We start from the raw sequence: 57,671 nt of genomic DNA on the forward strand, positions 1-57,671 counted from the left end.
TGGTCGGGGTGAGAGGATTTGAACCTCCGACCCCCTGCTCCCAAAGCAGGTGCGCTAAACCAAGCTGCGCTACACCCCGAAAAAACAAATAAGATGTAATATATCATATATTCTGAATATTTCAATCAGAACAAGTGCGGCATTTTATTGCCGCCAATAAGAAAATCATGGAGATTTGCCAAAGCTTTCCCCCTGTGGCTTATGCTGTTTTTTTCATCATCAGTCAGCTGAGCCATTGTTTTTTCAAATCCTTCAGGAATAAAAATACTGTCATATCCGAATCCGCCTTCTCCCTTTTCCTCAAACCCGATAGTGCCTTCACATATTCCACTGGTTTTAAAAATCAGTCCTTTTCTGCTGTCCCATAAAACCAGGCTGCAAACAAATCTTGCAGATCTGTTGTCGGAAGTTTTTGCATTTTCAAGCTCTTTTAATAATTTTAATCTGTTCGATCTGTCAGTAGCATTAACACCGCTGTATCTTGCTGAATAAACTCCGGGGTTGCCATTGAGAAAATCCACCTGAAGGCCTGAATCATCTGCAATTACGGACTTATTTAAAATTTCGGCAATTGTCTCTGCCTTGATAACCGCATTTTCTTCAAAAGTACTGCCATTTTCCATTATTTCAGGAATATCAGAAAAATCGTTCAGAGATTTAAAATAAATATCAGCATTCCTAAAAAAATGAATGATTTCTTTTACTTTGCCTTTATTTTTCGTGGCAATCACTATTTCCATTTTGATTCTCCAAAAAAATATTTATCAAAATCTGCAGTACCTGGAAGACGACTTTTATATATTTATTTTTTAAGAATAGCGTTTTTCTGTATCAGAAATAATTCTTCAATAGAGGATTCCGATAATTCCAGCATTTTCAAAAACTCTTCTTTTGAAAATGTATTGCATTCCGCTGTTGACTGTACTTCTATCAGCTGTCCTTTTGAATTCATGACTACATTCATATCGACATCTGCACTGCTGTCTTCAGAAAAACAGAGGTCCGTCATTATCTCTCCGTTTATTATTCCCACACTTATTGCCGCAACAAAATTCTCTACAGGCATTTCCTTTATTATGTTTTCGTTGACAAGATATCTGCAGCAGTCAAACAAAGCTACAAAACCTCCTGTTATGGAAGCACATCTGGTACCTCCGTCTGCTTCTATCACATCACAGTCCACCCATATTGTCCGTTCTCCAAGTTTGCCAAAATCAACAGCAGCCCTGAGAGACCTTCCGATCAGGCGCTGTATTTCATGGGTTCTTCCATTTATTCTTCCTGAAGTCTGCGGCCTTATTATCCTGACCTGCGTAGATCTCGGAATCATGTCATATTCAGCGGTTACCCAGCCAAGTCCTTTGTTTTTTTGAAAAGGCGGCACTTTTTCTTCTACCGTTGCTGTACATATTACTCTGGTTTTTCCAAACTCTATAAGAACAGAACCTTCTGCATAAGATATGTAATTTCTTGTTATTTTAATCTGCCTTATCTCATCATTTGCTCTTCCGTCAGCCCTTTTACCCATTTAAAATCCTTCCTGATGCTAATGACAATAATTATTTTTGCTTATACCGCATGATAAGTTTTAGCATACGGCCTTTCAGTCATATATCTATATCTGCATGAAAAACATCTCTGATTTTTTCGCCTAAAAAAATTTTTCCTGATTTGTAAAATGTATCTTTATCTGCAGTAGCATAAAATTTTCTCTCAGGCTCATTGTCCTGATTGTTTAAAATATTATTTTTCCTAAGAGTTTTTTCAACATCCTTGGCTGTTTCAACTGCGGAACTGATTACTTTTATTTCACTGCTGCAGCAATCTTTTATATTGTTTTCTATAAGCGGAAAATGGGTGCATCCGAGAAGAAGCACGTCAACAGACTCAATGAAAAGAGGGTCAAGGTATTCACAGATTGTTTTTTCAAGGCTGTTGCCTGCAAGTATCCCTTTTTCCACATAATCCACCAGGAGAGGCGCAGGATTTGAAAATACTTTTATTTCTTTATCGATTTTTTTTATGGCTTTATCATAAGCCATGCTTTCGACAGTTCCCTTTGTCGCAATCACTCCGACTCTTTTTGATTCTGTAGCGCTGACTGCGGCCCTTGCCCCCGGTTCAATAACACCGATTACAGGAACGCAGGTTTCTTTCTGAATATCACTTAATGCAGCGGCTGTGGAAGTATTGCAGGCAATCACTATCATCTTTACATTTTCCGAAAGCAGAAACTTTGCTATCTTCAAGGCAAAATATTTTACCTGATTTAATTCTCTTGGCCCGTATGGAAATCTGGCTGTATCTCCGAAATAAATGGTATTTTCATTTGGAACAAGCCTTATTATTTCTTTCAGGACGGTTATTCCTCCAAGCCCTGAATCAAAAATACCTATCGGTCTTAAATCCACAGATCGCTCACATTCAGTTATATGATTTTTATTATGTATTAAGAATTAAATCTTATTATGTATTAAAATCAAAGACAACTTTATTTTTTCAACCGGCATAGATAATGTATCCATCCGCCCTTATTCAGCTCTGCATCCTCATCAGTTTTTATACCGTTTACGGAATATGTCTTTATATCCTCAAATCCGGCCTCTGTCAGCTGTTTCAGCTGATATGCATAGGAAGAATAATAAATTTTTACTCTGCCGTTTAATGAGTTATCGGCCAGGATTCCATGGCCTTCTTTCCGGAGACTTCTTATCAGAGCAGTTATGTTTAACCTTTTATTCAATATGCGAAGCCTGAAAAAAAAATAAAAAGATTTGAAAAATAAAAATATATTCCTAAAAAAGCTGCCTTCATTTTTTTTAACAAGTTTTCTAAAGATATATGCAAATTTGAAAATATCATAAATGCCTTCCCAGTTAATATTGTGCGATGAAAAAGCAAAAAACCCATTATTTCGCAAGACTCTTTTTATTTCCTTTAAGGCAACCAGCCTTGATTGTTCATCGAAGCTGTCAATTCCGTTGTAACTGAAAAACACAAAGTCAAACATATCACCGGCAAATTTTTTCATATTCCTTACATCAACAACTTCAAAAATATTTCTTTTGCTGAACTTCCTGCGGCATTCTTCTATCATGTTCGGAGCATAGTCGGCACCGATATAACAGTTTACAAGCGGAAGAAAATATTTTGTGGTTCTGCCGGCACCTACTCCCATATCAAGCATGCTCATATCTTTAAGATAGAGTTTAAGGTCCTCAATAATGCTTTTCTCAGCTTTATCAAGATAATCTCTTGCAGCATAATCTGAGGTAATTTTTTTATGATTATATATTTTTTTATGTTCCATAAATTACAATATTAAAATCTTTTTATGCTTCTGCAATAGCAAGTTCAATAAGCTTGCCGATATCATTTTTTATATAGGAAGGACAGTTCATGTCTTTAACCCATAATGACAGCTCTTCAACAAATGGATTTATTTCTGAAAATGAAACAGCTCCTCTTGATGCTGCATCTATCATGGCTACCCTGCCCCTTATTGTGTTGTGTTCAAAGGGTTCTTTTAAATATGCAGGACTGTCATTCTTGCATAAATGGCATTTGACGCATAGAGATGAAAGTTTACTGATTTCAGAATACTTTTTCAATGCAGGGGAAATATCCATCGAGCCTTCCCTTATATCTATCACTTTCCCCGGGTTCAAAATATTGTCCGGGTCAAATGCCTCTTTTATTTTTCTCAGGTAATCTGCGGTTTGGGGTCTTATCTTGTCCTGGCTCCTTCCAAGAAAAAATCCTACGGCATGTTCCCCGCTGTAACATCCGCCTTCTTTCTCAACCCAGTCGTCAAATTCCCTTATAGCTTTTCTGGCTTTTATCTTTTCCTCTATATTATCCGGGACAATAAAACTTGGATGAAGATTGCCGTCTCCTGCATGTCCGTAAATTATAAGGTCAAGATTTTCTCTTTCCGCTATCTCTCTCATTTTTCTTATGCCTAGCGTAAGTTTGTCAAGAGGCAGAACGGGATCAAATTGAATTATTACAGGCTTGTTTTTATCAGCTTTTGCAAGAGCTCCCAGGGCGCTTCTTCTTTCAGTATAGAGCTCATCTGCCTTTACCGGATCATTGGTATAGACAAGTTCCAGAGGTTTTAATTTTTTCAACACTTCAACAAGCTTGTCTGCCTGCGCTTTTGACTCATTTTTTGAACCTGTAGTTTGAAAAAGAAGCAGCATATTTGAAGCTCCTTCATGAATACAGCTTAGAAGCCTTGAATCCATATATTCAAACGAATAAAGCTCGATGTGGTTTATGGCAATTTCTTCATGAATTTTCTGCAGGACTTCTTCATCAGGAAAACTGCATCTTATTGTCCATGTATCTTCAGCAAGATATTCGCATCTCAAAGTTATCTCCGTTATTACACCCATGGTTCCCTCGGAACCCAAAAACAATGATGTGATATCCGGTCCCGTACTCTGTTTTGTAAGAGGCGCCCCGGTGCAGAAAATATTACCTCTGCCATCTACAACTCTGAGAGAAAGAAGATAATTCTTAAAAGTCCCTTTTGACATTCCCCAGGTTCCTCCTGCCGCTTCAGCAATATTTGCCCCAAGAGTAGAAATTAAATGAGAGGCCGGGGCTACAGGAACTATCAGGCCATATTCTTTTAAATATTTATTAAGATCTGCACAGGTTATTCCCGGAGAAGCAACAACAGTTTTGCTTATTGTATCCACAGATTTAACGGAATTCATCCTCAGCAGATTCAGAAGAATACCTTTATGGGTTATGGCGCCTCCGGACAGTCCCGTTAGTCCGCCTGATGCAGTAACCGGGATTTTGTATTTACCTGCTATTTTAATGATACCGCTTACTTCCGATTCACTAAAAGGATATACGATTATGTCCGGTTTTGAACGATAAAGAGTAGCATCACCGAAAGTATATGCATGATACTGTGCCATATCAGGTGTAATTATGTATTCTTTACCGATTAATTCAGTCAGTTCTTTAATTAGTTTATTCAAAACTATCCCTTTCTGGAAATTTTTTAAGCTATTATATTAGCTATTCCCAAATAAGTTAAGAAGAGAAAAAAGAATTTAACATTTTGAGACAATAAAGGTTCGCGATTTTATCATGATGCCGGAACCGGAGATGTAAGTAGCCGTTGTAACCATTATTTCCCTGCAGAGAAAGACAATTAATGAACCGGCTTTCAGTCCTTTTAACAAGTTTGGCATTGGCGAAAAATATGAAAACAAGGACATGCTTCTGCTTATTTCAAAAGATGAGGGTTGGTGCAGACTGAAAATCGGGCCCGGGCTTAAAAAAAGAGAATACTCAGACTTTATTTTGCCAGCTTGCAATCAATCAACCAGCCTCCATGCCGATGAAATTCCCGGCTGACTGTTCTGATTATAGTATTTGGCAACATATTCCCTGCCTTCATATATAACTATATCGTTCTTATTATAAACATTAAAAGATCTCCACTCGTCTGTTATTTCCTGCCAGGGGCTGGTTATTAATCCCGGTTCGGCATTTGATGTCCAGCTTCTTGCAATAAAAGTACTCTCACCGAAAATTACCTCATCACCGGCATTATAAACATTAAAAGATCTCCACTCGTCTGTTATTTCCTGCCAGGGGCTGGTTATTAATCCCGGTTCGGCATTTAATGTCCAGTGCCTCGCGACATATACCTTTCCGTCATATATAACATAAGTGCCTTGGGTGTAACTTGTTGATGCATCCCATAAAGGATAATCAGGTAAAGTAGTCGTGGTTTCATCTGCAGTAGTTGTTGTAGTTGTTTCAGCAGTAGTTGTAGAAGTGTTTTCCGTGGTTGTAGTTGTTTCCATAGTTGAAGTAGTGGTTGTATTCCCTTGATTATTATGGCCCGGTTCATGATAAGTTCCTTCGGCTATCATCATCCCGTTTGAAAAAATTATGTCGTCTGCTGTATCGTAAGTTTTGTCTATCCCTCCGCTCACAAGGTTATATCTGCCATCAGAAAAACTATATCTGTAGTTTACTCCCCAGGCATCGTATGTCTTCATACCATAAATATATCCGTCTAATTCATCTGCAAGATTTTCAATATCAGAAACTGCAGGATAGGTAAGATTATCGCTTCCATATAATTCCAGGGCAATTGCAATACTGCTCATTTCAGCTTTGGTAGCAGATTCTTTTGCTCTGTTCTGAATGCGAAAATAGATCGGGACGGAAATTGAAGCAAGTATTGATAGTATTATAATAACTATTAAGAGTTCAACAAGTGTAAAACCATTTCTTTTAGAAATAATGTTTTTTGCCCTATTCATAATCTTTCACATATTTGAATGACATTATGAGATAAACTTTATACTCCTCACATTTTATAAAAAATATTAGCAAAATCAAATACCTGATTAATTATCACATGCTCTGCATCTTTTAACACATGTATTTCAGAATATGGAAAATCCCCTTTCTCAACTTGTTGTTTTGCGTCAAACATAACCCTTGGCAATTTCTTAAATGGAGGGGACAAATGTTTCTGCCCTATACCACTACGGACACCCCCCTCGTTTCGGTTTCCATAAACCGCAAGGCTTTGACTCCGGACGCCCGGCTACACCATTATGGAAGGGAGTGTCCTCAAATCTCCTGAAATAAACAAATAATCCGAGCCCATCTCCAATAGTTAAAATTTGGTTCGGATTATACTGGTTTGGTGCAAGTAAAGCATAATATATCATAAATCATGTTTTATTGATTATCTTATACTTGAAATGTTGACGACTTCTTTCATAACTTGGATGAATGCCTTTGCAGCACCGGTAAGCGGCCTGTCTTTTGAATATGCAATGATAACCCTGCGTGTATCAGCTTGATTGTTTAAAGAAAAGTATCGTGGCATTTCCAGAAATTTATTATACTTCGCAAGAACATCCGGTATGATGGTTACTCCTACTCCCGCGGCTGCTAATGCCTGCGCTGTCGCCATGCTGTCAGTTTGCAGAATTATTTTAGGTCTAAATCCGGCATGGTGACACAGATCAAAAAATGAAATCCTCAGCTTTTGTCCTTTTTTCATCACGATAAAGGATTCATCTTTTAAAAGTGAAAAATCAATAGATGGATATGGCGGAACCTGCTGACCGCTGATGTTCTGGCACAGAGCATGCTCCTGTGGCAAAACCAATAATATTTCTTCATCAAAAAGTTCTTCATAAATCAGATTGGGATATGTCAGAGGCAGTAAAACGATAGAGAAATCCGTAATACCGTTTACCGCACGTTCTTCAAGCTCTTCGGTTATTCCTTCTTCCAGACTAATGCTGATTCCGGGATAACGCTGTTTAAAGACGGGGAGTACATGGGTCAGCAGATACATGCTTCGGTAATTCGAACTGCCAATTGTGACATGTCCGCTCTTTAAATTAAAAAGATCATCTATGTGGTTTTTTCTTTGTTGACGGAGTCGGTGAATTTTTTGTTCCGTCTGCAAGTAGATTTCTCCCGCATCCGTAAGTCTTGCAGGCTTTGTATTACGTTCAAATATTTCAGTGCCCAAATCATTTTCTATCCGTTTTATGTATTGGCTTAATGATGGCTGCGCGATAAAGAGCCTCTTCGCTGCCTGAGAGATGCTTCCCTCCTCTAAAATTCTCTGTATATAATGTAAGGCGCGGTTTTCCATTTTCTTTATCCCTTCATCAATAACATAGGTATTGTACTATAAAAATTATAGTTATTAAAGTATTTGATCTATATTTAGGATCGATATACAATTATTATCAGGAAAAATGGAAAGTAATAGTAGAGGAGAATAAAATATTATGAGCTCAACTATGCAATGTGATAAATTCATTGATATTATGGCGAAATTTACAGCCTATGCGGGAAAACGCCTTCCCGATGACGTCATTGCAAAACTGAAAGAACTCAGGGCAAAAGAAGATACGCCTATGGCAAAAATCTTCTATGACGCAATGTTTGATGACTTGAAAATGGCGGATGAATTGGACAGACCGTGTTGTCAGGACACAGGCGTGATTCAATATTTTGTTCAGGCAGGTTCCCGCTTCCCACTGATTGATAAGATTGAAGATTGTCTGCGGGAAGCCGTAAAAAAGGCAACAATAGATGCCCCGCTGCGCCACAATGTCGTCGAAGTGTTTGATGAGAAGAATACCGGAAATAATGTGGGGACAAGGATTCCGTGGATTGACTGGGAAGTGGTTCCACACAGCGACGAGGTGAAAATTTATATGTATATGGCGGGGGGCGGATGTAGTCTCCCGGGAACAGCGAAGGTTTTAATGCCGCTGGAAGGATATGAGGGCATAGTCAAATTTGTGTTTGACCAAATCACGTCCTATGGAATCAATGCATGTCCTCCGCTTTTGGTCGGCATCGGCATTGCCGGATCTGTGGAAGTTGCAGCAAAGCTTTCAAAAAAAGCCTTGCTGCGTCCAATCGGAACTCATAACAGCAACCCGCGTGGTGCGGAATTGGAGACCATGATGGAGAAAGGGCTTAACGACATTGAAATTGGCCCGGGCGGCATAACGGGGAAGAATTCCGTTATGGGCGTGCATATTGAACAAGCCGGGCGTCACCCGGCGACAATAGCTGTCGGTTTGTCAACGGGATGTTGGGCACACAGAAGGGCGCTCATTAAAATAGATTCGGAACTCAATTATGAAATACTGTCACATAAAGGAGCGATATTATGAGTAAAAAAATATTGACTACTCCGATAAAAAATGACGACATCGAATCCATTGCAATCGGAGATATAATTTATTTAAACGGATGTTTAATTACAAGCCGGGACGATGTTCATCAGCGCCTGATTAAGCAAGGTAAATCGCTGCCCATTGATCTTTCCGGAAAAGCAATTTTTCATGCCGGCCCCATTATGAAGGAGAGACAAGGTGAGCCGGGTAAATACGACGTTATTTCCATCGGGCCAACGACCAGCATGCGGATGGAAAAGTATGAAAAGGAATTCATCGCGGAAACAGGCGTTAAACTGATTATCGGAAAAGGCGGAATGGGTGAAAAAACTGCCGAAGGCTGTAAAACCTATAAAGCGATTCATGCAGTATTTCCCGGCGGATGCGCTGTTCTTGCTGCAAGTCAGGTAGAAGAAGTGGAATCCGTTGAATGGTTGGATTTGGGTATGCCGGAGGCAATGTGGGTGATGCGTGTCAAAAACTTCGGCCCGTTGCTTGTTTCAATCGATACAAAAGGAAATAACCTTTTTGAAAACAATAAGAAACAGTTTAACGAAAAGAAAGCCCGGATCCTGCCTGAAATTTATAAACACGTTGATTATCTCGAATGATGATGTATTGAAGACTGTTGTTTCCCTTGCAACCCATGAAGATCAAATGGCAGAAAGAAAAAGTAAACAATTGTTGTTTTGTTTTGAAATTTAAGCGTTGTTGCCCTAAGTAAATCAAACCTGGAATTTGCTGTTCTGGCAAACCTGGATTTGTTTATTTCTGATATTTCTTTATTTCCGATATTTCTTTATTTTATCGGTATGAATTGTCAAAAGCTCTTTTTGAATATGTTTTTTCTTGTGCTGAATCTCTGACTTCATTCCAAAGAATGGATGCTGCTTTCAATTTATTGGAATAGCCTAAGCTACTTCATCACAAAATTTGTAGCCATCTAATAGCAGCTATGACTCGTTCTCTTCATTGAGTTCAGACTTCAAGACTGCCCTCGTTTAATAGAAAATCAAAGATGCTCATTACTAATACACCTTCTTCATTATACAAAGGAGCCAGTGCGTCTTTTGTAATGATAATCTTTTTAAAAGCATCCTGAACCATAAGCAGTGAACGCTGCTCCTGTTCTTTTTTTGCTTCGTTAGATAAGCGCAGCGCGGATTGAATATAATATCTTTTGCTTCCCAGGTTTGCCACAAAGTCTATTTCCAGGCTTACCCGCTCCGATTTCCCTGACGGAGTTCTCCTTCTCTGCTCCACTACGCCCACATCAACGGAATATCCTCTGCTTCTAAGTTCGTTATAAATAATGTTCTCCATAAGATGAGTTTCTTCAACTTGTCTGAAACCCAGTTTTGCATTTCTAAGCCCCACATCTTCAAAGTAATATTTGAGAGGTGTACCTATATATTTTCTTCCTTTTACATTATAACGCTGTGCTGCGCTTATTATAAAAGCATCTTCAAGATACCCTATGTACTGTCTGATCGTGTTTGCGCTGAACGAAGAATGTGATACGGACTTAAATGTTGCTTCTATCCTGGCCGGATTTGTATATGAGCCGATTGCGGAAGCAAGTATATTTAACAAATCGTCCAGTTCCTGCGTTTTTTCTATTCGGTTTCGCTCTATGATATCTTTTAAATATGTCTCCGCAAACAGATTCGTCAGGTATTGCATTTTCTGCGCTTCGGTTTTCATGGTTGAAACAAGCGGCAAACCGCCATATGTTGCATAATCTGTCCAACCATGATAAATATCACCCTTGTAGTTTTGCATAAATTCTTGGAAAGATAATGGAAAAATGTGAATCTCATCCCCCCTGCCACGAAATTCGGTAATAATGTCCTTTGAAAGAAAACGAGAATTGCTTCCGGTTACATAGATATCTGCATTCGGAATGTGCATGAGCGAATTCAGCACCTCTTCAAAGTCAATAAGCAGCTGAATTTCATCCAAAAAAATGTAATAGTTTTTCCTGTCTGCAATCAGCAAATCTATATATTTGAGGATTTCGTCCGGATTGCGATATCTTTTATTCCTTCTGTCATCTAAAGCAAGAGTTATTATGTGTGAATCGTCTATTCCGCTATCCAGTAAATATTGCTTGAAAATCTTAAAAATCAAAAAAGACTTGCCGCTTCTTCTGATTCCCGTAACAACTTTTACAAGCCCGTTATGCATACGGTTAATCAATGCGCTAAGATACCGTTCTCTCTGAATAATCACAGCTTGCCCTTTTTACTTTTTCCGGTACATGTACCGATTTTATTAAAAATAACTATAGCTGAATATAAAAAAAATACAAGTATGACTTTGCGTTTTTTCGGTACATTAACCACTTATAATAAAATCTTCTAAACTTATACCTGCTGGTCTCCTGTTGCAAATTTTTGTAAGATTCCGCACTTTCTTTCACTAATATAATTCATGATTTGATTTTTTACTCTAAAACAGGACAAAGTAAACGAATACCCGTAAAGCAAACCTTTACTCAAAAATCAAACAATTACCCCGCAAAGCAAGCCTTTGCTTTTAAGGCAGTCCGCCACAACACCCAAATAAGAAAACCCGCCCTGAAAAACAATTCCAAGCCGGATTGCTTTATGAGGCGTAAGACTTAAAATACCTTGAAATCAAGGAATTTTAGATAAAAAAAGCAGATTTTTCTATCAGAATCTGCTGTCTTGTCTGGTGGAGGCGGCGGGAATTGAACCCGCGTCCAAAGATATCGCCACTTAAACATCTACAAGCTTATTTCATATCTAAGTTTCGCTCCGGCAAATCATATGAACAATATCTGCCTTTGCTAGACTGCATTTATTTCCCTTTCCGGAAAAGCAGTCTTCTCCCGAAAAAGTATCCTGTTAATTGCGCCCTTTTAAAATCACAGGCATATCTTAAAGGACGTTAGCCGCTCTTATTAGGCAGCTAAAGCTAGTTCGCTATTATCTGCGTTTATTTTTATGTCCAGCTTTTTACGAGTCTCTGGAACTCGGCTTGCAATTTAAGCTCAATCTATCCCTGTCGAATCCAATACGCCCCCTTAAGGCAGTAGAAGATTATTCAAGTCAGATAAAGCACTGCATTGATATTATAGCATATGGGTACAAATGCTATTTAGCGATTAAAATTCTTCAGAGTCCGCTGTACTTCCCTTTCCTGAGCTTTTTTCTCAAGATCTTTGCGCTTGTCATATTTTAATTTTGCCTTTACCAGCGCAAGCTCTACTTTTGCCAGATGGCTGGCAAAATAAACGTTCAGGGGTACAAGAGTTGTGCTTTTATCATTAAGCTTACCGGAAAGCTTGCGTATCTGATTTTTATGCATCAGCAGTTTTCTTGTCCTGTAAGGTTGTGTCTCCTCTATTCTTGATTTGCTGTAGGGTGAAATATGCATATTATACAGGAGCAGTTCATCATTTTTTATTCTTGCATAACTATCCTTAAGATTAACTTTGTGCTCCCTCAGGGATTTTACTTCATTTCCTTTAAGGACAATTCCTGCCTCATATTTTTCTATAATAAAAAAATCATGAAAAGCTTTTTTGTTCTGTGCAACTATTTTTTTACTTTCTTCTTTTCTGTCTTTGCTCATTTTAATAATTTTTTCATTTCCTCGACAGCTTTGTCTTTCTGGGTATCTGTCTTTAAACCGGGATCCGGCAAAACTTTTATATCCGGTTCAATACCGGTTCCATCAATAGACTCACCAAGCGGGAGATAATACTTTGCTGTAGTAAACTTGATTCCGGATCCGTCAGAAAGCACATGAAGAGTCTGAACCGTTCCTTTGCCGAAACTTTTCATTCCCACAAGAACAGCCCGGTCGTGATCCTGAAGTGTCCCTGCGGTTAGTTCCGAAGCGCTTGCAGAATATTCATTTATAAGAACCACGAGAGGAATATCAGGATATTTTCCTTCCGTAGCATTATAGTCCCGACTTACCTCTTTTCCATCAACTCTTCCTGTGACCCTTACAATAAGCCTGTCTTTTTCAAGAAACAAATCGCAAAGCTTTACTGCATCATCAAGAACACCGCCAAGATTATTTCTGAAATCAAGAATGATTCCTTCAGCTCCATTGTTAATCATGCTATCTATTTCTTTTTCTACCTGTTCCGCCCCGCCCTCCTGGAAATCATAATACTGTATATAGGCAATATTTCCGTCAATCATTTCTGAAACAAAATTCGGAATCGTAAATGTGCCTCTTGTTATTGTGATTTCAAAGGTTTTTAATTCTGAAGGTCTGTAAAAAGTTATTCTGACATCTGTTCCCACAGGACCGGTTATTTTTGAAACCACTTCTTCAAGTGCAATTCTTTCCGCTTCTTCTCCGTTTACTTTCTTAATAAGATCTCCCTGTTTTATATCCAGGGAAGAAGACGGGCTATCGGGAATTACCTTTACTATTTCCACCTGTTCCCTATCATTAACAGTGACTATAACCCCGATTCCTCCGCTCATCACTCCCTTATACGATTCCATTATTTTTGCATACTGCTCTTTTGAAAAATACTCGGCGTGATTATCTTCAAGCTTTAACAGAATTCCCTGTATGGCTGCGGCTATAAGTTCATTTTTTGTTTTCGGATTAATGGCTTCTTTTAAAATCAGCTCTATTGCCTGTTCTATTGATTTGATACTTGCAGCAGTCTCCTGCTGTTCTCCTTTATCGCCGGTTATGTTGCTGCCTGTAATAATTTTTGCTGGAATTATTTCGCTTATCCTGGGAATTCTTATATTAAATTTGTAAGTAAAATCCAGCCCCAGTAAAAACCCTGTACCAAAAATAATTAGTGCCAGGATAAAGGATAATATAATTTTTAAAGCTTTAAATTTTTTCATCCCAAACTTTCTGCAAATTTTTATAGAGTTTCATGCTAACGCTTATCTTAAATTAAATTTTAGAAAACTTGAATTAACTTTTAAATAATTTTTTAAAGAATTGATTCAGATATCAGAGTATTATTTGAAGAGGAAGCACTATAAGGGTATTTTTTTAACCACCACCGGATAAAAAAGCTGAAAGATCCGGATCTGAAATACTGACTGATTTATCTTCTATAAATAACCCATGGGGTTCTGTGCGGCACCATTTATTCTTACTTCAAAATGAAGATGAGGACCGGTTGTCCAGCCTGTAGTTCCCACATATCCGATAACCTGGCCTCTTTTAACCATTTGTCCCTGCCCGACTGCAAAACTTGACATATGCGCATAGAAAGTTGCAAAACCGCCGCCATGATAAATAAGTATGGAGTAGCCATATCCACCGGAATAAGATGCCTGCAGCACTTCTCCTCCGTCAGCAGCAATTATAGGCGTTCCGCTTGGAGCTGCAAGATCTACGCCTGAATGAAATCTTGTTCCTCCAAATATCGGGTGTCTTCTGTTTCCAAAACCGGAAATAAGCTTTCCTGCCGTAGGCCATTGAAGTCTCCCGTTTGGAGCGCTTCCATATCTTAAAGATTCAAGTATTCTCTGGATCTCGGTTTCTTTTGCAGTAAGCTGGGCTTCCATTGCAATCAGGGCATTCTTGTCAGCTTTTGCGCTTGAAAGAAGACTTTTCTTTTCGTCCAGAATCCCGGATATTTCCGTTTTTTTCTGTTCGGCCTGTGTGACCAGTTTTTCAAGATTGGATTTTTGTTCATTCTGCTTTTTCTGAAGCTCCATTATGCTTTGCTGGACGCTTAAAGTTGCATTCTTCTTGTCTTTTATTTCTTCAATGATTACTGCATCCTGGTCAGCAAGAAGATTCATCAGTTTTAACTTGGATAAAAGCTCAGTAAAGCTCTGAGCCTTAAAAATAACATCAAGTATGTTTGTATTGCCATTTTTGTATATTGAAGCAACTCTGTTATTGAGTATAGTTGATTTTGCGTCAAGCTCCTTATTTATTTCAAGCAGTTCGCTTTCCTTGATTGCAAGATCTATGGTGGTTTTATCTATATTGCTTTTAACATCAGCAAGATTGGTGTTCAGATCATTTAACTGATCAAGACTTGAAAGCAGCTGGTCTTCAACTTTATTGACCTGACCAAGATATTCCTGCTCCTTTTTTTTTGCATCCTCTATTTTCTTCTTGGTTTCTTCTTTTTCCTTTTTTATCTGTTCAAGCTGATCTTCAAGAGAACCGCCGGACAAAGGAGCTACAGGAATTATCGTGAAGATAATAAGAACACATATAAAAATTGAAATTGCTACGATTAAATTGCTTCTTTTTTTCATAATCATAAATTATATTATACCCTCAAATATCTTCTTAATGCAAACCCGCTGCTGAGAAGGCCTATAAGAATTCCGACAACCATAATTGCAAGGTATATAAATATAATTACATTATTTGATCCGAGCAGTGCGAGATTCTTTATTCTCATCGTTTCAACAAGAGCAGTTTCACCCTTTATCAGAAGAAATCTGTTCAGGAAGTAAAGAAGCAGGACAGCAATTCCCCCGCCTACAAAACCTTCAAAAGATCCTTCAAAAAGGAAAGGAGCCCTTATATACCAGTTTGTTGCTCCAACAAGCTTCATTACCTCTATTTCTTTTCTTCTTGCATGTATGGAAAGTCTGATTGTGTTAAAAATAAGAACTATTGTAGCCAGAACCAGAATAATTATTATAAGCAAAGCAATGGTACCGGTGACTGCAGTTATTGAAAATAGTTTCCTGACATAATTCCTGCCATAGATGACTTCGTCGACCCCTTCAATATTTCCGCCATCCTTATCAACGAATCTTAAGGCAACCTGTTCTATTTTTTGCGGATCTTTCAGCCTTATTTCAAATGATGCCGGCAGCGGATTCCCCTGTATTTCTTTCAATATATCACTGCCTTCATATTGTGTTTTAAAGCGTTCAAGAGCCTGATCTTTTGAAATAAAGACCACTTCTTCGATTTCAGGCCATTCTTTGATTTCTTCCTCAATATAGGCTTTTAAATCATCTGATATATTGTCTTTAAGATAAACAGCAACCTCAACCTGATTTTCAATTGAATTCAAAACACTTTGTATGTCAAAAACAATTATGGAAAAAACCCCGACTATGAACAAAGTTATTGCAACGGTGGTAATGGCAGTGAATCCCATCAGAAAATTTCTTCTGAGACTTAAAAAAGTCTCACCGAAAATATGTTTTGGTCGAAATACCAGGCTCAAGATCCGTATACTCCTCTTCTCTGATCTCTTATAATTATTCCATCTTCAAGTTCAACTACTCTTCTTCTCATTGAATTTACTATCGATTTCTCATGTGTCGCCATAACTACAGTTGTGCCTATAAGATTAATTCTTGAAAGCAGCTTCATTATTCCTTCGGAGGTTGCAGGATCAAGGTTTCCTGTCGGCTCGTCGGCAAGAAGTATCGGTGGCCTGTTTACAAAAGCCCTTGCAATACAGACTCTCTGCTGTTCGCCACCGGAAAGCTGATGTGGAAGTGAATCCATTTTGTTATATAATCCCACAAGTTTTAATACCTGGGGCACCTGAGCTCTGATTATATAATTCGGTTTTCCGATTACTTCAAGCGCAAATGCAATATTGTCAAATACTGTTCTGTCAGAAAGAAGCTTGTAGTCCTGAAAAATACATCCGATATTTCTTCTGAGCTGGGGGATTCTGTTGTTTTTCAGATTACATATGTTTCTTCCGGCAATAAATATTGTTCCGCTTGTGACAGAGATCTCTTTTGTAAGAACTTTTATAAATGTTGATTTCCCTGAACCGCTTGGCCCTACCATAAAAACGAATTCGCCTTTTTTGATAACAAGATTTATATCTCTGAGTGCAGCAGAATTATTTTCATATATTTTGTTTACGTTTCTAAATTCAATCATATTCATAGTCAAAAACCCTGCTGGATATAGCTGAAAAAATTGTCCAAAAATTCTAAAAAGGATATTAACATAATGAAATTATATAGTCCATAAAATTAGTTTTGTTTTATATTTTTTTCAAGATAAGATTTTATAAACACATCAATATCTCCATCAAGAACTGAATTTACATCACCGATCTCTGTATTGGTTCTGTGATCTTTGATCATCTGATACGGCTGAAGGACATAGCTCCTGATCTGGCTTCCCCATCCTATGTCTTTCTTTTCCCCTCTTATTCCTTCTATTTCATCCATCTTCTTTTTCATCTCAGTCTCATACAGTTTTGATCGGAGTATTTTCATTGCGGTTTCCCTGTTCATCAGCTGAGATCTTTCATTCTGACAGGAAACAATCACTCCTGAAGGGATATGAGTTATCCTTACTGCCGAGTCTGTGACATTTACATGCTGACCTCCTGCACCGGTAGAGCGATAGGTATCTATTTTTAAATCGTCTTTGTTTATCTCAAGTTCAATGCTATCTTCAATAAGCGGTATTACATCAACTGCGGCAAAAGAAGTGTGTCTCCTTTTTGAAGAATCAAAGGGACTTATCCTTACAAGCCTGTGAACGCCTTTTTCTGACTTCAAAAGACCATAGGCATTGCTCCCGGAAACGGTAAAAGTGACATTCTTGATTCCGGCTTCTTCACCGGGCAGATAATCTGTTATTTTATAGCTGAGCTTCTTTTTTTCAATCCACTTTGTATACATCCTTAGAAGCATTTCCACCCAGTCATGCGATTCCGTCCCCCCGGCACCGGGATGAATATTGACTATTGCAGGATTATTATCATAAGGCTCGCTTAAAAGTAATTTTTCCTCAGTCAGACTTATGAGGTTGTTTAGCTCAGCGATATTTGCATAAAGCTCATTTTTAATTGCGCTGTCATCTTCAACATTCAGTATACTTGCAGCAACTGCTGCTTCCTCAAGCTTGTCATGCATCTTATTATAAAGTTCAACATCATCCTTAAGACTGTTAATCTTCTGCATTAGATCCTGGGCTTTTTCATAATCATCCCAGAAGCCATCTTTTGCAGCAATCTGATTAAGGTCGTTTATCCTGGTTTTCTTATCTTCTATTTCAAAGACAGCCTTTCAGATATTCAACTTTTTCTTCAAGCTCTTTTATTAATTCCTCGTGCCGGGCTTCTTCATTTTTTAATTCATTCATTTACTGACCTTTTAATTTTTTTAAAGATTTGCACCGCAACATTTTTTGTATTTTTTCCCGCTTCCGCAGGGGCAGGGATCATTTCTGCCTACTTTTCCTTCAGCTTTTACAGGTTCTTTTTTTGAAGGAGTACTGTCTCCGGGTCCGCTTGCAGTGACATTTCTATATTGCTTCTCATGTTCCTTTTCCTGTTCCTGCCCTGTGTATATTCTTGCATTATACAGTAATCTTACCGTGTCGCTCTTTATTTCTTCTATCATATCCTTGAATAAATGAAAAGATTCATGCTTGTATTCAATAAGAGGATCATGCTGGCCGTATGATCTTAACCCTATCCCTTCCTTTAGGTAGTCCATTTCCAGCAGATGATCTCTCCATCTATTGTCTATAACTGTAAGAATGACTATTCTCTTAAGCTGCTTCATTATTTCAGGCCCGAATTCTTCTTCTCTTGATTTTAAAAGAAGCAAAGCTCTTTCGAGAATTTCTTCCTTTAGCTGATTTCTGCTAACCTTTCCTGAAGCCAGTTTTTCTTTTTCAATAATACCTTCTGAGACATCCTTGCCGAATAAATTTATTAAATGATTTTTGTATTCATCTATATCCCATTCTTCATAGTAAGTATTCTGGTCAAGGTATTTGTCAAAGATCCGGCTTATTATATCTCTTATCATTTCGTTTGAAGAATCATCAAGATCCTGTTCCAGAAGAGCTTTTTTCCGTCTTTCATATATTACTTCTCTCTGCTTGTTCATTACATCGTCATATTCCAGGACATGCTTTCTTGCTTCAAAATTTCTTGCTTCAACCTGTCTCTGGGCATTTTCAATTGAACGGTTTATTATAGGGTGAGCTATGGGCATGTCATCGGGAAAATTCATTCTTTCCATTAGAAAGCTTATCCTGTCAGAACCAAACAGCCTTAAAAGATCGTCTTTAAGGCTCAGGTAAAACTGGCTTGAACCAGGATCTCCCTGTCTTCCGCTTCTTCCTCTTAGCTGGTTATCGATTCTTCTGGATTCATGTCTTTCGGTTCCAAGAACATGCAGACCGCCAAGACCGACCACTCCTTCTCCAAGTATTATATCTGTTCCTCTTCCAGCCATATTGGTTGAAATAGTTACAGATCCCGGCTGGCCTGCCTTTGCAATTATTTCAGCTTCCTTTTCATGATATCTTGCATTCAGCACTTCGTGGGGAATTCCCTCTTTTTTTAACATTTCGCTTAGCAGCTCGGACTTTTCAATAGATATAGTCCCTACAAGCACCGGCTGTCCTTTGGCATATCTTTCCTTTATATCTTCAACCACTGCTTCAAACTTTGTCTGTTCAGTCTTATATATAAGATCCGGCATATCATCTCTTATCATAGGCATATTGGTAGGTATCACTGATGTTTCAAGCTTGTATATATGCCTGAATTCTTCCGCTTCCGTCAGTGCTGTTCCCGTCATGCCGGCAAGTTTTTCATACATCCTGAAGTAATTCTGTATGGTTATCGTTGCAAGCGTCTGGTTTTCTTCCTTGATTCTTACATTTTCTTTGGCTTCAATTGCCTGATGAAGACCCTCGCTGTAGCGTCTTCCGTCAAGAATACGTCCGGTAAACTCATCGACAATCAGCACTTCACCATCTTTGACAATATAATCGACATCTTTTTTAAACAAATGATAAGCTTTAAGAGCCTGGTTTAGGGCATGGATATAAAGATAATTGGAAGGATCGTATATATTTTTAATTCCTGTGATTTTCTCAACTTTTAAAACTCCTTCTTCGGTGATTGCAGCACTTTTCTGCTTTTCGTCAATTTCAAAATCAATATCTTCTTCCAGCCTTGGAACTATCCTTGCCATTTTTTTGTAAAGCTCTGTTGACTGGTAAGGAATTCCTGAGATAATTAAAGGAGTCCGGGCTTCATCTATAAGTATGCTGTCGACTTCATCAATAATGGCATAATGATGCTCTTTCTGCACCATCATTTCTTTGGAAGTCACCATATTATCTCTCAGGTAATCGAAACCGAATTCATTATTTGTGCCATAAACAACATCACACAGGTAGGCGCTTATCTTGTCTCTGTACTCCTGGCTGTTTTGCAGAAGTCCGACACTCATTCCAAGCATGCTGTATACTTTTCCCATCCATTCACTGTCTCTTTTGGCAAGATAATCATTTACGGTAACAATATGGCAGCTTTTGCCGGTAAAAGAATTAAGATATGCGGGAAGAGTAGCAACAAGAGTCTTGCCTTCACCTGTCTTCATTTCAGCTATTTTGCCTTCGAAAAGCACTATGCCTCCCAGAAGCTGTACATCAAAGTGTCTCATTCCCAGAACCCTCCTGGCAGCTTCCCTCGCTACAGCAAAAGCTTCAGGCATTATGCTTTCAAGTGTCTCGCCTTTTTCGTATCTAAGATGAAACTGTGCTTTTTTCCCCTTAATATCATAATCAGAAAGTCTGCCGGTCTCTTTTTCAAACTCGTTTATTCGGGAAATAATTGCATCATATCTTTTAATTGCCTTTCCCTGACCGGCCCTGAGCAGATTTTGTAGCTTAAACATAAAAATCACCAGACTTAAAAAGTCATTTATTTAAGATTGTGGTTCAATCAAACCGTAATTTGTGTCTTTTCTTTTATAGATAACTGATGTTTTTCCCGTATCGGCATTTACGAAAACGAAAAAATCATGTCCCAGAAGCTCCATCTGTAAAGAAGCTTCTTCAGGTGTCATGGGTTTTATTTCAAATCTTTTTATTTTAACTATTTCTTTCAGTTCATCTTCGGATACTTCCGCCTGCTGCAACGGGCCAATCTTTGTTTCCGCAGGCTTTCTGCTTTTCTGTATCATCTTGTTCTTATATCTTTTTATCTGTCTTTCAATTTTGCTTCCCACTTTGTCTATTGCTTCAAAGAAATCAGTACCTGAATCAGCAGCTCTTATAACAGCCCTCGGAGTAAATATTGTTACCTCAGCCTTATTATTTAAATTTATGCTAGGGTTTTTTTCCAGAGAGAATTCAATCTCTGTTTTCACAGTTTTGTCAACGAATTTTTCTATCCTGTTTTTTATTTTTTTCTCAGCATACTTTTTAATGTTATCCGGAAGATTCACATTTCTGCTTTTGATTACAAATTCCATTTTGTCCTCCTTATCATTTTAAACAGCCATTATATACTTAAAATAAAAAAATCACTTGATTATTTGGATTTTATTTTCATTTTATGCATTCACCCTTGCCAGTGTCATCACATAAACTTTATCGGCCATACATCTCTTCATTGCACATGCGACTTCATTTATAGTGCTGCCCGTTGTCACAACATCATCAATGAGTAAAATATTTTTTCTGTAATAAAGAAACGGATTCCTGGCCTTGAATACATTTTTCAAATTAAGAAGTCTTTCATTTTTATTTAACATCTGCTGCCTTGAGGTCTTTCTTATTTTTATTATATTATTCACAAATGGTATTTTTGTTAATTCAGAAAGCTTTGATGCCAGCAGTTCCATATGGCTTCTCTCCGTCTTTTTAAAACTATTTTCATGGCTGATATATGTTTCATCCTGTCCGATATTGAAATCCGGAACTGTTTCTATAAAATCAATATCTTCATCCGGAAAATGTTCGATAAGCATTTTTTTTAAAAGACGGGCAAGTTCTGAAGAAACTGAATATATTTTATTGTATTTGAAATTTATTATCGCTTTTCTGAGAATTCCTTCATATCTGCCAAAACTTCTTAATTTGTAGAAGCTGAATTCCTTTTCTTTGCAGAAGCTACACAAACTGTCGGATTTGCTTTCATGGGGCAGCAGGGAACCGCAGTAACTGCATAAGTTTCCATTTATTTTATCTATTTTTCTGATACAGTCAGCACAAATATAACCTGAACATAACTCCCCACAGTTCAGACAAGTCTGTGGAGAGAAAAAATTTTTATATAAATTAACTATAAAATTATAAAGACTCAATTTTTCTTTTTTAACAATACCTCTTAATTTCTCAAATCATAATACTCTTTATTTGCAAAATTACTCTTCACCGATTATCTTCTTATCTTTTTCTATTGTAACATTTGACATTATTTTTACGCTAGGATGTATTACAATACCATCTTCAATAACACTTTTTGAACCGATTACAGCATTTTCCAGTATTGATGCTCTGTTTTTTATCTTTGTATCGTATCCGATTATGGCTCCTATAAGAGAAGCATCTTTTCCGATATAGCCGCTTCCCCATTTTATGCCCCTGTACATAATTGCTCTTTCATCTATTACAGTATTATCTCCTATAATAATGGGCCCATAAAGTTTGGCACCTTTTTTTATTACACAGTTATTGCCGATAACAAGAGGAGGTATCACCACTACTTCTTCCTCTATCTTGCAATTTTTACCCAGCCATATTCCTTCATTGATCTGCACACCGGGTATATTTACTTTTACCCTGCCTTCAAGAGCATCAAAATTTCCCTGCTGATATTCTTCGAAACTTCCCACATCATTCCAGTATTGTGAGTGCTTGTATCCATAATAAGGTATGTTCTCCTCAAGCAGCCGGGGATACAGATCTCTTCCAAAATCATAAAAAGAACCCGGGGGGATATACCTGAATATATCAGGTTCAAAAACATAGATTCCACTGTTGGCAAGCTTGCTTTTTTCTTCTCCCATAAGCGGTTTTTCCTGAAACCCCATTATCCTGTTATTATTATCAAGCATAACCACGCCATATTGTGACGGATCCTCCACTTCCGTAAGAGCAAGTGTGCAGATGCCGCCTTTTTCTTTATGGAAAGCAAAAAGCTCCTTCAGATTGATATCAGTCAGAGCATCACCGCTAAGAATAAGAAATGCTTCATTTTCAAAAAAAGCTTCCACGTTTTTGACTCCTCCGGCAGTTCCAAGAAGCTCCGATTCATAAGAATATGTGATTTTCACACCCCATTTTGAGCCGTCTCCGAAATAATCTTTTATTGCCTCAGGATACCAGTGAAGATTGCAGACTATTTCAGTAAAATCATTTTCTCTGAGCAGCTCTATTATATGTTCCATTACAGGTTTGTTCACAATAGGAGCCATGGGTTTTGAAATAAGATCTGTAAGAGGTCTTAGCCTTGTACCAAGACCGGCAGCCAGAACCATTGCTTTATTTTTTGAAGCCATCTAAATCTCCCCTCGGATATTCTATATACTTATTTTACTGTAATTTTTAAAACAATCACAAAAATTACTTAAAAAGCTTTTTGATATTATTTTTAAACGGGCTTTTTATAACTGCCTTTTCTGTAATTATGGCAGTGATATTTCTGCACGGGGTAAAATCAAAAGAAGGATTTCTTACCGGCATAAACTCAGGGATTATTTTTTTTCCCATTACCTCTCTTATTTCATTACCGTCTCTTTCTTCAATCGGTATTTCGCTGCCTGAGGGGATATCAATATCTATTGTGGATACCGGGGCAGCAACAAAGAAAGGTATTTTAAAATGTCTTGCAAGAATAGAAATACCTAATGTGCCTATTTTGTTTGCTGAGTCTCCATTTGCAGCAATCCGATCCGCTCCTACCACAACCGCATCCACTTCATTTTTTGACATCATGTACGCAGCCATATTATCAGCAATTATAAAATAGGGTATTCCTTCTTCGTGAAGCTCCCAGGCAGTAAGCCTTGCCCCCTGAAGATAAGGCCTTGTTTCATCAACAACTATATTTTCTACCTGTTCTTTATCTGCAAGGCTTCTTATAACTCCTAAGGCCGTACCATATCCGGCAGTTGCAAGAGCCCCTGCATTGCAATGTGTAAGCACTTTAAATTTTTTCTTGTTTCCAAAGACATCCCTGAAGGCCTGAACCCCGTTTTCACCTATCATTTTATTGATTCTTATGTCTTCCTCTTCCATCTTTTCCGCTTCATCTACAAGCTTTCTTTGAATAACTTCAATTTTTTCACCCTGTAAGCCATCAATGACTTTTTGCATTCTCTTTAAAGCCCAGAAAAGGTTGACGGCAGTCGGTCTTGAGCTTTCTATTCTTGCTATCGCCTTTTTTAAAAAGACGTTAAAATCTGTTTCAGAATTTCCAAAATACTGATTTGCTGCAATAGCAACTCCGTAAGCAGCAGTAACGCCTATGGCAGGCGCCCCTCTTACCACCATATCTTTAATTGCAAGGTATATTTTTTCATATGAATCACAGTCCACATATTCTACAACAAGCGGAAGCTTTCTCTGATCAACAAGCTTTAAAGACTTCCCGTCCCATATCAGTGTCATTACATTGCCATCTTTCAATGTTTCATCTCCTCTTTAAGTACCGAGATGCCATGAAGAAAGATATTCTTCCTGCTCAGGAGTAAGTTTGTCTATTTCAATTCCCATACTATTTAATTTAAGTTTGGCAATATTTTTATCTATATCTTCAGGAACGGCATAAACTTTTTTCTCCAGACTTTTTCCCTCTTTGTTTAAACCGATAATATATTCTGCACTTAGCGCCTGATTGGCAAAACTCATATCCATAACGCTCGCAGGGTGTCCCTCTGCTGCTCCAAGATTTACAAGCCTGCCTTCTGCAAGAACATATATCCTTCTTCCGTCGTTCATAATATATTCCTGAACCATAGGCTTTAGAGTCCTTACCGATTTTGAATTTTTCTTCAGATAATTCAGATCTATTTCAGCGTCAAAATGTCCGGAATTTGCTACAATGGTTCTGTCTTTGCAGGCAGACAATATCGGTTCTCCAATTACATTTTTATTACCGGTCACTGAGAGAAATATGTCTCCGGTTTTTGCAGCTTCTGTATTTTTCATAACATTAAAGCCGTCCATTCTGGCTTCTATTGCTTTCAGTGGATTGATTTCAAGAACTACCACATCTGCTCCCATTCCCCTGGCTCTCATTGCAATGCCTCTGCCACACCATCCATAACCGACAACAACAAATTTTTTTCCGGCAAGCAGGACATTGGTTGCTCTTAAGATGCCGTCTATTGTGCTTTGCCCTGTACCATACCTGTTATCAAAAAAATGCTTTGTCTTTGCTTCATTGACGGCAATTATCGGATAAAGCAGCACATTATTTTTCTCCATGCTTCTCAATCTTATTACGCCCGTGGTTGTTTCTTCTGTTCCTCCCATTATATTTTCAATAAGATCCTTTCTTTTGCTGTGAAGCATTGAAACAAGATCTGCGCCATCATCCATTGTAATATTAGGTTTGGCATCAAGCACACTGTTTATGTGATCATAATAGACATTATTGCTTTCGCCCTTGATGGCATAAGTCAGTATCCCGTAATCAGACACAAGTGAAGCAGCCACATCATCCTGAGTGCTTAAAGGGTTTGATGCACACAGCCTTACATCTGCCCCTCCTGCCTTAAGAGCTATCATTAAATTTGCTGTTTCAGAAGTTACATGAAGGCATGCACTTATTTTTATCCCTTCAAGCGGTTTTTTTTTGCTGAACTCTTCTCTTATGCTTCTAAGCACCGGCATATCAGCTTCAGCCCACTGTATTCTCTCTTTACCTTCAGAAGCAAGGTTCTTATCTTTTATATCGTAATCCATTAACATCCTCCAATATGATTATCAAGAGTATAATGATATTATTTTATTCTTTATTTTTAAAGTTCCGCAAGTTTTGTTTTTAACGTATTTATTTTATCTATGGGAGTAGGATCAACTCCGTTCAGCAAGGCAAGGTAAACACTGGCAATGCCGCCAAGAAAAATAGTGCTGAGAACTTTTTCAATAGGTGTTTTTCCTTTAATATCAATTTCAATTGTATCTGCGAAATTATATTTTATCAGCTCTACTGTAATTTTTATTCTGGCATTTATTCTCTCCGGAGCCTCTTTATCAATAAAATAAATCAGCACAAATTCTTTCGTTATATTTTTTAATCTTTCCCATCCCACGGTTTCATTATGATTAAGTTCCGGAAATTCATTAAAGAATGCCGGTGTTTTGGAATTCTCATTTATCTGGCACTTCCACCTGTATGCTACCGGCGATAACTCGCTTTCAAAACTATATATTACCGGCAGAAAATTACCGATTCCTGCTGCCAGCTGTTTTGCCGGATTATCTTTAAAAGGAATGTTTCTGTTATACTCTTTTGCCAGGACATCAATTAGTTTAACGGCATCTCCTATTTCTTTTTCTGTAACTGATGACAAACCAATTTTGTTTAATACAACAAGCAGAGGTATCATCAGGTAGCCTGAAGCAGCTCTCGGCTGAAATCCTCCGGGAATTTTTATAATACATTTCCTTTTTTCCTGAGCAATTTTCTCAGCACTTCCTCCTGAGGAAATAAAAATAATTTCGCAATCTCTTTTTAATGCTTCTTCTGTTGCGGTAAGCGTTTCCTCAGTATTTCCGGAATAGCTTAGAGAAATTACAAGCCAGTCTCTGCTGACATATGCAGGCAGGCTATAACCCTTGATTACGACGATCGGAATTTCTGACCTGTTTATTAACAGACTTTTTATTATATCGCCTGTAAAACCTGAGCCGCCCATTCCAAGAAATGCAATGCCTGCAAAATTTCTTCCTCTTATGCCGGTAATATCAGCAGCAGCTCCAATTTTTTGTGCCTCAGCAAGCTGGTCTGCAAAATTTTCCTCTATAGCCAGCATATTCAGGGTATCAAGCTGTTTTATTTTCCCATCATCATCAAGAATATTCATACATTAATCTCCTTTGACTATCAGTCTTCCAAGAGCAAGTAGCCGCTTAAGTCTTTCTGAACTGAAACTTTCTGAATACACTCTTACAACTGCTTCTGTTCCGCTCGGCCTTATCATCAGCCAGCTTCCATCATTTAGGATATACTTGTATCCGTCTATCGTAACCACTTCACTGACACCTTCTTTTGCTATTATGTCCGGGATATCCTTATCAAGCCGGTTTCTTATATTATCTCTTTTCTCTGTTTCTGTTTCATAATCATTGCGGCCGTAAACAAAATACCCGTATTGCTTATATATTTCATCCAGGATTTCATTAAGAGTCTTTCCGTTTTTAACCATTATCTCCAGGAGTTTCAAACCCATCAGTATTCCGTCTCTTTCCGGAATATTCCCGTTTGTCCACAAACCTCCGCTTTCTTCTCCGCCCATGAGCACATCCTGCTTTAATATCTCCTCGCCTATATACTTAAAACCTACAGGCGTGATAAAAATATCCAGATTATTTTTCTGCGCCATCCTGTCTATTATTGAAGACGTGGTAACCGTTTTTACAACTCTTCCGTTTTTTCTGCCATTATTTATCAGATCATCCAGGACAATTGCAAATATATGATGGGAGCTTATAAAATTGCCTTTTTCTCCTATAGCCCCTATTCTGTCTGCATCTCCATCCACACATATTCCTACTTTCAGATTATTCTTTAAAACAAATTCTGATGCTTCATTCAGATTATCTCCAATAGGTTCAGGATTAATGCCGCCAAAAGAAGGATTGATCACATTATGGATCTCAAATATATTTCCGATATTGTATTTGTCAAAAAAAGTTCTGTACAAGCCCTGTGCTGCGCCATACATCGGATCAATTAAAAAACCGAAATCAATATTTTTTATGATATTCAAATCTATTATTCTTTCTATCTGCTGCCGGTACTTGTCCAGAAAGCCGGTTTTTATATAACTGTTACCGCCGGAAGCAGTATTTTTCTTAAGGCTGTTTATCGCCTCCTTAAAAGAACCGTCCGATAATCCTTTATTAACAATGTCTTCTATTTCATTTACTATATCCATGGTTGCAGATCCGCCAAAAGGGCCTTTTATTTTAAAGCCATTATATATGCACGGATTATGGCTTGCGGTAATCATTATTCCGAGATCTGCGTTTTCGGCAAGAACTGCGTTTGAAAGTACGGGAGTAGGAATAAAGGTATCAGACATCAGCGTCTCAATACCATTAAGCGAAAAAATCTCTGCAGCGCTTCTGGCAAAATAATCCGACAAAAATCTTGTATCATATCCGATGACCACTCTTGGGATTTTGTTTTTAAGATTTTTTTTATTTAAAAGATACCGGCTTATGCCATGGGCAATGTATTCAATTTTTTCCACAGTAAAATCTTTTGCTATAATTCCTCTGAACCCGTCGGTGCCGAATTTAATTACTTTTTCAGTCATCCTTAAATATCCTTATTTTAAAAACCCTTTAATTGATTATCTTTGACAGAATACCGGATCATCTTTTATTAAACTAATGAGCCGGCAGAGGCCCTGATCTATTTTCCGGCCAGTAATTTATAATCAGACTCAACCATCATTTCTACAAGCTGCTCAAAATTTACTTTTGGCTCCCATCTGAGGATTTCTTTTGCTTTGCTTGCATCACCTATAAGCAGATCAACTTCAGCAGGCCTGATAAATCTTTCATCTATTTTTACATATTTTTTCCAGTTCAGGTTAAGATGGCCAAACGCAATCTCTATCAGCTCCTGAACAGAATGGGTCTCGCCCATGGAAATAACATAATTATCAGGTTTGTCATGCTGGAGCATAAGCCACATAGCTTCAACATAATCTCCGGCAAATCCCCAATCTCTTTTTGCATCAAGATTTCCCATATATAATTTATCTGAAAGCCCAAGCTTTATCCTGGCTGCATTATATGTAACTTTTCTGGTTACAAATTCCAGACCTCTTCTCGGAGACTCATGGTTAAAGAGAATACCCGAACATGCAAAGATATCATAGCTTTCCCTGTAGTTTACGGTAATATAATGTCCGTATACTTTTGCAACGCCGTACGGACTTCTCGGATATAGAGGTGTGGTTTCTTTCTGGGGAACTTCCTGTACTTTTCCAAACATTTCCGAACTGGAAGCCTGATAAAATTTTATATCCTTATTGACATGTCTTATGGCTTCAAGAATCCTTGTTACGCCCAGTGCGGTAAATTCTCCTGTGAGAACAGGCTGATCCCAGGATGTGGGCACAAATGACTGTGCTGCAAGATTATATATCTCATCCGGAGCAGATTCCCTTACTGCACTGATAATCGAAAACTGATCCAGCAGATCAGCCTGGACAAGCTTTATCTTTTCTCTTATATGCTCTATCCTGCCAAAATTTTCAGAAGAAGATCTTCTTACCATCCCATATACTTCATATCCCTTTTCAAGAAGCAGCTCTGCCAGATAGGAACCGTCCTGGCCTGTTATTCCTGTTATTAATGCCCTCTTCAAAAAAGCCTCCCTAAAATAAAAAGAAAATGTTGTTAAATAATTTCAGAATCAAAAGAATATTTCTCCATCTTTGATTTTTGTGCCTACATTAATTTTGATATGGTTTTTTAAAATATTATTATTGCCGATTTCTGCATTATCGCCCACAACTGAATTGTTTTCTATAATAACTTTATCCCTGATAATGGCATTATATGAAATGATTGAATCCTTGATAATGCAGTTTTTCCCTATTTTTACACCATCAAACAACACACTGCCATTTATTGCGGAACCGGCGCCAATACTGCAATTATCTCCAATGACAGTAAGAGGACTTATTACGGCAGATTTATCAACATGGCAGTTATTTCCTATCACCAGAGGGCTTGAAAGCAGACTTTCTTTATGATAATCAGTATTTTCCCCGATTCTTATATGGCCGGCTATTTCCCTTTCCCGAAAATCAAATTTTACTCTTCCGTTAAGGATATCATGGTGAGCCTGAAGATATTTTGACGGCGTCCCCAAATCAAGCCAGTAAGCGTTTGAGACAAACCCAAATATCTTATACCCTATTTCAAGAGCATTGGGGAACAGGCCTCTTTCAAAAGAATAGTTATCATTCGGAGGGACAAGCTCCAGAAGGTTTCTTTCGATTATATATGTGCCCGCATTAATCAGATTTGTAGTTATTTCGTCCCAGCTTGGTTTTTCAAGAAACTTCTCCACCCTTCCATCCTCATCTATAGGCACCAGTCCGTAAGAAGTCGGATCTTCAACAGGTGTCAGGGCAATGGTTATATCTGATTTTTTATCCTTGTGAAACTTTATCATATCATTCAGATTTATTGCTGAAAGAACATCTCCGTTAAAAACCATAAAGCTGTCATTTTCAAGCAATCCCTCAAGATTTTTCACTGCCCCGCATGTGCCGAGAGGCTCCTCTTCCGTAATATAGCTTATATTTACACCCAGGTCTTCACCGTTTTTAAAATATTCCTCAAATACTTTAGGAAGGTATCCTATTGAAAGTATGATATCTTTTATTTCATATGATTTTATCCATGAAATAAAATTATGCATAAACGGCTTGTTGATAAGCGGAAGCATGGGTTTGGGATTTAAACAGGTCAGCGGTCTTATTCTTGTTCCGAAACCTCCGGCCAAAATAACAGCTTTCATACAATATTCCTCCAGTAATTCAAAATGTCTTTTAATGTTTCATTAATTGAGTATCCAGGCAACCATCCCGTATGCTCCTTTATTTTGCTATTATCTCCATACATAATTTTATTATCCACCGGCCTCAGCTTTGAGCTGTCAACTCTGACAGCGACGTTCTTTTCTTTGCTGAAAGAAATAAGGGTTTTCAGGATATCAGAAATTTTTATTTTTTCTCCTGAACATATATTATATACTTCCCCCGGCTTTCCCTTATTCATAATATAATAATATGCATTTACAACATCTCTGACATCAAGAAAATCCCGGCATGCTTCCAGATTGCCGACAAAAATCTCAGGCTTTCTTAATTTTTTTTCTATCTGGGCAATCTGTTTTGCAAAATCAGAACAAACAAAACCGATAGATTGTCCGGGGCCAATATGATTAAAGGAACGACTGACAAAAACAGGAATTTTGTAGCCCAGATAATAAGTAATCGAAAAAAAATCAAGAGCTGCTTTGCTTATTGCATAAGGATTAGTAGGATATATTCTGTCTTCCTCCTTAATGGGCATGGAAGGGTTTTCAGAAATTCCATACACTTCTGCGGTACAGACTGACAGAAACCTGCATTTATTATTATATTTTCTGATGCTTTCAAGAAGATTTACTCCCCCGAAAACATTATTTTTAAAAGTGTTTATCGGTTCTTTCCAGGAATTGCTGACAGATGCCTGTGCGGCAAGATGGTATACCTGGTCAGGAATAAAATCTCTGATCAGCTTATCCACATCATTTTCATCAGTAAGATCAATGTTGAAAAGTTCCGTATTATTTTTGTTTCCTTCAAATTTTTCAAAAAAATTGCCGGTGCTTATATCAACCCCGGCAATTACGGATGAGTTATCAATTTTCGATAAATGATTGGCAAGATATGTTCCTGCAAAACCATTTATACCTGTTATTAATATCTTCAAAATTTTTCCTTATATTGAATTGATAAAACATCCCGAAAATATTTTTAATAATTCTATATTTATTTCACTCATAAATCAAAAAAGTATGTGTTTTTAACTTATATTTTATCTTTTATTTCTTGTGCATTCTGTATTGCCTGATTTCCGGCATTTAACCCATGTCAGAAAAATTCTGAATCCCAGTATCGGCAAAACAAAGGGGATAAGGATTATTTTCCAGGACTTTTTATTAACCTTTAAGAAGAATCGGAGAGCACTTTTCTGCATCAGCTTCTGCACTTTAACAGGATTATTATCTCCGCTCTTGCCGATATGGTGAAGCACTTTTATGTCAGGGAAATAAATGACTTTATACCCTGATTGCCACATCCTGTAGCATAAATCCACATCTTCCACATACATAAAATATTTTTCATCAAAAAGGCCTGAGATATTAAGAGCCGCTTTTGATATTAGCATTGCCGAGCCGGAGACCCAGTCCGTTTCAAAACTTCTGCTCCTATCGGCATCTGACATCTTATAGTGTCTGGAAAACCTGTTGTCAGGGTTTATCAGGGAGAGGATATTATGGGCAGCAGCATTAATAAGTGATGGAAATTTCCGGCAGGAATACTGAACAGTACCGTCTGAATTTATTATTTTCGGGCCCAGGATGCCTATCTTGTCTGAGGGTATATCATTCTTTATATATCTCAGCACGTTTTCAATTGAGTTTTCAAAAATTTCTGTATCGCTGTTAAGTAAAAAGAAATAGTCTGCCGAAGAAGAAGAGATTGCCTGATTGTTTGCATAGGCAAATCCCATATTTTTATCATTCATGATACTTCTTATAAAAAAATGGTTTCTGCAGAATTCTTCAACAAGCCCTTTTGAGCCATCAGTAGAATTATTATCTACAATAATTATTTCGATAAGCTCCTTATCTTTTTCAGGTATAAATTTTATTACAGAGTCAATGCATTTTTGCAGATATTTTTTACTGTTATAGCTTGCAACTATTACGGCAAGCAGTATGCCGTCCGATGGCGGTGCTTCAGATTTAAAATACTTTTCCGGTTTGCCTGTTTCCATAATAATTCAGTATTATAAAAATTTAACAGTGAAAGTTTTATGATATTCTATCATAAAAAACAATTACTTTTTCCGTTAATCTTTAAAAGAAACACGTTTCTTTTATGAGTTTTTTATAATCCCTGACAGGCCGGTATTTATCTGTTTCCTTTTACGTGAAACTCTTTCAATGCCGGATGAAAGACAGTTTTTGATTTTTACATCTATGCTGTCACTACTGTCACTATATTTAATGACTTTTTTCCTGATTTTGTAAATGAAGTAATATAAAAAGTGCCTGATTTATTTTTCAACAGCCCGAAACCTCCCCGCAGGAGCACAGTGGGGATCACTAAATAAAAAAACCTTATGTGTCGGGACAGATACCGGCATCACAGGATTCAAATATGGTCTGTCTTAAAACCATGTTCTCTGCTGCTATCGGTAAACCTGTTCTATAATTCTGAAGACATTATCTTTTCCCAAATATTCTTTATTTCCTTTCCTGCGATGCTTTCCATGTCATCTACAGCAAAAGTATTGTTGGCAAGATTAAACGGTATTCTTTCATCATAAGGTATTTCCCCAATTATTTCAGTATTGGCAGAATTGCAGAACTTTATTATTTTCTGACGGTTATCCTCGTTTAAATCTTTCTTATTTATTACCACAAATGGTTTTATTCCAAAAAATTTAACGACATCATATATCTTTAAAAAATCACTAATCCCTGACAGTGTAGGCTCGATCATTATGACTGCAAGATCAACACCATTTAAGGAAGCTATCACTGAACAGCCTATCCCGGGCGCAGCGTCAATTATTATAAGGTCTTTGTTTTCCCTGTAGACAAGATCTTCCGCAATATTTCTTACAATCGTAACAAGCTTTCCTGAGTTTTCTGCCCCAGGATCAAGTCTTGCATGAACAAATTTTCCAAAAACTGTATCGGATATATAATATTCACCCTGCTTTTCTGCTTTAAGCCCGATTGCATCTGCCGGACAGATATATTCACAGACTCCGCAACCTTCACATTTTAAGGAATCGAATTTTATATCTGTAATAGAGTCGCTTATTGCATCAAATCTGCATAATTCCTCGCATCTGCCACAGTTTATGCACTCACTTTTAAGATATGCAACAGGACCCCCTATAAATTCCTGTGTCTTGAGAATATTGGGTTTTAATAATATATACAGATTGGAAGCATCCACATCTGCATCAACAGCCACATGGTTCTTTGCAAGTCTTATAAAATTTGAAGCAAGCGTAGTTTTTCCGGTTCCTCCCTTGCCGCTTATTATAGTCATTTGTTTCATCTGCCCACTTCCTCTTTTATTACATCGATTATTCCTAAAAACTTGTCTTTCATTTTCGGATCCCACTCAAGAAGAGAACCCCCTTTTGAATAAGTTTTTGCGATGTTTATATCATTGGGGATTTTTAAGAGTATTTTATATGAATTCTGTCTGCAGAAGTCTTCAAGCTCTTTGTTTCCGATCCCGTCACGATTTATGATAATTCCAAACTTTTTATCCAGGTTTTTAAGTATGTCGATAGATATCTTTAAATCACTCAGTCCGTACAAGGTAGGCTCTGTAACCAGTATGCAATAATCACAATTTTTAACAGCATTTACCATATTGCATGAATTTCCGGGAGGACTGTCAATTATAACAGTCTGGCTTCTGTCCAGCATCTTTTCAAGATCCCCCTGAATATTGGAAGTCCTCATGCTTTTTGGCTTTAGATTCCCCATAAAAAAATAAATGCCGGGACTTTTAAAACCCTTGCTTATTTCACCGACTTCAACATCTTTTTCCCTGACATAGCCCTCAGGGCCTACGAGTATGCACCCTCCGCATCCATGACAGAGTTCTTCAAAAAAAATATAATCCTCACCAATAGAAGCAATCGCATTAAAATGACAGAAGTCTGAGCATGCCTTGAAAGATACTCCTTCTTTTTTAATGAAATAAGGATATTTTACATATACTTTCTGATAATGATTGATATCCGGCTTCAGAAAAATATCAGAATTTGGTGCCTCAACATCAAAATCGTAAAAATTACAATATCCCAGAGACTGGGCAAGCGCTACAGAAACAGTAGTCTTTCCGGTTCCTCCTTTTCCGCTGGCAACTGAAATAATCACTTATAACCTCCGTTTTTACTCTTTACCCATACCGTAATGAGACTGCACACTGGGACCGGAAGCAGATGTTAGCTGGTTTGCTTTATACTTCGCTATTGCTTCTTTTATCGGTCCGCTTACACCTGTATATATTTTTATTTTTGCGCTTTCAAACACCCTGTAAGAATTAGGGCCGATATTTCCGGTTATTACTGCTTCCACACCTTTGGAAATGACTTCCTGTGCTGCCTGTATCCCTGCACCGCCCATTGCATTTCTGCTTGAATTTGAAATAAACTCATAATTCTCAGTACCGTCATCATAAATCAGAAAGAAAGGGCATCTTCCAAATCTTGGATCTACTGAAGAATCAATATTGTCACCTGTAGAAGATATACATATTTTCATTTTTACTCCTTAATTAAACTAATTTATTATTCTCTTGTCATAACAGTACCACATTTTGGACATTCGGTCTGACTGCATGGTACTCCTTGCTGATGGGGCACTTTCTCGCCACAGCTCGGGCATACACAGTAACCTCCGATACCGGCACCTCTGCCCATTCCGCCGCCTCTTCCTGAGTAAACTCCTCTTCCCAGACCTCTTCCTGTTCCGGGACCCTGTCCTGCAGGTCCTGTTCCGTCTCCTCTTGGCATTTCCCCTCCTTTTAACTGAATTGTTTTAATTTTAATCTTTTATTAATATATTTTATATTCTATTTTGATTCTTTTCTATCTTCAGATATTTTTCCTATACATCTTCTATGGGTTTTTTATGTATGATGGCATTCGCCTTTCTCAACACCCATGCCTTTTCCGCTTCCCGGCTCACAAACACTGTCCTTTTTTTCAAGTTCATTATTTATGTATGCCTTTACTACATCGTCGGAAACACCTTCAATACCAACATAGCATTCAATATTATACTGGCTGAAAAGCTCCCGCGCTCTCATCCCCATGCCACCTGTTATAATTAACTCAACTCCTTTATTTTTTAAAAACTCAGGAATAACTCCTACTTCATGGCCCGGATTATCTATTGCCTCTTTGCTTTTTACTTTTTTATCCTCAATATCGTAAATCGTAAACTGCGGACTTCTCCCAAAATGGGGGAAAACCATATTATTTTCAGTAGCTACAGCAATTTTCAAAACATCCTCCTTCAAATATTATTATTTTCTATCTTTTCATAAAAAATAATTTTATTTATTTTCCTGATTTTCGTTTTTTTCCAGTTCCGCCAGCCTGCTTTCAATGTCTGAAATCTGGCTTTTTAAAAACTCTGCCTGATCTTTTAAAAATGCCTTCTCATCTTCTGCTGCCCCAAATCGGGAAGCGCCCTGAAAAGGGTATGGTTCCGTTCCCCGGTATGAGCCTCGTGCAGGCATTCCTGCATTTGCCCTGTACCATCCGGGAAGACCTGTTGCATAATACATATTCCTGTAGCCTCTTCCTCTTCCGAAACCGCCTCCGAAAAATCCCGGACCTCTGAAAGCGCCTCTTCCGAATGCCGGATTGGCAAAACCGGGTACGGAGTACCCCGCACAATAGCCTGCTGCCTTTCCGGTCATCGGGCCCATTCCTGCCGGTCCTGTTCCGTCTCCTCTTGGCATAATAACACCTCCTGTAAATATTAGAAAATATAATTAAAATATAAATGAACTATGGTTCAATACTATATTAATGAACCATAGTTCATTTGTCAAGATTATATCTTTTTTTTTATAAAAAAATATTTTTTACTATCCGGCCGAAAATCCTCTCTTTGCAAAACATTTTTCAAGAGCAAAATAGCCTTTATTTATATAAGCAAATGTATCCAGTTTTTCAACAGAAACGGCATCATTTTCATCCAGAATATTTTCATCCATCATACAGCTTACAACTTCCCCGAAAATAATATTTCCTCCACCTATCTTTATGATATCTGCAACCCTGCATTCATAATTTATAGGACACTCTGCAATAAGCTTCGGCTTTATAACTGATGAATCAATTTTTGTAAGACAGGTTTTTTCAAATTTGTCGACCTGTTCACCGCTGTTTTGACCACAGAAATCAACTTTCTCAAGTATTGAGGAACATGGTATATTCAGACCGAATTCTTTTGTTTCATTTATAAGCCTGTAGGAATACTTTTCCCCTCCAATGGAAATCATGACAATCGGTGGAACTCTTGAAGCATTGCTTGTCCAGGCAATTGTAATAATATTATCATTTCCATCAGAGTCACAGCATGTAACAAGCGCTATGGGTTGTGGATAAATAATGTTTGAGGGTTGAATATTTTTCTTCATAAAAACTCCTGTCTGGTTTTTTGATAATCCGAATCAGTTCGAACGGTTTATTTTTTCCAAAATAATTAATTGATAACTTATGAACTATGGATCAATATGATTTATTATATTTTTATGCGGCAATTTACAGGAAAAAGATAAGTGGCTGCGCCTGATATTAAAATCTTCCCTGCCGCAATCTTCCACCACGGCCATGCCCATAACCAGAATTACACTTCTTAAGCATCTCTTCCATATTTTCTACATCATCTTCTTTGCAGCTTGGGCAGTTTTCTTCAATATCCAAACCCTTGTTCTGTTCATCTGCTTTCAGATCCCATTCATATCCACACTTCCTGCATCTGTAGGCATTATTAACAAAAACAAAACTGCCTCCCTCTATACGTATTGCATAACCGTTAACAATAGCGCTCCCTATCTTTTTATGCGCACTACCTAACAGTCTTGTAAAAGTAGGCCTTGAGATCTCCATACTTTTCGCTGATTCAAGATGATTTAAATTCTCAATATCAACAAGCCTGATTGCTTCATATTCATCAACAGTCAGATTTACCGATTCAAGTTTGGAAGCAGGTACCCCGGCAGGCTTAAAAAAATAAAATCTTGGCGGATAAAGAACTTTTCTCTTTTTTTTCGGCTTAACCATAACTTATTTAATATCCGGTTTTTATTTATACTAAATAAAATATTTATAAATTTTATAACTTATAACAGATTATCTGTTTTGTTTTATAAATATGTGATCGGTATTGCAAATAATGATATTTAAAAATAATTTTTATTTCCCGCTATTACTATTATAGTATCACACCCATTGATTAATTTCAGCTTATAGAACATGCCGGAACTCAATAATAAAAACCGGTCGGATTTATAATTTTTATGAATCCTTATATATAAAAAAGCCATAATAAATAACTGTAAATATAAATTTTAAGCATGGAAAAGATAATGAAGCTATTTAAATCCAAAAAAGGCATTATTTATTATGAATACTCTTCAGAAAATCCTGTGCATACAAAAAATTATTGAAAAATATCATTGTCTGATTTTATTTCATCATTTTTTGTATTATCTGGCTTGAAATAATATCAACCATCTCATCTATGCTGTTTCTTGATAAGGAGGAAGATAGCTTATTCCCTATGCTTCCCGGATCTATTTTGCAGTTTGCGGAATCGACGTACTGTCTGGTTTTAATTTCTACATATTCACAGAAAGGAATTATTTCCTTCGATGGTGAATATTCCATTTTTGTATGTGGAAAATATTTTAGAAGAAGATCTTCTGTCATTTTCCTCAGTTTATTTTTCACTTCAACCAGCTCATTGCCAAGCAAAGTGTTATAAGCCATTTTCGGAGGACCCATTTTTATTCCTCTTAAATCAAGAGCTTCCTTGAAACCCTGGGGGAAATTTACTGATTTCATTGTTCTTATGAATTCAAGAATTGCAAACTGAAGCTCAAGAGCGCGGGAATGGTTCCCGTTTAAAAAATTATCATAAATGCCTACCATGAATTCCGGAAGTATTCCGGCTGTTGCAGTCATGCAGCCTTTGCCACCGGCTGCAAGAGCAGGATACAGAATTTCTTCCGCCCCTACAAGCACCTTGAAATCAGGCTTTATTTTCTTCGTCATTTCTATAAGATTCATGACATTTATCATATTCCCTGATGAATCCTTGATGCCTACAACATTTGGAAGAACGCAGAGGTCACGAGCTATCTGCGGTGTTACTTCATTTGCAAAAAAAGGTATATTGTATAAAAAAATCGGAATATCGACAGCAACTGCAACTTTCTTGAGATGCTCCTCAACAATATCATTTATATTTTTGAAGAAATAAGGGCCATGAAGCACAACTGCGGAACAACCTTTTTCTTTTGCATAATCTGCCAGTTCAATTGATTTTTCAAAACAAGTTGCTCCTGTGCCGGGAATAATGGCTACCCTTCCATTATTTTCATCAGCAACTATGTCAATCAGATACTTTCTCTCTTCCATATCCATATGCACATATTCACCGCATGATGAAACAGGAAAAATACCATCAACGCCACTGTCGATCAGAAAATTAACAAGTTTTCTTACTTCAATTTCGTTTACTCTCCCATCTTCTTTGAAGGGAGTAAGCATTGCAACTATTACACCTTCCGGAATAGCCATCTTTAACTCCAATTTCTTTAAAACTTAAAAGATTTAAAATAATAACAGCACAAACCATGCCTGCAATCAATATATTATATGCCGGTAATCAATATATTACATATTTATATTAAAGGAAAGGTATGTAAAGTATTATTTTAATTTTTTAAATTTTTAATTTTTCAATTACTTCCATATTAAGTGTTATCCCAAAACCCGGCTTGTCTTCATCAATTTCCATAAATCCATCCTCCGCCCCGGGGCTCCCCAGGATATAAGCATCCGAGAAACCACCTTTCTGCTCTTTCTTCTCCCATGAAGGAACACAGGTATCTTCTGCCCATTTTACAGAGGGACACGACATGACAAAATGCAAAGTTTCAGCATAACTCACATGTGGGGCAAGCGGAACGCCAAATGCTTCAGCAATTGCAGCAACTTTCTTTGCTTCTGTAAGACCACCCATTCTTCTAATATCCGGCTGGATAATATCAACTACTTTTTGCGATATAAGCTGGGCAAATCCGAATCTTGTATATTCATGTTCGCCGGCTGCAATTGGTGTAGATACTTTTGTTTTAAGATATTTGTAGCCTTCAATATTATCAGGCAAAAGCGGCTCTTCCACCCAGGTAAGATTATACTTCTCAAGTCTTTTAATCATTTCCACCGAATAATCAAGGTCGTTCCATCCCATATATGCGTCTATCATTAATTCAATCTCATCTCCAACTGCCTCTCTTACAGTTTTGACAAGCATTTCATTTCTTTTCATGCCTTTAAATCCTTCCCTGGGACCTGTGCACATCCTTTGCTTTAATCCAAGATAGCCCTGCTTAACATAATCTTTTGCCTCAAGAGCCAGCTTTTCATAATCAGGATTGTATATATCGCTGGGATGCAGATTGGATGCATATAGTTTTACCTTGTCTTTTGTTTTTCCTCCCAGAAGCTTATAGACAGGAACCTTAAGGGCTTTTCCTTTTAAATCCCATAAAGCATTGTCAACACCGCTTATTGCTTCGATTGCAGCACCTTTGCGTCCAAAAACAATAGAAGCCCGATACATTTTATCCCATAAAGCCTCGGAATCAAAAGGATCCGCTCCTATAAGATAATTTTTATAATGGTTTTCTATAAGGATTCTTCCCGCTGCTGCAGTACCGCCGCAGCAAAAACCATAGCCCTCAATACCGCTGTCTGTCTTTATTATAACTATGGGAACTATCCAGTCAGTACCGCCTGTCCACATCCCCCGATCGGTTGCATATTCCTCATAGGGTTCCATCACTCCAACCAAAGGAGAATATCTTATAAATTTGGCAAATCCCTCTGATTTTGTTGCGGCAATATCAATTACCTGAACGTCTGTAATCTTCATTTAACACCCGTCTTTATTTAAAAATTTTATTATAATAAATCTTTATTTTATATCTTTGCCCTACAAAACAATTGATTTTATTTATTTTATCAGACCGGAAGGAAAATCTTTATCCAGAATATCAGGATCATGGCTTGTCAGAACAATATCAGCCCTGCTGCTGATTTTCTTATATGCTTCAAAGCATTCCCAGAGATTATAAAATAGTCCGACAGGATGATTGTTTTTTACATTACTTTTTAAAAAAGCCACATCTGAAGTCATTACAACCTTTCCTGATTGTGTCTCTGCTTCCACAGCCATACAGCAGGGCGTATGTCCTCCGACATAAAATACTTTAAGCCCGGGTAGTATTTCTTCTTCTTCGCCAGCGAGAATTATTTTTTCTGCAGGTAGTGAAGAGATATATTGTATCGGTTCAGTCGGGAAAAGTGCATCATTATAATAATAAGGTCTTTTCTTTTTCATATACTCAAGCCAGCCTTTGCGAGATAATACGACTTTGGCATTTTTAAAAATCCCGACATTTGATGAATGATCATGATGAAGGTGGCTTATTATCACATAATCTACTTTTTCCGGGATGATCCTTCTTTTTTTGATATAGGACTGTATTCTTTCCTCTTCAGGAAGATCAAAGCTGATTTTCCCCTTAAATTCTTTAAAAAGCATTTTATTTATAATATCGGTATCTCCGCATCCGGTATCTACAAGAATGGTTCTGTTTCCGGACTTTAGCTGAAAAAAATAAGTATGAAGATTATAACTATTGTCCCATTCGCTCAGATAAAACATTTCAGGTCCGGGAGCGCTTGTCTGCCCGTTCTTAAAAATCTCAATTGAATATTTCATAACAGCCAAACCTTTTTAAATATTTAACACAATATTTTTATTTATTTTATTGCTCTTGTTCTGAAACATTGATAAGCATTCCGTTATTTATCATTATTCCGCCTTCTACAAAAATAGTTGAGCCCGTGACATAATCGCAGTCAGCCGATGAAAGAAAAACTGCAGCCTTTCCCATATCTTCAGGTGTTCCCCATCTATGAAGCGGAATTATTTTATTTAATCTGTCAACCAGTCCCGGAAATTCTTCTATCTGTACCTTATTTATATCTGTAATTACTGCGCCGGCTGCAATGGTATTGACATTTATCTTATACTCAGCCAGTTCAAGCGCCATGCTCTTGGCAAGCATTTTTATAGCACTCTTAGTTATACTGTATACGCCCTGGCTGCCGTTTGGTACTTCCTGATTAAAAGAAGTTACAAAAACTATTTTGCCGCCTTTATTTCTTTTAACAAGGTATCTTGCAACTTCCTGCCCGACATTAAAAGCTCCCACCAGATTTATATTCATCTGAAAATCCCAGGCTTCCTTGGTAATCTCCAGAAAAGGCTCAAACTTTACAACCCCGGCATTATTAATAAGTATATCAAGCTCATTTTTAGAAATTATTTCAGAAATCATTCTGTCAACTTCACATCTGTTTGAAACATCTGCTTTGATGCTATAGGCTTGTACTCCAAGATTTTTTAATTCCTTAACAGTTTCCTCTGCCTTTCCGGGGTCAGAAACATAATTAACAACAACATTGCATCCTTCTTTGGCAAGTTCAATGCTTATACCTTTCCCTATGCCTCTTCCACCACCTGTAATCAGTGCCCATTTATTTTTTAGTCTCATAACTGCTCCAAATTATTTTTATTTAAATATTTTAATTAATTTTCCTTTAATGCATCAGCTTTCCGTTTTCATAGCTGAATATCAGCGGAAGTTCTTTCATGCTTTCATTAAGTTCCGGAACAGATTTAGTCATTGCAAGTGTAATTGCATTCCACCTCTTCAAGCCTTCATCACTTTCAAAAACCTCAAGCATCTTTTTTTTGTCTTCTACTTCAAGATAAATAAAAACAAGGTTTTTAAAGATTGCAATCTCTTCTTTTATTACTCCGGCCTTTTTATTTACCTGTATTATTTCAGGCCACACATTTTCTTTTTTATGAATTTTTATATAATTTTCTATTTCATCTTCTTTAAGTTCCATTAGCCAGATGATTCTTTCCATAATAGCTCCAAGATAAAAAAAATTCTTTATTAGTAGTTCTTTTTTATAAAAATAATAAGTGTTTGGTTGGTCAAGATAATTTATAGGGGGCTTTTATTTAAGCCCCCTATAAATACTTAAATCAGGTCTTTAAATTCGTCAATATTGTCTTTATTAAATCTGAATAAAGAATCGCCTAAAAATACAAGACCTTGTTCATCACCAGCTTGTTCTCCAATAGTATACTTGCCAAGTCTTCCGGCTTCAAATGTTTCTCCCGGTTTGCCGGTAATAGCACCGGTAGCCAATAAATGAGTGGAATATGCATTTACATAACCAAGATCAATAGGGTTCCATAGAGCAAATATAGGAGACGCACCATTTTTTACATATTCAGCCATTTCGCTAGGCATACCCAGTCCGGTTACAAAGACTTTTCCAATCATGTCTTCGTCAGTCACAGCTCTTGCTGTAGCTGCAACTCCAACCGTTGTAGGAGCTATTATCCCTTTTAAATCCGGATAAGATTTAAACAAGCCAAGTGCTTCATTATAGCTCTTTTCCCTGACATCATCTCCATAAACAACACTGACAAGTTCTATTTTTGAATACTCAGGCTTCTCCAATTCTTCTTTCATGTATTCAATCCATGTGTTTTGATTGGCCATTGTGGCGGCAGCACTTAAAATCGCTATCTGCCCTTCACCATCTATCAGTTCAGAAATAATTTTCACCTGATCAATACCAATTACTTTCTGGTCTACGGGTTCAACAGAAAGTTGCCTGCTTCCAGGAACATTTCCGGATTCCCATCCTACAACTGCAATGCCTGCATCCATAGCTTTTTTTGCAACTGAGGCGATTGATTGAGGATCATTTGCTACATAAGTAATACCATCAACTTTCTGTGCAATGAGCTGCTCCATTATCTCTATCTGACCCTCTGGAGTAGGTTGTTCCGGACCTCTGAATATTGATTCATCTCCTAATTCTGCTGCAGCTTCATCCCAGCCTTTTTTAATAGCATCGAAAAAAGGATTGCCTATATTTTTTACTACCAAAGCAATTTTAAGACCGCCTTCCTTTGCTGCACCAGCTCCTTCTGTAACAGCAGCTTTTGTTTTGCACCCTATCCCAAAAGATAGTGTTAAAACAATACATACAATAAAGAAAGTAAAAATCATTACTTTTCTTTTCATGTATCCTCCTCTCTTTTGATAAATTATTTATTAATTATCTGAATAGCCGCTAAAATTAATTTCTATTGCCGTAAAGGCTTTGGTTTTGTGAAATTTTTTACAAAATTGTTGATAAGTATAGATAAAATCAGAAGGGTGCCTGAAATTATCAACATAATCTGCCCCGGAACATTATGAAGCCCCAGGCCATATCTTATAGTTCCTATCAGAAATATTGATATAATTACACCGGGCATAGTGCCTGTTCCTCCAGACATCATTACCCCTCCCAGAATTACGATAGTTATTATTTCCAGCTCAAATCCTGTTGCCAGATTTGGTCTGGTATTTCCTATTCTGGCAGTTAAAAACATTGCAGCAAAACTGGAAATAAAGCCGGAAAGAGTAAATAAAATCAATTTTATTTTTTTTACCGGTATTCCTGATGCAAAACAGGAATTTTCATTCCATCCTATTGCATATATCATTCTACCCATAAAAGTTTTGTGAAGAACCAGAGAAAATATGATGGCAAGCACAATAAAAACAATAAGAGGGAATGGTATTTTTGTATTGCCGATATAACCCTGACCAAGATAAGTAAATTTTTCCGTAAAACCGCTGACTGCTTTATCCCCAAGTATTACATAAGAAATCCCTCTGTAAAATGAAAAAGTAGCCAGGGTTATTATCATAGACGGCAAAGAAAGTCTTGTTATTATAAATCCGTTTAAAAAACCGCAGAAAGTTCCTGCCAGTATGCCTAATAGTACTGATATCCATATATTTATTCCTGATTGAAAGCTTACAGCCATTACTACTGACGACAGACTCATTGTCGATGCAACTGAAAGATCAATATTGCCTGTAATTATTATGAGTGTCATAATAAGAGCAATCAGACCCTTTTCCATAAAAATAAAAGTCATATCAAGTATATTCCGGGCATTGAGATAATGAGGTGTGGTAAAACTCATTATAATATTGAAAATTATAAATATAAGAAACAACATTGTTTCCCATCTGGAAAATACTGATTTAAAGCGATTACTCTTTTTAACCATATCTGTCATTTTATATATGCTTTCTTTCTTTCAATGCTTTATTTATATTTCTTGCAAGAACTGCGTCAATAATTACCGCTACCAAAATGATTCCTCCATTGATCGCCAGTTTCCAGAATGGAGATACCCCGATTAGATTTAAAGAACTGTTAATTGCACCTATAAGAATTGAGCCAAATAATACTCCCCATATTGACCCTGAACCGCCAGCTATAGCTACCCCTCCCAGAATTACTGCTGTAATTGTAGTAAATTCAAATCCTGAAGCAGAATCTGTCTGTGCTGAAGTATATCTGGCAACCCATAAAACTCCTGCCATTCCAACAAGTATTCCGGTAATGATATAGGTAAGAAAAATTGTCTTTTTTATATTTATGCCTATGATTTTTGCACTTTCAGGACTGCTTCCGGTTGCATATGTTTCCCGACCGGCAGTAGTGTGATTCAAGAAGTAATAAAAAATCAGATAAACTATAATGGTAATTAGTATTAAATTAGGTATCTTTAAGAATGTCCCTCTTGCAAAGTTCTTAAAAGCTTCCGGCAGCTTGTCTGCTCCAACCCATTGACCGCCATTAATCTGATAGTTGATTATAAAAGTAAGACCCCTGAAAACATTCATGGTGCCAAGCGTAGCTATAATAGGTGGGATATTGCCTTTTACAATTAATACACCATTAAGAGCTCCCATTGCTGCACCGATTATCATACCTATAAGTATAGCCAGCAAGGGATTGAAATTTGCGGTGTCTTTTATTATCAAAGCCACTATCATTCCTGAAAGACCAATACCTGCGCCTACCGAAATATCAATACCTCTGGTAAGAATTACCATCATCTGCCCAACGGCAACTATCGCAAGGATTGCGGTATCAAGAGCAATATCATATATATTGTCCAGACTGATAAAAACAGGATTAATCAAAGATATTACCAGAGAAAAAACAATTAAAAATCCAAGTACGCTTATTTCTCTTATACTGGCGAATTTTACAACCAGACTACTTGATGAGTTTGAATTTTTCTTATCAGTCATTTGTGTTTTTTATGTCTTTTTATTACTAATATTAGATAATGCTGCTTCCAGTATTTTTTCCTGATTAGCTTCAGACCTTGAAAAGGAACCTGTGACAAGGCCTTCATGCATTATTAAAATATTATCGCTCATTCCAATTATTTCAGGCAGATCTGAAGAAATCATTAAAATACCGTTTCCTTTAACAGCAAGTTCACTTATAAATTTATGCACGGAAGCTTTTGCTCCTACATCAATACCTTTGGTAGGTTCATCAAAAATAAATATCTTGGTTTTAGTTGCCAGCCATTTGGCAAGCGAGACTTTCTGCTTATTTCCTCCGCTTAGGTTCATTACTTTCTGGTCAATACCTGAGGTTTTTATTTCAAGAATATCCACAAATTTATTTGTTAATTCTTTTTCAGCTTCTAAATCCAGCCATGTAAGTTTGCTTATTTTACTTAAAATAGGTAATGAAATATTAGAAACAAGATTCATCCCAAGTATTATGCCTTCTTCATCTCTGTTTTCAGGAATATAAGCTATGCCTTTTTCAATAGCCTGGGAAGGAGTTAATCTATTTAACTTCTGCCCTTCTAAAAAAACTTCTCCGCTATCATAAGGATCCATGCCGAAAATAGCTTTTGCCAGCTCAGTCCTTCCGGAACCTATTAAACCGTATAAACCAAGTATTTCCCCTTTATGCAGAGAAAAATTTACATCCTTAAAAGCACCTTTTTTTGAAAGGTTTTTAGTGCTTAAAATTTCCTCACCTATTTCTGCATCAAGTTTGGGGTATAAATTATCAACTTTACGCCCCACCATCATTTGAATTAGATCATCTTTAGTCACTTCTTCTATAGTTTTTGTACCTACGCATTTCCCGTCTCTAAGCACGGTAAGCCTGTCGGTTACTCTAAAGATATCTTCAATCCTGTGAGATATGAATATTACTGATACTCCCGAATCTTTTAACTGAGCTATTATTTCAAATAATTTTTCCGACTCGGAAATACTAAGCGCAGATGTAGGTTCGTCCATTATTATTATTTTGGATTTAATGGAAAGTGCTTTGGCAATTTCAACCATCTGTCTTTCAGCAAGGCTGAGTGATCTTATTTTCTGCTTTGGATTCAGATTAATATTAAGTTCTTTCATCAGATTTTCTGTTTTTTTGTAAAGGTTGCGCCAGGATATTTTTCTAGTATATTTGTTGTAGGACTGATGTCCCATGAATATGTTTTCAGCAATATTAAGATCCGGAAAGATTGCAGGTTCCTGATAAATAGCTGCTATACCGCTATTTATTGATTCCATCGGACTAGACCAGACAATATCTTCTCCTTCATAAATGATTTTTCCGCTTGTCGGAAAATAAACGCCGGTAATTATTTTAATTAAAGTTGATTTGCCGGCTCCGTTTTCACCGATAATTGAGTGAACTTCTCCATATTTTAATGAAAAATCAACATCATCCAGAGCAGCGCCTCCGGAAAAAATCTTTGTTATATTTTTCAGTTCTAAGATATATTCAGACATATTTTTTATTTAGCTTTATATTGTTTATTTTTATATTTAGACGCTGATTTTCTTTTTATCAGTCTGGACTCCAGATTAATGATATTACCTTTCCCGGCCTGCCTTTTTTTAATAATATCAAGCATCATTTCCATAGCTTTTTCACCCATCTGTTCTTTTGGCTGTTCAATTGTAGTAAGAGGCGGATCAAGAAAAGCGCTGAGCAGAAGATTGTCAAACCCCAGAACAGAAACATCTTCAGGGATTTTACACCCTTTCTCTTTAAGAATATTATAAATACCTGCTGCTACATTATCAGTTACTGTCATGATGGCAGTAGGAAAACTGCCGTCTTCAAAAAATTTTTTTGCGTACTCATAAGTCATTCCCATTTCATCCATAGAATACTGTTTCATAATCAATACGTTTTCCTGCCTGTACTCTAAGCCATTCTGTAATAATCCTTCCTTAAACCCTTCAAATCTTTCACTGACTGTATGCCTTTCCTTAAATTCAAAAGTGATATATCCGATATCTCTGTGGCCAAGCGAAGCAAGATAATCGACTCCTGATTTTGCAGCTTCAAAATTGTTAATAAGCACTGAAGGTATATCTTCACCAACTTTTCTTGCGACAAGCACAATAGGAAATTTTTCATTGTTAAGTTCTCTTATGCATCTTTCATTATCAAGACCACTCACAAATATGGCTCCGTCCACATACTGATTTTTTAAATTTTCAATAAGCCTGGTTTCTTCATCGCTGTCATAAAAAGTATTGACGATGATAATATGAAAATCATTTTTATTAGCTATTTTATTAATCCCAATAAGTACCTGTGAAAAAAACTGACTTGCTATATTTGGAATAAAGACAGCTATTGTGTTGAGTGATTTTTTTCTTAAACCTTTTGCCAGGGTACTTGCCTTATAGCCCATTTCGGAAGCAGTGGAGAATATTTTTTCTTTTGTTTCTTTTTTTACATATCTGGAGCCATTCAGCGCATGGGAAACTGTGGAAATTGAAACTCCGCAAGCTTTTGCAACATCTTTTATATTATATCTAGCCATTTGTTATTAGACTGTATATAAAATATATAAAATTCTCTAATACGAAACGATTTCTGCGAAACGATTTCTATATTAAATCACCTTGCATTTTTTGTCAATATTGATTTTTATTTTTATATTATTTTAAGGAAATAATATCTGCTATTCTTTTAATATAAACAGTTCTGGATATATTCTGATAGTCTGGCTGTGGCAATAAGCCTGGGGCTTAGTCGGCACGTTTAAAGAAAAAATAAGGCTGATAAGCTTAAATCTGCTTCCGGTCTACGATGATGAATGCATGGAAAAATGTGCGTTCAAAAAAGGCAGGCAGGGATTTGGATATTAACGGATTACGGATTGTGAAAAATCAACAGACTTGATTGCTTATATAAAAAATAATGCCTGATATGAAACAGACTTGATTGCTTATATAAAAAATAATGCCTGATATAAAAATCTCTCTTGACTGTACCGGCTCTTCATCAAAAAAAATGAGGCCGATTTGAGATCAGCCTCATTAAAAATAATATCAACTGCATATCATTTCCGTTCCGGGAAACTGTTTCTTTCTGTAATAAAAAATTCCCTGCAGATTTGAGGAAATGTGCTGCGCTACAGTTTCATGGTTTACCTATTTGCTGCTCCGTTCAGCAGCTTCAAGCATTTTCTTTGCAAGCCTTAATTCAGTCTTCCTCTTTATTTCCTCATTATAGACTCTCAGCTCTGCAACAAGCTTGTTATACCTGGTAATATAGATTGTATCACCCAGATTTTCAGTAAGATATTTGGTCAGATTAATCCTAAGATCATTGGTGTCAATTCTTAATACATTATCTCCGAGTTTTTCATTATTATCCATTTTTCCTCCTGATTGAAATAAAAAAATCACTTAACAATATCAGTGAAAAATATCAAAGATATATTAATACTCTGATTAGCAATATATTAATTGTTATATTAAAACTAATTTAAGTATAATGCAATCATAAATAAAATAAATATATAAATATTGATAAATGATTTATTAAAGACAAATATTTATATTATTACTTTGACTAAAAACCGGATTATTTCCTTTTCATTCTGAAGCTGTCAGGCATTCTTTCTTGTTTTCCCGTAGACATAACCAAGTGCTTTTGCCGTATCTATAAAAAGAAGCATAAAAGGCGCAAGCACAATAGACAGCATTTTAAGACATACTCTTTTAAAAGGATTTCTTATATGTGACCACGTATCATTTACTCTCAGTAGCGGTTTATAGATATAAAACAATATAAGGGGTGCAAAAAGCACCAGAAGCCAGGGACTTGCAAAAATTGAAGCAACTATTAAGGCAATAAACACTACCAGTGATAAAAATCTGATCAAATGACGATGGGTGTACATTTTCCCGATTGCATCTCCTTTTGCATAACGGAAAAATTGTTTAAAAACCATCACAAGACTTTCCCTCATCCTCCAGTAAACTACTGCATCCGGATTGTATGCTATCTTAAATCCTTTCTGAACCAGGTTAAAGTTAAACTTCATATCTTCTCCATAATCAAGATACCGGGGATATCCTCCGACTGCCCGCCATGCACTTTTTAAAAAGCTTATGTTTCTTGATGAAGGCATGAACTTTTTGGAATCTATTTCCTTTTTTCCCGGCATTATGCACATCTCAAGAAGTTTTTCAAGAAAAGTAAGCGCGACAGGGTGAGAGAATCCTCCTGCTGCCGAAAACTGATTTTTATCATCAAAATAATATCTGGTTATTTCAAATGACCAGTTTTTATCAAGACTGCATCCCCCGTCGCTGCCACAGATTATTTCATTTGATGCATGACTTATTGCAATGTTTCTCCCTTCCGATATATTTGATCCGGGTGAGCTGAACAACCTGATTCTGACTTTAGTTTTCCCGCCTGTTCCGGCTTCTTCTCCAAAACCGGCAGGGTCTTTCAGGGTCAGGGAAAAATCTTCGATGACTTCTTCATTTTTTACATGAACAGATGCATTATATTGTTTATTGTTTCCAGCTTTCAGAAACCGGTTATCTGATTTTTCTGAAAAGAAATTAATTACGCATGCAATGGTATTATCTGAAGAACCGCCGTCAACAATGATTATTTCTTCAGGAATAAAGTTCTGCTCAAGCAAGCTTTTAAGAAAACCGGTTATTGATCTTTCCTCATTAAAAATAGTTGTTATAAAACTGACTTTTTCTAACACTTTCTGGTATTTTTTTTCCATTTTCATGAACCTGACAAATAAGATTTTATTGCTTTAAAATAATTACATGATCTTATAATATTTTTTCTTTTAAAAGTAAAAAGATATAATAATAAAAACAGAAAAGCTCTTTTGAGATTCCCGCAAAAACATAGAAAACTAATGACAAGCGCATGTTTTCCGGAATGATTTTTTTCAAAATACAGTTTTCTGCTTTTCCATATTCCTTTTTCCCTGTTTGCAAAGTCCCTTAAAGCAATGGCGCTGTCCAGATGAATTATTTCAAAATCCGGAAAGTAATAATTTTTATAGCCTTTTTTTTTCAGCCTCTTGCAGAGATCTGTATCTTCGCTGTACATGAAATAATCTTCATCAAATCCGTTCATGCTGAAAAATAATTCTTTCTTTATTAACAAAAAAGAACCTGAAACCCAGTCTACTTCCCTGCTTTCTCTATGATCCCACCATGTCATGAAATAAGAACCGAAAATGCGTGATTTCCTGAATAATTTTGCCAGAAAAAAACTTTCATAAAACTGTCTGGCAATTGTCGGGAATGTTCTGCAACTGAACTGAAGAGTGCCGTCTATATTCAGCGTCTTTACACCCAGAGCTCCCATCCTGTCGCCTGAATCTGCTTTTTCTTCTACAAAAGAAAGCAGAATATCAGGATTCTTTGTTTTTATCACTGTATCAGGGTTGAGAAATACAAGATACTCTGATTCTGCCTGTCTTGCTGCTTCATTTGAAGCAAAGCAAAAGCCTGTATTTGTTTTTGATTCAATCAGTCTCAAATTAGTATTCATTAAGCATTTTTCTCTGAGAAATTCCAGGCTGCCATCTGTTGAACCGTTGTCGAAAAAAATCGCCTCCCAGACAGAATCATACGATTTTTTATAATTAACAGCACTTTTTTCCCCGTAGCCGGTATTTAATTCCTCAAGGCTTTCCAAAAGCCCGTTCAGAAAATCCATACCATTATAATTTACTATTATGAAGCTTAATATTTTCATGAATTCAGTTCAGGTATAAATAAAAAATATCAGTCTTTTTTTAATTTTTCGGTAGCTTCAGCAATAATTTTTAAAAGATTCTCTTCAAAATTTTTGTTTGAATATTTCCGGGAATCGCTTATTGCCCTGAATTTTATTTTATCAATATGATCATAATTTTTTATAACATAAATAGTCTTTTCTTTCAGCTCAGAAATATCTTCGAATTTAAAGCCGTTTACTGCCTCTTCTATTATTTCTTTCTGACCTCCCCTGTTTATAACAACAGGAATACATCCAGCAGACATCGCTTCAACGGTTGTTATGCCGAAATGTTCAAATTTTGCAGGATTTTTATTTTCATCTTCATTCAGCCCGGCAGCATGCCAGAAGATCATTGCCTTTGAAAAAAGGTCTTTAAGCTCGCTCCAGGAAATATTGGTCCTTATTTCGATAGGATAACCCTCGGATATTTCTTTTATTTTTTCAACATATGCAGTATGGCTTTCCCGGTTTTCAAGACCGCCCGCAAGAATCAGTCTGTAATCTTTCATCTCATTCGGATCGGTTTTTACCATTTCTGTAAATGCTCTGGCAAGCTCATACTGTTTTTTATTATGATGCTCGGGGAAAAATCTTCCCACGCTCAGAATTATTTTTTCCTTTGATCCTGCCTTGAAGCTTTCAGTATCAACAGGAGGAAAAAGTATTCTGCTGTCTTTTTTCCAGTATCTTTTTATCCAGTATTCCGTGTACCCTGATATTGACAGTATTTCATTATAACTTTCCAGAAATTTAAAACCTGAAGGATAGGTTACAAGAAACATCGGGATATATCCGAGAATTTTAAAAAAAATCTTTTTCGGAAGGCTGATATCTGATTCATCATATAAAACAACACCGAGCTTTCTTGAGTCCTGTTCCCGGCCGTTTTTACCTGAGGGAGTAAAAACATCGGAACTGATTTTAATATAACTGACTTCATCCGGTCTGACTGGTACTTTAATACTCTTTTTCTGACCTGCCCCCAGATTCTCTTCAATGATTACAGAAGGAGACCGGGATACTGCTGACGGATGTACAGATATTCTTACGCTCATATTCTCCAGGCCGGTATCTACGGGATTTTTTATACCCAGCTTTATAAACAAATCATTATTCTTTTTATCATCTTCGGAAAAATACATATTATCCGGAATAAAGCTGCTTCTGTCTGCTCTTATTATTATTTCCCCGGTACTCCAGCTTCCTCTTCCAAGCATAAATCTTTTTAAATCATAAATTCCTTCAGTTATTTCGTTTCTTCCAGGAGATGAAAGAAATTTTTCAGATTTTCCGTAAAGCCATCTCGCCGGTTTCCTGAAAAAGGCCAGCAAAAAACGATGAACAGGCCTGAAGTCTGAATCAAACGGAGTGGGAAAATAGCACACATATATATTGTATTTTGCCCTGGGCGCAAAAGCGCTTAAATAAGTTGCATTTATAAATATGTCATAGCCGCCTGTAATGTTTTGAGCATAATCATCAGAAATAAAGGGCAGGATTCTCAGTTCCGTCTCTGACAGATCCAGGTTCAGCCTTTCAGAAACTTCCGATAAATCGCTGTAAAGATCTGTAATCAGATCAACCTTATAGTTATTATTTTTTGACAATACTTCTGCCATTTTACAGCTGTATCTTTCACCGCCGCCGAGAGTTGACAGATACCTGTCAAAAATACCGATTTTTATCATCTTGCTTTGATCACTCTTTTTTAATCAATTTTTTATTCCGGAAACAAAACCTGATATCCAATAATAATAAAAAAAGAAAAAATTAAAAATCATTTAACCATTTTATTATTTCATCATCGCTTATAATTTTATTTTTTCTTATTTTTATTCTTTCCGGAAGTTTCCGGAAAAACAGTATAAAAAATTCAAAAAGTATTCTTATCCTTATAGGGACATCCGGTCTTGAAGAAGATATTTTTCTTATTTTTAAAATTATCCCGTATGCCAGGCCAATGAATGCCGATGCAGCAAAAGACAGATAATTTTTTATAAATGCTCCGAACCATGCACATTTGTATATCATCAGCATCCTGTTTCTCAGCACATGATATGTAAAGCTATATGACCATTCTGTTCCGGACCCGCAATGCAGATGTCTTAGCACAGAATCAGCACAGATATAACTTCTGTATCCTGAAAGTTTAAGGCGCCAGAAAAAATCTATATCTTCATAATATGTGAAAAATTTACTGTCAAAAAAGCCTGCAGCCTCCAGAACGCTTTTTCTGCATAAAAATCCTGTGCCGGGTATGGCAAATACTTCTGTTATTTTTTCATCCCGGGCTGCCGGAATTTCTGCCTGGGTTCTTGTGTCTGATTCTGAATCAAATTCGTCATAACCTATTTCTTTTGCATAGAATTTTTTATTTATCATGCTGCCTCTGCTGTTCACAATATATCGCGGGGCCTGCAAACCGGCATCATTAATTTCAAATGCAATTATTTCCCTGTTGTTTTCAATTGTTTTTGAAATAATTTCCTTATCTGCGATTTTTATATTAATCCTCTCACCGACCGGCAGGACTGAAAAATCAATTCTGATACTTATTTTAAAATTACTGTCAGGCACAGGAATTCCTATAAGAGATTTTCTTTCAGTTTTATAAATAATCTCCCCATTGCTGTTCCTTCCTGCAGGGACTATTCCCGAAAGATATCTTATGCTTCTTTTTAGTAAAAACCCGGTAATTTCACTTTCATTTTTTTGCTGTTGCTGTGATTCATGGGATTTATCATAAATTTCAGAAATAATATTTAATTCAATTTTGTTTATTTCAGCACAATGGGTGTCGCCGCTGCCGCTACCTGTATTATTCCTTTCAAAACAGATGTTCAGCGGGTAATAGCGGTAATAAAAAAATATCTTTGAGCCTATTGCCCCGACTTTGCAGCTTCTGTTCCCGGAATCAGCTGATTCCTTTTCTTTTTCGAATAAAGCCCTGACCATCGCTAAAAGCCATCCGGGTTCAGCCACACAATCATTATTGATTATTGCAATTAGTTCTCCGTCTGCATGGCTTAAACCGATATTATTTCCTTCTGCAAATCCGGTATTTTTCCTGCATCTGATTATTTTTACAAAAGGGAAATTTTCCTGTGTAAAGCGGACTGAATCATCGCCGGAAGCATTGTCAACCATTATGATCTGGATTTTATCTTTCGGATAGTCCAGGAGGCTGAGCGATTCAAACAGATTTTTGAGATAAACTTTTCCGTTATAATTTACTGTTATAATGGAAACAAGAGGCAAAGAATTTAAATTCAATTATTACCTTTCGGAAAAATTTCCTAAAGTTTTCTTGCAAGAAAATATCTGCTTGTAAACTGAAGGCCTATCAGTTTGTCGATATTATCAAAATCCTTGCTTATAAGATCTATTTTATCTTCGATTCCGGCTTTTTCCTCAGTGCCGGTCTTTAAATTTGAAATTATCTGCTTAAGCTCATTCATATCATAGCCAAGATTTTTTATTTCAAACATAAGCTGTTTAAATATATTAAAATATATAAGTATGAGCCTTTCCCTGTTTTTCCTGTTAAGCTCGTTAATTTCATTGTTTATCTGCAGATGAATATTGTTGTTAATTGATTTCATGACTTCATTGAAACTCTTCCTTACATTCTCAAAATAAAGACTCGTAAGTGAATAGAAATATTTTTTCAATTTCCCTTTTACCGATCTGTCACTGTTAAGCTCTTCGGAACTCAGGATATCAAACTTGCTTAAAAGCTTTAAGCTCCTGAAATTATCCTGTTTCATCTTAATCTCAAATAATTCAAATAATTCATTTTTGCCGTATATCTCTCCTATCTCGGAATAAGCTTTTGAAAGATCTGATTCTTCATCGGATTTTTCATAATTTCCTTTTTCTATAATGTCAAACCCTACATTTTTCAGGATATATTCGATTGTAAAGTTGTCTATGGTTTCTCTGTTGTCAAATGATTTTCCGCTAATATTTACCAGCTGGCTGAGGCCTTTTTTTTCAGGAATTGAGAAAAACAATATTCCGTCATTTTTTAGCCGCATATTTATAATATTTACTATGTCATAAAAATTTTTGGAGGTAAGGCTTTGAAATGCATTATTGACTATGACTGTATCAAAACTGGTTCTTTTAAGAATTAAATTCTTTATCCTGCTTATTGTCCCCTGATAATTGTCGTCAATTTTGTTTTTTTCAGATTCAGGATTTGTTTCAATAAAAAAGACTTTCCCAAGTTCATTTTCGCCGATATATTGCGCATCTCTGTTTTTGTTATCCGTTATGAATAAAGCATTTGTAATACCTTCAATATTATTCTTGACAAGATTTATCATTTTTTTATTCTGCATCTCAATGATTTTAAAAAGATTCTTCTTGTCCGGTGCAGGTTCTGACTTTGCACAGTAATCAGCCAGAGGTGCGGCTACATTCTGCCATAAATATTTAGGTGCAATCTTATTAAGGTTTCTCTTGTATATTTCCCTCAGGCTTTTATTGGAAAGAGTGCTGTCAAGAACACGCGCAAGATTCTGAGCATTCTCATACTTAACTACTTCTCCGATATTTTCTTCCTTGACCAGTTTTGCTATTGAATCTCCCTCAGTTGTAATTATGGGAAGCCTTGCCCATATATAGTCCATTACTCTGGTTCTGTATGAAAACTCGGTCTCTATTCTTTTCTGGTGAATTGATATTCCCACATCCGCTTCCAGAAGAAAATTCTGTCTAAGATCATAGGGAGCCCATTCATTGAAAAACACATATTCATCCAGAAGCTCAAGCTCTTTGCAGAAATTTATCGCTTCTATGCATTTCTGCATTTCGGGGAGTTTGGGGTCAGGATGCTTAATGCCTAAAAATACAAGCTTTATATCGTTTCTGTGCCTTGAAAGCTCCCAGACAGATTTAATAGCTGTAATCGGGTCAAGCCAGTTCCATATGCCTCCGCCCCAGAGGATTATCTTGTCCTCAGCTTTTATTTTTGGAAAAACAGTTCTTATCATTTCCCGGTTATGCTCAGGAGCATTTGCGGGTATCCCGAAAGGCACAACATCTATAAGCTTTCTCAGTGAACTGTCATTGTCATAATTATAAGGGTTTATTCTACCAAGAGAAGCCAGCATGCCTATCCAGTAATCTCTTTGTTTCTCACTTGCGCAAATAAAAAAATCTCCGATTGAAAGCTGTGTATTAAGTATATTAAGGTTATTTTTGTCAATCCTGACTCTTTCTGCCTCATTTTCATTCCTGTACATTTCAAGGCTCTCGAGGTTAAAAGGATTGTAAAGGTCAACAACTATCTTTCCTTTGAAATTTCTGATATATGGGAAGTAATAAAGAAGATGCCCCTGTATAAAAATGGTATCTGCAGATTCCATGGCTTTTTGTATGGATTTGTAATTATTTAAATCATAGGTAAAAGATCTGAAGCCCGGTGTTCCTATATCAATCTTATTGGGTACGGCAAGAGTTACATCGCAAACTGCTGAAAGAATTTTGGATAATTCATAGAATCTAATTCCCGGACCGGCCATATTCTGTCCGACAAAATCATAGCTTATTATCAGAACTCTTTTCTTCCCAATTATATTTTCAGAAATTATCTCATTTTCCATAGAAACTCCTGTAATTGATTGTTTAAAGTTTAATAATAGAATAAATTCAGATTAATTAAAATAATTAAATGTTTTTTAATTGGTTCATACAGATAAGTATAGCTTTTTTATTTTATACAGTCTTAGTGAATTTCCGGCCTTGATAAAAAGATTTAACAGACAGAAAACCGAATTTATAAGATATGCTTTTATTAAAGGGCCTGCCTGGTCTCTGGTTGCCATTGTCTTAAGCCACTTCGGTTCAAGCAAAAAAAAGATTTTAAATATTCCTGCAAAAGACGAATTAATGACTGCGCACCTTATTCGGTTTTTATGATAGTAGTAATAAAAATTTTTTGAAAACTTTCTGCTTGAAGCACCCTCAAAGTGCCTTGTGACTGAAGAAGGTTCAGCAATTATTTTAAGACCCAGCCTTTTTACCTTGAGGCAGTAATCAAGCTCCTCAAAGTAAGCCGGTCTGTAACCACTGTCAAATCCCCCAAGACTCCTGAACAAATCAAAAGGTGTCATAAAAAAAGCTCCTGTTACATAATCAGGATTGATTTTTTCAAGAGAATCCAGATAGGAAGCATCATTATTTATTATTTTTCCAATATCAATATTGTCATTTTGTTCTTTGTGATAGGTCACAAAGTTTGGCAGCATATATCCCCCCAGATTCTGCACACTATCACTGTCATATTCAAGGATAAGTCCGCCTGCAGCCCCTATATTGCTGCTCCTGCCGCCATGAGAATCATAGCCGTCATTTCGTTTGTTCCCGCGAAAGATATTTATGAGGTTTTGAATTGAATAGTCGTCAAGAACC

The 57,671-nt window shown here is 36.8% G+C and carries 53 protein-coding genes, 1 tRNA gene, 1 other RNA gene and 1 pseudogene (1 of these 56 running past the window's edge); 3 read left to right on the forward strand and 53 right to left on the reverse strand.

What is annotated here, in order from left to right:
* The 6 genes from GXZ93_01180 to GXZ93_01205 form a co-directional block, all read right to left on the reverse strand.
* Window positions 1-79, reverse strand: a tRNA-Pro gene (locus GXZ93_01180).
* A gap of 46 nt (window positions 80-125) precedes the next feature.
* A complete protein-coding gene (locus tag GXZ93_01185) occupies window positions 126-740 on the reverse strand; it encodes an XTP/dITP diphosphatase (GenBank protein ID HHT78405.1) in 615 nt (204 codons plus the stop codon).
* 62 nt (window positions 741-802) lie between these two features.
* Complete coding sequence (rph, locus tag GXZ93_01190; GenBank protein ID HHT78406.1) at window positions 803-1,528, reverse strand: ribonuclease PH; 726 nt, start codon at window positions 1,526-1,528, stop codon at window positions 803-805.
* Window positions 1,529-1,607: 79 nt separating this feature from the next.
* Window positions 1,608-2,411, reverse strand: a complete 804-nt coding sequence (locus GXZ93_01195; GenBank protein HHT78407.1) for a glutamate racemase — start codon at window positions 2,409-2,411, stop codon at window positions 1,608-1,610.
* 80 nt (window positions 2,412-2,491) lie between these two features.
* Window positions 2,492-3,310, reverse strand: coding sequence for a class I SAM-dependent methyltransferase (locus tag GXZ93_01200; protein HHT78408.1), 819 nt, complete (start codon window positions 3,308-3,310; stop codon window positions 2,492-2,494).
* Window positions 3,311-3,332: 22 nt separating this feature from the next.
* A complete protein-coding gene (locus tag GXZ93_01205) occupies window positions 3,333-4,997 on the reverse strand; it encodes an FAD-binding oxidoreductase (GenBank protein HHT78409.1) in 1,665 nt (554 codons plus the stop codon).
* Window positions 4,998-5,148: 151 nt separating this feature from the next.
* On the opposite strand from GXZ93_01205, the gene GXZ93_01210 reads away from it, so the two are divergent.
* Window positions 5,149-5,379, forward strand: coding sequence for a TPM domain-containing protein (locus GXZ93_01210; GenBank protein HHT78410.1), 231 nt, complete (start codon window positions 5,149-5,151; stop codon window positions 5,377-5,379).
* Here GXZ93_01210 and GXZ93_01215 read toward each other — a convergent pair.
* Together GXZ93_01215 and GXZ93_01220 are read right to left on the reverse strand one after the other, a co-directional pair.
* Window positions 5,340-6,299 (reverse strand): prepilin-type N-terminal cleavage/methylation domain-containing protein, encoded by a 960-nt coding sequence (locus GXZ93_01215; protein ID HHT78411.1) that lies wholly within the window; start codon window positions 6,297-6,299, stop codon window positions 5,340-5,342. The two genes, GXZ93_01210 and GXZ93_01215, sit on opposite strands and share 40 nt — an antisense overlap.
* Window positions 6,300-6,733: 434 nt before the next feature.
* Entirely contained in the window at window positions 6,734-7,660 is a 927-nt protein-coding gene (locus tag GXZ93_01220) for a LysR family transcriptional regulator (GenBank protein HHT78412.1), read from the reverse strand.
* 139 nt (window positions 7,661-7,799) lie between these two features.
* On the opposite strand from GXZ93_01220, the gene ttdA reads away from it, so the two are divergent.
* Both ttdA and ttdB read left to right on the forward strand, forming a co-directional pair.
* Entirely contained in the window at window positions 7,800-8,699 is a 900-nt protein-coding gene (gene ttdA, locus GXZ93_01225) for a L(+)-tartrate dehydratase subunit alpha (protein HHT78413.1), read from the forward strand.
* A complete protein-coding gene (gene ttdB / locus GXZ93_01230) occupies window positions 8,696-9,313 on the forward strand; it encodes a L(+)-tartrate dehydratase subunit beta (GenBank protein HHT78414.1) in 618 nt (205 codons plus the stop codon). Before ttdA ends, ttdB begins: the two co-directional genes overlap by 4 nt.
* Before the next feature lie 367 nt (window positions 9,314-9,680).
* Here ttdB and GXZ93_01235 read toward each other — a convergent pair whose 3' ends face one another.
* From GXZ93_01235 to GXZ93_01455, 45 genes and pseudogenes are all read right to left on the reverse strand, one after another.
* Window positions 9,681-10,934: an ATP-binding protein gene (locus GXZ93_01235; protein HHT78415.1), complete on the reverse strand. Its 1,254-nt coding sequence runs from the start codon at window positions 10,932-10,934 to the stop codon at window positions 9,681-9,683.
* Window positions 10,935-11,397: 463 nt separating this feature from the next.
* Window positions 11,398-11,751: a transfer-messenger RNA gene (ssrA, locus tag GXZ93_01240) on the reverse strand.
* A gap of 74 nt (window positions 11,752-11,825) precedes the next feature.
* Window positions 11,826-12,302, reverse strand: coding sequence for an SsrA-binding protein SmpB (gene smpB / locus GXZ93_01245; GenBank protein ID HHT78416.1), 477 nt, complete (start codon window positions 12,300-12,302; stop codon window positions 11,826-11,828).
* Window positions 12,299-13,555 carry a S41 family peptidase gene (locus GXZ93_01250; protein ID HHT78417.1) on the reverse strand — a complete coding sequence of 419 codons (1,257 nt, stop codon included), beginning with the start codon at window positions 13,553-13,555 and terminating at the stop codon, window positions 12,299-12,301. The genes smpB and GXZ93_01250 overlap by 4 nt, the downstream gene beginning before the upstream one ends.
* Window positions 13,556-13,771: 216 nt before the next feature.
* The gene (locus tag GXZ93_01255; GenBank protein HHT78418.1) at window positions 13,772-14,944 is read right to left on the reverse strand and encodes a peptidoglycan DD-metalloendopeptidase family protein; all 1,173 of its coding nucleotides are present in this window, start codon (window positions 14,942-14,944) and stop codon (window positions 13,772-13,774) included.
* An 8-nt stretch (window positions 14,945-14,952) separates the two neighbouring features.
* Window positions 14,953-15,870 carry an ABC transporter permease gene (locus GXZ93_01260; protein ID HHT78419.1) on the reverse strand — a complete coding sequence of 306 codons (918 nt, stop codon included), beginning with the start codon at window positions 15,868-15,870 and terminating at the stop codon, window positions 14,953-14,955.
* Window positions 15,867-16,547: a cell division ATP-binding protein FtsE gene (gene ftsE, locus GXZ93_01265; GenBank protein ID HHT78420.1), complete on the reverse strand. Its 681-nt coding sequence runs from the start codon at window positions 16,545-16,547 to the stop codon at window positions 15,867-15,869. Before ftsE ends, GXZ93_01260 begins: the two co-directional genes overlap by 4 nt.
* 95 nt (window positions 16,548-16,642) lie before the next feature.
* Window positions 16,643-17,713: pseudogene (locus tag GXZ93_01270) on the reverse strand (peptide chain release factor 2).
* Window positions 17,714-17,785: 72 nt separating this feature from the next.
* A complete protein-coding gene (gene secA, locus GXZ93_01275) occupies window positions 17,786-20,326 on the reverse strand; it encodes a preprotein translocase subunit SecA (GenBank protein ID HHT78421.1) in 2,541 nt (846 codons plus the stop codon).
* Window positions 20,327-20,356: 30 nt separating this feature from the next.
* A complete protein-coding gene (gene raiA / locus GXZ93_01280; GenBank protein HHT78422.1) occupies window positions 20,357-20,905 on the reverse strand; it encodes a ribosome-associated translation inhibitor RaiA in 549 nt (182 codons plus the stop codon).
* Window positions 20,906-20,986: 81 nt separating this feature from the next.
* On the reverse strand, window positions 20,987-21,739 hold the full coding sequence (locus GXZ93_01285) for a ComF family protein (GenBank protein ID HHT78423.1): 753 nt from the start codon (window positions 21,737-21,739) through the stop codon (window positions 20,987-20,989).
* A 60-nt stretch (window positions 21,740-21,799) separates the two neighbouring features.
* On the reverse strand, window positions 21,800-22,936 hold the full coding sequence (locus GXZ93_01290) for an NDP-sugar synthase (protein ID HHT78424.1): 1,137 nt from the start codon (window positions 22,934-22,936) through the stop codon (window positions 21,800-21,802).
* Between the two features lie 64 nt (window positions 22,937-23,000).
* Window positions 23,001-24,047, reverse strand: coding sequence for an S-methyl-5-thioribose-1-phosphate isomerase (gene mtnA, locus GXZ93_01295; protein HHT78425.1), 1,047 nt, complete (start codon window positions 24,045-24,047; stop codon window positions 23,001-23,003).
* 33 nt (window positions 24,048-24,080) lie between these two features.
* A complete protein-coding gene (locus GXZ93_01300; GenBank protein HHT78426.1) occupies window positions 24,081-25,346 on the reverse strand; it encodes an adenosylhomocysteinase in 1,266 nt (421 codons plus the stop codon).
* Window positions 25,347-25,402: 56 nt separating this feature from the next.
* A complete protein-coding gene (locus GXZ93_01305; protein ID HHT78427.1) occupies window positions 25,403-26,470 on the reverse strand; it encodes a bifunctional phosphoglucose/phosphomannose isomerase in 1,068 nt (355 codons plus the stop codon).
* A gap of 3 nt (window positions 26,471-26,473) precedes the next feature.
* Window positions 26,474-27,928 carry a phosphoglucomutase/phosphomannomutase family protein gene (locus tag GXZ93_01310; protein HHT78428.1) on the reverse strand — a complete coding sequence of 485 codons (1,455 nt, stop codon included), beginning with the start codon at window positions 27,926-27,928 and terminating at the stop codon, window positions 26,474-26,476.
* A gap of 98 nt (window positions 27,929-28,026) precedes the next feature.
* Window positions 28,027-28,989: a GDP-mannose 4,6-dehydratase gene (gene gmd / locus GXZ93_01315; protein ID HHT78429.1), complete on the reverse strand. Its 963-nt coding sequence runs from the start codon at window positions 28,987-28,989 to the stop codon at window positions 28,027-28,029.
* Window positions 28,990-29,037: 48 nt separating this feature from the next.
* Window positions 29,038-30,153, reverse strand: a complete 1,116-nt coding sequence (locus GXZ93_01320) for an NDP-sugar synthase (protein HHT78430.1) — start codon at window positions 30,151-30,153, stop codon at window positions 29,038-29,040.
* On the reverse strand, window positions 30,150-31,112 hold the full coding sequence (locus GXZ93_01325) for an NAD-dependent epimerase/dehydratase family protein (GenBank protein ID HHT78431.1): 963 nt from the start codon (window positions 31,110-31,112) through the stop codon (window positions 30,150-30,152). The genes GXZ93_01320 and GXZ93_01325 overlap by 4 nt, the downstream gene beginning before the upstream one ends.
* Before the next feature lie 105 nt (window positions 31,113-31,217).
* Window positions 31,218-32,183 (reverse strand): glycosyltransferase family 2 protein, encoded by a 966-nt coding sequence (locus GXZ93_01330; protein HHT78432.1) that lies wholly within the window; start codon window positions 32,181-32,183, stop codon window positions 31,218-31,220.
* Window positions 32,184-32,617: 434 nt separating this feature from the next.
* Window positions 32,618-33,484 (reverse strand): 4Fe-4S binding protein, encoded by an 867-nt coding sequence (locus GXZ93_01335; GenBank protein HHT78433.1) that lies wholly within the window; start codon window positions 33,482-33,484, stop codon window positions 32,618-32,620.
* Window positions 33,481-34,320 (reverse strand): (4Fe-4S)-binding protein, encoded by an 840-nt coding sequence (locus tag GXZ93_01340; protein ID HHT78434.1) that lies wholly within the window; start codon window positions 34,318-34,320, stop codon window positions 33,481-33,483. The genes GXZ93_01335 and GXZ93_01340 overlap by 4 nt, the downstream gene beginning before the upstream one ends.
* Window positions 34,321-34,335: 15 nt before the next feature.
* Window positions 34,336-34,707, reverse strand: a complete 372-nt coding sequence (locus GXZ93_01345; protein HHT78435.1) for a dinitrogenase iron-molybdenum cofactor biosynthesis protein — start codon at window positions 34,705-34,707, stop codon at window positions 34,336-34,338.
* 26 nt (window positions 34,708-34,733) lie between these two features.
* Window positions 34,734-34,958, reverse strand: coding sequence for a DUF5320 domain-containing protein (locus tag GXZ93_01350; protein ID HHT78436.1), 225 nt, complete (start codon window positions 34,956-34,958; stop codon window positions 34,734-34,736).
* 116 nt (window positions 34,959-35,074) lie between these two features.
* On the reverse strand, window positions 35,075-35,422 hold the full coding sequence (locus GXZ93_01355) for a dinitrogenase iron-molybdenum cofactor (GenBank protein ID HHT78437.1): 348 nt from the start codon (window positions 35,420-35,422) through the stop codon (window positions 35,075-35,077).
* An 81-nt stretch (window positions 35,423-35,503) separates the two neighbouring features.
* Window positions 35,504-35,914, reverse strand: a complete 411-nt coding sequence (locus GXZ93_01360) for a DUF5320 domain-containing protein (protein ID HHT78438.1) — start codon at window positions 35,912-35,914, stop codon at window positions 35,504-35,506.
* 129 nt (window positions 35,915-36,043) lie between these two features.
* Window positions 36,044-36,598: a flavin reductase family protein gene (locus tag GXZ93_01365; GenBank protein ID HHT78439.1), complete on the reverse strand. Its 555-nt coding sequence runs from the start codon at window positions 36,596-36,598 to the stop codon at window positions 36,044-36,046.
* A gap of 157 nt (window positions 36,599-36,755) precedes the next feature.
* On the reverse strand, window positions 36,756-37,244 hold the full coding sequence (locus tag GXZ93_01370; GenBank protein HHT78440.1) for a DUF134 domain-containing protein: 489 nt from the start codon (window positions 37,242-37,244) through the stop codon (window positions 36,756-36,758).
* Window positions 37,245-37,649: 405 nt separating this feature from the next.
* Window positions 37,650-38,765, reverse strand: coding sequence for a dihydrodipicolinate synthase family protein (locus GXZ93_01375; GenBank protein ID HHT78441.1), 1,116 nt, complete (start codon window positions 38,763-38,765; stop codon window positions 37,650-37,652).
* Window positions 38,766-38,910: 145 nt separating this feature from the next.
* Window positions 38,911-40,125 (reverse strand): L-rhamnonate dehydratase, encoded by a 1,215-nt coding sequence (locus tag GXZ93_01380; protein ID HHT78442.1) that lies wholly within the window; start codon window positions 40,123-40,125, stop codon window positions 38,911-38,913.
* A gap of 81 nt (window positions 40,126-40,206) precedes the next feature.
* Entirely contained in the window at window positions 40,207-40,977 is a 771-nt protein-coding gene (locus tag GXZ93_01385; GenBank protein HHT78443.1) for an MBL fold metallo-hydrolase, read from the reverse strand.
* Between the two features lie 46 nt (window positions 40,978-41,023).
* Entirely contained in the window at window positions 41,024-41,815 is a 792-nt protein-coding gene (locus GXZ93_01390; protein ID HHT78444.1) for an SDR family oxidoreductase, read from the reverse strand.
* Window positions 41,816-41,861: 46 nt separating this feature from the next.
* On the reverse strand, window positions 41,862-42,197 hold the full coding sequence (locus tag GXZ93_01395) for an L-rhamnose mutarotase (protein HHT78445.1): 336 nt from the start codon (window positions 42,195-42,197) through the stop codon (window positions 41,862-41,864).
* A 116-nt stretch (window positions 42,198-42,313) separates the two neighbouring features.
* On the reverse strand, window positions 42,314-43,375 hold the full coding sequence (gene rhaS, locus GXZ93_01400) for a rhamnose ABC transporter substrate-binding protein (GenBank protein HHT78446.1): 1,062 nt from the start codon (window positions 43,373-43,375) through the stop codon (window positions 42,314-42,316).
* Window positions 43,376-43,437: 62 nt separating this feature from the next.
* Window positions 43,438-44,427: an ABC transporter permease gene (locus GXZ93_01405; protein ID HHT78447.1), complete on the reverse strand. Its 990-nt coding sequence runs from the start codon at window positions 44,425-44,427 to the stop codon at window positions 43,438-43,440.
* 1 nt (window position 44,428) lies between these two features.
* Window positions 44,429-45,454, reverse strand: coding sequence for an ABC transporter permease (locus GXZ93_01410; protein ID HHT78448.1), 1,026 nt, complete (start codon window positions 45,452-45,454; stop codon window positions 44,429-44,431).
* Window positions 45,455-45,463: 9 nt separating this feature from the next.
* Window positions 45,464-46,972, reverse strand: a complete 1,509-nt coding sequence (locus tag GXZ93_01415) for a sugar ABC transporter ATP-binding protein (GenBank protein ID HHT78449.1) — start codon at window positions 46,970-46,972, stop codon at window positions 45,464-45,466.
* A 5-nt stretch (window positions 46,973-46,977) separates the two neighbouring features.
* Window positions 46,978-48,021 carry a LacI family transcriptional regulator gene (locus tag GXZ93_01420; GenBank protein ID HHT78450.1) on the reverse strand — a complete coding sequence of 348 codons (1,044 nt, stop codon included), beginning with the start codon at window positions 48,019-48,021 and terminating at the stop codon, window positions 46,978-46,980.
* 613 nt (window positions 48,022-48,634) lie between these two features.
* On the reverse strand, window positions 48,635-48,862 hold the full coding sequence (locus GXZ93_01425) for a hypothetical protein (GenBank protein HHT78451.1): 228 nt from the start codon (window positions 48,860-48,862) through the stop codon (window positions 48,635-48,637).
* 233 nt (window positions 48,863-49,095) lie between these two features.
* Window positions 49,096-50,238 carry a glycosyltransferase gene (locus tag GXZ93_01430; protein ID HHT78452.1) on the reverse strand — a complete coding sequence of 381 codons (1,143 nt, stop codon included), beginning with the start codon at window positions 50,236-50,238 and terminating at the stop codon, window positions 49,096-49,098.
* Between the two features lie 2 nt (window positions 50,239-50,240).
* Window positions 50,241-51,230, reverse strand: coding sequence for a glycosyltransferase family 2 protein (locus GXZ93_01435; protein ID HHT78453.1), 990 nt, complete (start codon window positions 51,228-51,230; stop codon window positions 50,241-50,243).
* A gap of 29 nt (window positions 51,231-51,259) precedes the next feature.
* Window positions 51,260-52,942, reverse strand: a complete 1,683-nt coding sequence (locus GXZ93_01440; protein HHT78454.1) for a glycosyltransferase — start codon at window positions 52,940-52,942, stop codon at window positions 51,260-51,262.
* Between the two features lie 82 nt (window positions 52,943-53,024).
* Window positions 53,025-54,527, reverse strand: a complete 1,503-nt coding sequence (locus GXZ93_01445; GenBank protein HHT78455.1) for a glycosyltransferase family 2 protein — start codon at window positions 54,525-54,527, stop codon at window positions 53,025-53,027.
* Between the two features lie 23 nt (window positions 54,528-54,550).
* Entirely contained in the window at window positions 54,551-56,863 is a 2,313-nt protein-coding gene (locus GXZ93_01450; protein ID HHT78456.1) for a glycosyltransferase family 4 protein, read from the reverse strand.
* Between the two features lie 84 nt (window positions 56,864-56,947).
* On the reverse strand, window positions 56,948-57,671 hold the 3' portion of the coding sequence (locus GXZ93_01455) for a glycosyltransferase family 2 protein (protein ID HHT78457.1). The gene runs 323 nt beyond the window's last position; the window shows 724 of its 1,047 coding nt (coding positions 324-1,047); its start codon lies beyond the right edge, outside the window; the stop codon is at window positions 56,948-56,950.

The organism is Actinomycetota bacterium (assembly GCA_012837825.1).
Taxonomy (GTDB): domain Bacteria; phylum Actinomycetota; class Humimicrobiia; order Humimicrobiales; family Humimicrobiaceae; genus Humimicrobium.

Bases quoted from the DNA above. Each gene is read 5' to 3' on its own strand.
- rph (HHT78406.1), bottom strand. From the start codon at position 1,528: ATGGGTAAAAGGGCTGACGGAAGAGCAAATGATGAGATAAGGCAGATT.
- GXZ93_01415 (HHT78449.1), bottom strand. From the start codon at position 46,972: ATGTCTGAATATATCTTAGAACTGAAAAATATAACAAAGATTTTTTCC.
- ttdA (HHT78413.1), top strand. From the start codon at position 7,800: ATGAGCTCAACTATGCAATGTGATAAATTCATTGATATTATGGCGAAA.
- ttdB (HHT78414.1), top strand. From the start codon at position 8,696: ATGAGTAAAAAAATATTGACTACTCCGATAAAAAATGACGACATCGAA.
- GXZ93_01380 (HHT78442.1), bottom strand. From the start codon at position 40,125: ATGAAGATTACAGACGTTCAGGTAATTGATATTGCCGCAACAAAATCA.
- GXZ93_01410 (HHT78448.1), bottom strand. From the start codon at position 45,454: ATGACTGATAAGAAAAATTCAAACTCATCAAGTAGTCTGGTTGTAAAA.
- GXZ93_01350 (HHT78436.1), bottom strand. From the start codon at position 34,958: ATGCCAAGAGGAGACGGAACAGGACCTGCAGGACAGGGTCCCGGAACA.
- GXZ93_01215 (HHT78411.1), bottom strand. From the start codon at position 6,299: ATGAATAGGGCAAAAAACATTATTTCTAAAAGAAATGGTTTTACACTT.
- GXZ93_01310 (HHT78428.1), bottom strand. From the start codon at position 27,928: ATGACTGAAAAAGTAATTAAATTCGGCACCGACGGGTTCAGAGGAATT.
- GXZ93_01305 (HHT78427.1), bottom strand. From the start codon at position 26,470: ATGAATATTCTTGATGATGATGGGAAAATAAAACAGCTTGATACCCTG.
- GXZ93_01370 (HHT78440.1), bottom strand. From the start codon at position 37,244: ATGGTTAAGCCGAAAAAAAAGAGAAAAGTTCTTTATCCGCCAAGATTT.
- rhaS (HHT78446.1), bottom strand. From the start codon at position 43,375: ATGAAAAGAAAAGTAATGATTTTTACTTTCTTTATTGTATGTATTGTT.
- mtnA (HHT78425.1), bottom strand. From the start codon at position 24,047: ATGACACTGATATGGGACGGGAAGTCTTTAAAGCTTGTTGATCAGAGA.
- GXZ93_01355 (HHT78437.1), bottom strand. From the start codon at position 35,422: ATGGTTTTCCCCCATTTTGGGAGAAGTCCGCAGTTTACGATTTACGAT.
- GXZ93_01395 (HHT78445.1), bottom strand. From the start codon at position 42,197: ATGGAAAGAATCATCTGGCTAATGGAACTTAAAGAAGATGAAATAGAA.
- GXZ93_01220 (HHT78412.1), bottom strand. From the start codon at position 7,660: ATGGAAAACCGCGCCTTACATTATATACAGAGAATTTTAGAGGAGGGA.
- GXZ93_01365 (HHT78439.1), bottom strand. From the start codon at position 36,598: ATGAAGAAAAATATTCAACCCTCAAACATTATTTATCCACAACCCATA.
- GXZ93_01430 (HHT78452.1), bottom strand. From the start codon at position 50,238: ATGGAAAAAAAATACCAGAAAGTGTTAGAAAAAGTCAGTTTTATAACA.
- GXZ93_01440 (HHT78454.1), bottom strand. From the start codon at position 52,942: ATGATAAAAATCGGTATTTTTGACAGGTATCTGTCAACTCTCGGCGGC.
- GXZ93_01435 (HHT78453.1), bottom strand. From the start codon at position 51,230: ATGAAAATATTAAGCTTCATAATAGTAAATTATAATGGTATGGATTTT.
- GXZ93_01405 (HHT78447.1), bottom strand. From the start codon at position 44,427: ATGACAGATATGGTTAAAAAGAGTAATCGCTTTAAATCAGTATTTTCC.
- GXZ93_01300 (HHT78426.1), bottom strand. From the start codon at position 25,346: ATGGATTACGATATAAAAGATAAGAACCTTGCTTCTGAAGGTAAAGAG.
- GXZ93_01385 (HHT78443.1), bottom strand. From the start codon at position 40,977: ATGAAATATTCAATTGAGATTTTTAAGAACGGGCAGACAAGCGCTCCC.
- GXZ93_01200 (HHT78408.1), bottom strand. From the start codon at position 3,310: ATGGAACATAAAAAAATATATAATCATAAAAAAATTACCTCAGATTAT.
- GXZ93_01390 (HHT78444.1), bottom strand. From the start codon at position 41,815: ATGAGACTAAAAAATAAATGGGCACTGATTACAGGTGGTGGAAGAGGC.
- GXZ93_01450 (HHT78456.1), bottom strand. From the start codon at position 56,863: ATGGAAAATGAGATAATTTCTGAAAATATAATTGGGAAGAAAAGAGTT.
- ftsE (HHT78420.1), bottom strand. From the start codon at position 16,547: ATGATTGAATTTAGAAACGTAAACAAAATATATGAAAATAATTCTGCT.
- raiA (HHT78422.1), bottom strand. From the start codon at position 20,905: ATGGAATTTGTAATCAAAAGCAGAAATGTGAATCTTCCGGATAACATT.
- GXZ93_01335 (HHT78433.1), bottom strand. From the start codon at position 33,484: ATGAAACAAATGACTATAATAAGCGGCAAGGGAGGAACCGGAAAAACT.
- GXZ93_01425 (HHT78451.1), bottom strand. From the start codon at position 48,862: ATGGATAATAATGAAAAACTCGGAGATAATGTATTAAGAATTGACACC.
- GXZ93_01290 (HHT78424.1), bottom strand. From the start codon at position 22,936: ATGGCTTCAAAAAATAAAGCAATGGTTCTGGCTGCCGGTCTTGGTACA.
- smpB (HHT78416.1), bottom strand. From the start codon at position 12,302: ATGAGCAAAGACAGAAAAGAAGAAAGTAAAAAAATAGTTGCACAGAAC.
- GXZ93_01375 (HHT78441.1), bottom strand. From the start codon at position 38,765: ATGGCTATTCCGGAAGGTGTAATAGTTGCAATGCTTACTCCCTTCAAA.
- GXZ93_01320 (HHT78430.1), bottom strand. From the start codon at position 30,153: ATGAAAGCTGTTATTTTGGCCGGAGGTTTCGGAACAAGAATAAGACCG.
- GXZ93_01250 (HHT78417.1), bottom strand. From the start codon at position 13,555: ATGAAAAAATTTAAAGCTTTAAAAATTATATTATCCTTTATCCTGGCA.
- GXZ93_01345 (HHT78435.1), bottom strand. From the start codon at position 34,707: ATGAAAATATGTATATCTTCTACAGGTGACAATATTGATTCTTCAGTA.
- secA (HHT78421.1), bottom strand. From the start codon at position 20,326: ATGTTTAAGCTACAAAATCTGCTCAGGGCCGGTCAGGGAAAGGCAATT.
- GXZ93_01330 (HHT78432.1), bottom strand. From the start codon at position 32,183: ATGGAAACAGGCAAACCGGAAAAGTATTTTAAATCTGAAGCACCGCCA.
- GXZ93_01360 (HHT78438.1), bottom strand. From the start codon at position 35,914: ATGCCAAGAGGAGACGGAACAGGACCGGCAGGAATGGGCCCGATGACC.
- GXZ93_01185 (HHT78405.1), bottom strand. From the start codon at position 740: ATGGAAATAGTGATTGCCACGAAAAATAAAGGCAAAGTAAAAGAAATC.
- GXZ93_01420 (HHT78450.1), bottom strand. From the start codon at position 48,021: ATGGCTAGATATAATATAAAAGATGTTGCAAAAGCTTGCGGAGTTTCA.
- GXZ93_01255 (HHT78418.1), bottom strand. From the start codon at position 14,944: ATGATTATGAAAAAAAGAAGCAATTTAATCGTAGCAATTTCAATTTTT.